The sequence below is a fragment of the Natronococcus amylolyticus DSM 10524 genome (assembly GCF_000337675.1).
GTDB lineage: Archaea > Halobacteriota > Halobacteria > Halobacteriales > Natrialbaceae > Natronococcus > Natronococcus amylolyticus.
Genome location: NZ_AOIB01000014.1, coordinates 207,168 through 248,586 on the forward strand (window position 1 = coordinate 207,168; position 41,419 = coordinate 248,586).

At 66.3% G+C, this 41,419-nt stretch carries 42 protein-coding genes and 1 other RNA gene (1 of these 43 running past the window's edge); 21 read left to right on the plus strand and 22 right to left on the minus strand.

Annotated features, from left to right (window positions below):
• An RNA gene (gene rnpB, locus C491_RS05960) (RNase P RNA component) lies at nucleotides 1-115 on the minus strand; it reaches 492 nt to the left of the window's first position.
• A 105-nt stretch (nucleotides 116-220) separates the two neighbouring features.
• Here rnpB and C491_RS05765 point away from each other — a divergent pair.
• From C491_RS05765 to C491_RS05775, 3 genes are all read left to right on the plus strand, one after another.
• Complete coding sequence (locus C491_RS05765) at nucleotides 221-820, plus strand: TIGR00296 family protein (RefSeq protein ID WP_005554475.1); 600 nt, start codon at nucleotides 221-223, stop codon at nucleotides 818-820.
• A 206-nt stretch (nucleotides 821-1,026) separates the two neighbouring features.
• Entirely contained in the window at nucleotides 1,027-2,055 is a 1,029-nt protein-coding gene (locus tag C491_RS05770; RefSeq protein ID WP_005554476.1) for an ABC transporter ATP-binding protein, read from the plus strand.
• Nucleotides 2,052-2,951 (plus strand): ABC transporter permease, encoded by a 900-nt coding sequence (locus C491_RS05775; protein WP_005554477.1) that lies wholly within the window; start codon nucleotides 2,052-2,054, stop codon nucleotides 2,949-2,951. The genes C491_RS05770 and C491_RS05775 overlap by 4 nt, the downstream gene beginning before the upstream one ends.
• 6 nt (nucleotides 2,952-2,957) lie before the next feature.
• Here the strand turns inward: C491_RS05775 and C491_RS05780 are convergent, their stop codons facing one another.
• The 3 genes from C491_RS05780 to C491_RS05790 form a co-directional block, all read right to left on the minus strand.
• A complete protein-coding gene (locus C491_RS05780) occupies nucleotides 2,958-4,160 on the minus strand; it encodes a nicotinate phosphoribosyltransferase (protein ID WP_005554478.1) in 1,203 nt (400 codons plus the stop codon).
• Between the two features lie 30 nt (nucleotides 4,161-4,190).
• Entirely contained in the window at nucleotides 4,191-5,675 is a 1,485-nt protein-coding gene (locus C491_RS05785) for an Hvo_1808 family surface protein (protein WP_049891498.1), read from the minus strand.
• Nucleotides 5,676-5,752: 77 nt separating this feature from the next.
• Complete coding sequence (locus tag C491_RS05790) at nucleotides 5,753-7,399, minus strand: Hvo_1808 family surface protein (protein ID WP_005554482.1); 1,647 nt, start codon at nucleotides 7,397-7,399, stop codon at nucleotides 5,753-5,755.
• Between the two features lie 86 nt (nucleotides 7,400-7,485).
• On the opposite strand from C491_RS05790, the gene C491_RS05795 reads away from it, so the two are divergent.
• The 3 genes from C491_RS05795 to C491_RS23160 all read left to right on the plus strand — a co-directional run bounded on the left by C491_RS05795 (nucleotide 7,486) and on the right by C491_RS23160 (nucleotide 8,624).
• Entirely contained in the window at nucleotides 7,486-8,064 is a 579-nt protein-coding gene (locus C491_RS05795; RefSeq protein WP_005554484.1) for a cysteine hydrolase family protein, read from the plus strand.
• Between the two features lie 178 nt (nucleotides 8,065-8,242).
• Nucleotides 8,243-8,404 (plus strand): hypothetical protein, encoded by a 162-nt coding sequence (locus C491_RS23155; RefSeq protein WP_169331730.1) that lies wholly within the window; start codon nucleotides 8,243-8,245, stop codon nucleotides 8,402-8,404.
• Between the two features lie 58 nt (nucleotides 8,405-8,462).
• Entirely contained in the window at nucleotides 8,463-8,624 is a 162-nt protein-coding gene (locus C491_RS23160; RefSeq protein WP_005554486.1) for a hypothetical protein, read from the plus strand.
• Here C491_RS23160 and C491_RS05800 read toward each other — a convergent pair.
• Nucleotides 8,621-9,106 (minus strand): PaaI family thioesterase, encoded by a 486-nt coding sequence (locus C491_RS05800; RefSeq protein ID WP_049891500.1) that lies wholly within the window; start codon nucleotides 9,104-9,106, stop codon nucleotides 8,621-8,623. The two genes, C491_RS23160 and C491_RS05800, sit on opposite strands and share 4 nt — an antisense overlap.
• A gap of 140 nt (nucleotides 9,107-9,246) precedes the next feature.
• On the opposite strand from C491_RS05800, the gene C491_RS05805 reads away from it, so the two are divergent.
• Nucleotides 9,247-9,702: a DUF4385 domain-containing protein gene (locus tag C491_RS05805; RefSeq protein ID WP_049891519.1), complete on the plus strand. Its 456-nt coding sequence runs from the start codon at nucleotides 9,247-9,249 to the stop codon at nucleotides 9,700-9,702.
• Nucleotides 9,703-9,953: 251 nt separating this feature from the next.
• On the opposite strand, the gene C491_RS05810 is transcribed toward C491_RS05805, so the two are convergent.
• Nucleotides 9,954-10,871, minus strand: a complete 918-nt coding sequence (locus tag C491_RS05810; RefSeq protein WP_005554490.1) for a hypothetical protein — start codon at nucleotides 10,869-10,871, stop codon at nucleotides 9,954-9,956.
• A 58-nt stretch (nucleotides 10,872-10,929) separates the two neighbouring features.
• Here C491_RS05810 and C491_RS05815 point away from each other — a divergent pair, with 58 nt between their 5' ends.
• On the plus strand, nucleotides 10,930-11,625 hold the full coding sequence (locus C491_RS05815) for a lipoyl protein ligase domain-containing protein (RefSeq protein WP_005554491.1): 696 nt from the start codon (nucleotides 10,930-10,932) through the stop codon (nucleotides 11,623-11,625).
• Nucleotides 11,626-11,702: 77 nt separating this feature from the next.
• On the opposite strand, the gene C491_RS05820 is transcribed toward C491_RS05815, so the two are convergent.
• Complete coding sequence (locus tag C491_RS05820) at nucleotides 11,703-12,785, minus strand: hypothetical protein (protein WP_005554492.1); 1,083 nt, start codon at nucleotides 12,783-12,785, stop codon at nucleotides 11,703-11,705.
• Between the two features lie 407 nt (nucleotides 12,786-13,192).
• Between C491_RS05820 and C491_RS05825 the strand changes: the two genes are divergently transcribed.
• Entirely contained in the window at nucleotides 13,193-13,693 is a 501-nt protein-coding gene (locus C491_RS05825; protein WP_005554493.1) for a DUF7529 family protein, read from the plus strand.
• Nucleotides 13,694-13,697: 4 nt separating this feature from the next.
• Here C491_RS05825 and C491_RS05830 read toward each other — a convergent pair whose 3' ends face one another.
• Nucleotides 13,698-14,366: a DUF5806 family protein gene (locus C491_RS05830; protein WP_005554495.1), complete on the minus strand. Its 669-nt coding sequence runs from the start codon at nucleotides 14,364-14,366 to the stop codon at nucleotides 13,698-13,700.
• A 147-nt stretch (nucleotides 14,367-14,513) separates the two neighbouring features.
• Between C491_RS05830 and C491_RS05835 the strand changes: the two genes are divergently transcribed.
• From C491_RS05835 to C491_RS05845, 3 genes are all read left to right on the plus strand, one after another.
• On the plus strand, nucleotides 14,514-15,650 hold the full coding sequence (locus C491_RS05835) for a thiolase family protein (RefSeq protein ID WP_005554497.1): 1,137 nt from the start codon (nucleotides 14,514-14,516) through the stop codon (nucleotides 15,648-15,650).
• Nucleotides 15,651-15,994: 344 nt separating this feature from the next.
• Nucleotides 15,995-16,996 (plus strand): M48 family metalloprotease, encoded by a 1,002-nt coding sequence (locus C491_RS05840; RefSeq protein ID WP_193787528.1) that lies wholly within the window; start codon nucleotides 15,995-15,997, stop codon nucleotides 16,994-16,996.
• A gap of 57 nt (nucleotides 16,997-17,053) precedes the next feature.
• Complete coding sequence (locus C491_RS05845) at nucleotides 17,054-17,392, plus strand: hypothetical protein (RefSeq protein WP_005554501.1); 339 nt, start codon at nucleotides 17,054-17,056, stop codon at nucleotides 17,390-17,392.
• Between the two features lie 5 nt (nucleotides 17,393-17,397).
• Here C491_RS05845 and C491_RS05850 read toward each other — a convergent pair whose 3' ends face one another.
• The 3 genes from C491_RS05850 to eutB are packed head-to-tail and all read right to left on the minus strand — an operon-like array spanning nucleotide 17,398 to nucleotide 21,012.
• Nucleotides 17,398-18,846 carry an ethanolamine ammonia-lyase reactivating factor EutA gene (locus C491_RS05850; protein ID WP_005554503.1) on the minus strand — a complete coding sequence of 483 codons (1,449 nt, stop codon included), beginning with the start codon at nucleotides 18,844-18,846 and terminating at the stop codon, nucleotides 17,398-17,400.
• 4 nt (nucleotides 18,847-18,850) lie between these two features.
• The gene (gene eutC, locus C491_RS05855) at nucleotides 18,851-19,648 is read right to left on the minus strand and encodes an ethanolamine ammonia-lyase subunit EutC (RefSeq protein ID WP_005554505.1); all 798 of its coding nucleotides are present in this window, start codon (nucleotides 19,646-19,648) and stop codon (nucleotides 18,851-18,853) included.
• A gap of 2 nt (nucleotides 19,649-19,650) precedes the next feature.
• Nucleotides 19,651-21,012 (minus strand): ethanolamine ammonia-lyase subunit EutB, encoded by a 1,362-nt coding sequence (gene eutB / locus C491_RS05860; RefSeq protein WP_005554506.1) that lies wholly within the window; start codon nucleotides 21,010-21,012, stop codon nucleotides 19,651-19,653.
• 149 nt (nucleotides 21,013-21,161) lie between these two features.
• Here eutB and C491_RS05865 point away from each other — a divergent pair, with 149 nt between their 5' ends.
• A complete protein-coding gene (locus tag C491_RS05865; protein WP_049891521.1) occupies nucleotides 21,162-22,334 on the plus strand; it encodes an MFS transporter in 1,173 nt (390 codons plus the stop codon).
• Between the two features lie 15 nt (nucleotides 22,335-22,349).
• Here the strand turns inward: C491_RS05865 and C491_RS05870 are convergent, their stop codons facing one another.
• From C491_RS05870 to C491_RS05895, 6 genes are all read right to left on the minus strand, one after another.
• On the minus strand, nucleotides 22,350-24,026 hold the full coding sequence (locus C491_RS05870) for an aldehyde ferredoxin oxidoreductase family protein (RefSeq protein WP_005554508.1): 1,677 nt from the start codon (nucleotides 24,024-24,026) through the stop codon (nucleotides 22,350-22,352).
• 107 nt (nucleotides 24,027-24,133) lie between these two features.
• Entirely contained in the window at nucleotides 24,134-24,391 is a 258-nt protein-coding gene (locus C491_RS05875; protein ID WP_005554509.1) for a hypothetical protein, read from the minus strand.
• A gap of 180 nt (nucleotides 24,392-24,571) precedes the next feature.
• Nucleotides 24,572-26,248 carry a hypothetical protein gene (locus tag C491_RS22900; protein ID WP_005554510.1) on the minus strand — a complete coding sequence of 559 codons (1,677 nt, stop codon included), beginning with the start codon at nucleotides 26,246-26,248 and terminating at the stop codon, nucleotides 24,572-24,574.
• 161 nt (nucleotides 26,249-26,409) lie between these two features.
• Nucleotides 26,410-28,395, minus strand: a complete 1,986-nt coding sequence (locus C491_RS05885; RefSeq protein ID WP_005554511.1) for an AMP-dependent synthetase/ligase — start codon at nucleotides 28,393-28,395, stop codon at nucleotides 26,410-26,412.
• 123 nt (nucleotides 28,396-28,518) lie between these two features.
• Nucleotides 28,519-29,439: an MBL fold metallo-hydrolase gene (locus C491_RS05890; RefSeq protein WP_005554512.1), complete on the minus strand. Its 921-nt coding sequence runs from the start codon at nucleotides 29,437-29,439 to the stop codon at nucleotides 28,519-28,521.
• Between the two features lie 48 nt (nucleotides 29,440-29,487).
• Nucleotides 29,488-30,387 (minus strand): cation diffusion facilitator family transporter, encoded by a 900-nt coding sequence (locus C491_RS05895; RefSeq protein WP_005554513.1) that lies wholly within the window; start codon nucleotides 30,385-30,387, stop codon nucleotides 29,488-29,490.
• A gap of 257 nt (nucleotides 30,388-30,644) precedes the next feature.
• On the opposite strand from C491_RS05895, the gene C491_RS05900 reads away from it, so the two are divergent.
• Nucleotides 30,645-31,055 (plus strand): CrcB family protein, encoded by a 411-nt coding sequence (locus C491_RS05900; RefSeq protein ID WP_005554514.1) that lies wholly within the window; start codon nucleotides 30,645-30,647, stop codon nucleotides 31,053-31,055.
• Nucleotides 31,052-31,483, plus strand: a complete 432-nt coding sequence (crcB, locus tag C491_RS05905) for a fluoride efflux transporter CrcB (RefSeq protein ID WP_005554515.1) — start codon at nucleotides 31,052-31,054, stop codon at nucleotides 31,481-31,483. The genes C491_RS05900 and crcB overlap by 4 nt, the downstream gene beginning before the upstream one ends.
• Here crcB and C491_RS05910 read toward each other — a convergent pair.
• From C491_RS05910 to C491_RS23165, 3 genes are read right to left on the minus strand one after another with little or no spacing between them, the layout of a single operon-like run.
• Nucleotides 31,480-31,917, minus strand: a complete 438-nt coding sequence (locus C491_RS05910) for a universal stress protein (RefSeq protein ID WP_005554516.1) — start codon at nucleotides 31,915-31,917, stop codon at nucleotides 31,480-31,482. The genes crcB and C491_RS05910 overlap by 4 nt on opposite strands.
• Nucleotides 31,918-31,970: 53 nt before the next feature.
• Complete coding sequence (mgtE, locus tag C491_RS05915; RefSeq protein ID WP_005554518.1) at nucleotides 31,971-33,026, minus strand: magnesium transporter; 1,056 nt, start codon at nucleotides 33,024-33,026, stop codon at nucleotides 31,971-31,973.
• Nucleotides 33,013-33,180 (minus strand): hypothetical protein, encoded by a 168-nt coding sequence (locus C491_RS23165; RefSeq protein ID WP_049891504.1) that lies wholly within the window; start codon nucleotides 33,178-33,180, stop codon nucleotides 33,013-33,015. The genes mgtE and C491_RS23165 overlap by 14 nt, the downstream gene beginning before the upstream one ends.
• A 204-nt stretch (nucleotides 33,181-33,384) precedes the next feature.
• On the opposite strand from C491_RS23165, the gene C491_RS05925 reads away from it, so the two are divergent.
• From C491_RS05925 to C491_RS23170, 3 genes are all read left to right on the plus strand, one after another.
• Entirely contained in the window at nucleotides 33,385-33,954 is a 570-nt protein-coding gene (locus tag C491_RS05925) for a magnesium transporter (protein WP_005554519.1), read from the plus strand.
• The gene (locus C491_RS05930) at nucleotides 33,954-34,532 is read left to right on the plus strand and encodes a magnesium transporter (RefSeq protein WP_005554521.1); all 579 of its coding nucleotides are present in this window, start codon (nucleotides 33,954-33,956) and stop codon (nucleotides 34,530-34,532) included. Before C491_RS05925 ends, C491_RS05930 begins: the two co-directional genes overlap by 1 nt.
• A 205-nt stretch (nucleotides 34,533-34,737) precedes the next feature.
• Nucleotides 34,738-34,878 (plus strand): hypothetical protein, encoded by a 141-nt coding sequence (locus C491_RS23170; RefSeq protein WP_005554523.1) that lies wholly within the window; start codon nucleotides 34,738-34,740, stop codon nucleotides 34,876-34,878.
• Nucleotides 34,879-34,899: 21 nt separating this feature from the next.
• On the opposite strand, the gene C491_RS05935 is transcribed toward C491_RS23170, so the two are convergent.
• Nucleotides 34,900-36,114: a potassium channel family protein gene (locus C491_RS05935; RefSeq protein ID WP_005554525.1), complete on the minus strand. Its 1,215-nt coding sequence runs from the start codon at nucleotides 36,112-36,114 to the stop codon at nucleotides 34,900-34,902.
• Nucleotides 36,115-36,225: 111 nt separating this feature from the next.
• Between C491_RS05935 and serS the strand changes: the two genes are divergently transcribed.
• Nucleotides 36,226-37,605 (plus strand): serine--tRNA ligase, encoded by a 1,380-nt coding sequence (serS, locus tag C491_RS05940; RefSeq protein ID WP_005554527.1) that lies wholly within the window; start codon nucleotides 36,226-36,228, stop codon nucleotides 37,603-37,605.
• A gap of 274 nt (nucleotides 37,606-37,879) precedes the next feature.
• Here the strand turns inward: serS and C491_RS05945 are convergent, their stop codons facing one another.
• Nucleotides 37,880-40,066, minus strand: a complete 2,187-nt coding sequence (locus C491_RS05945) for an elongation factor EF-2 (RefSeq protein ID WP_005554529.1) — start codon at nucleotides 40,064-40,066, stop codon at nucleotides 37,880-37,882.
• Between the two features lie 191 nt (nucleotides 40,067-40,257).
• Between C491_RS05945 and C491_RS05950 the strand changes: the two genes are divergently transcribed.
• Nucleotides 40,258-41,016, plus strand: a complete 759-nt coding sequence (locus C491_RS05950; RefSeq protein ID WP_005554530.1) for a DUF5781 family protein — start codon at nucleotides 40,258-40,260, stop codon at nucleotides 41,014-41,016.
• Nucleotides 41,017-41,080: 64 nt separating this feature from the next.
• Nucleotides 41,081-41,419 (plus strand): DUF7504 family protein (locus C491_RS05955; RefSeq protein ID WP_005554531.1); only part of this gene is annotated, 339 nt, incomplete at its 3' end.

The window sequence follows — 41,419 nt, forward strand, 5'->3', positions numbered from 1 at the left end:
GGACACCTCGGGGAGGTGGCCAACGTGGGGGCACGACGCGACGTCGAGTCGCCTCGTGCCATGGTGACCCCGCCGTCGCCGGCGAGGTCATCGCGGCAGCCGGGCTCTCTCTCCCAGCGTGACGTAGGGGCGGCAGGCGAATAAGTCCCGCGGTCGCCCCCCAGCCGGGCCTCGAGCCGAATGGAAGCGTTTTAGGACGTCAATTCCCATGTGCATTCGTATGTCCCAGCGACAGGGCGTTGACCTTTCCTACGAGGACGGCGTGCGCGCCGTCGAGCTCGCGCGCGAATCCGTCGAATCCTACGTGCAACACGGACAGCGAGAGCAACCGGGCAGCATGCGGGAGGCTTTCTACGAGCGAACGGGGGCGTTCGTCCGACTCGAGTCGACCCGCGGACGGGGGAGCCTGCGGGGCTGTGCCGGGGGGTACCGCTCGGGCGACCAGCTCGGCCACGTCATCGTCGACGCGGCGATCGAGGCCGCGAGCGAGGACTCCTGTGGCTCGGAGGTGAGCCCCTCGGAGCTGCCGAATCTTACCGTCTCGGTCTGTACGGTCAAGAACGTCGTCCTCACCGACGACCCGCTTGCGGACCTCGAGCTGGGGACCCACGGCGTCGCCGTCGACGCCGGCGAGGGCGGCTGGCTCTACCCGACCGTTCCCGTCGAGAACGGCTGGAGCGAACACGAGTACCTCGATCGAACCTGTCGGAAGGCCAGGCTCGCACCGGGCGCCTGGCAGGACGACGACGTCGTCGTCACCCTGTTCGAGGGGCAGGTCTTCCGCGAGCGGGAGGCCGACGGCAGCATCGAGGAGCTGTAGCTGGCCGTCAACGAGCCGTCGCGAAGAGCGAAAGAAGACCGATCGCCACGGACGTAGTATATAAGCTTTTCTCGCAGGTGTCGAGCCGACAGCCGTGACTCGGATTATACGATCGTTCCGGCTGACTCGTGAGTCGTGATGGTCGCAACCGATACCGAACCGAACGAACCAACGACGGACCGCCCGCTGCTTCCGGAGGTGGGTCGATGACGGCGATCGAGACGACGGGACTGACGAAGCGCTACGGGGAGCAGACGGCCCTTGAGGACCTCTCACTGACCGTCGAGTCCGGCGAGGTGTTCGGCTTCCTCGGGCCGAACGGCGCTGGCAAGACGACGACGATCGACCTGCTGCTCGATTTCGTCCGGCCGACCGACGGCTCTGCGACGGTACTCGGCTACGACGCCCATGCGGAGACCGATGCCGTCCGCGACCGCGTCGGCATCCTCCCGGACGGGTTCGACCTCTGGGAGCGCTCGTCGGGGTATCGACACCTCGAGTTCGCCCTCGAGTCGAAGGAAGGGACGGAGTCGCCGGACGCCCTGCTCGAGCGGGTCGGCCTCGACCGGGACGACGCCGAGCGGCCCGTCGGCGACTACTCGAAGGGGATGCGCCAGCGTCTCGCGATGGCGATGGCAGTAGTGGGTGATCCCGACCTGCTGATCCTGGACGAGCCCTCGGGCGGCCTCGACCCCCACGGTATCCGGACGTTCCGGGAGATAATCCGCGAGGAGGCCGCCGACGGAACGACCGTCTTCTTCTCGAGTCACGTCCTCGGGCAGGTAGCGGCCGTCTGCGATCGAGTCGCCATTCTGGACGACGGCGAGCTCGTTACCGTCGACACGATCGAGGGACTGCGCGAGCGTTCGGGCGTCGGCTCGAGGCTGATCGTCGACACCCCGAACACGGGGCTCGATGCTACCATCCTCACCGGTATCGACGGCGTCACCGACGTAACTGCTGACGGTGATCAGGTGCGGATCAGCTACGCCAATCCGGCCGTGAAGGCGCCCGTGATCCACCGGCTCGTCGAGTCGGGCGTGTCGGTCCTCGACTTCGAAATCGAGGAGGCCACGCTCGAGGACCTCTTCGCCGCGTTTACGGGATCGGACGGCGATCCGAGTCGAAACCGGCCCGAGGCGACTGCCGAGACCGAACGCGTCGGAACGCCCGCGATCGACGGCGGAGCCGCGGCTCCCGAAGCGGTCGAGAGGGACGCGGAGGTGGGACGATGAGCGCGACCGCGATCGCCCGCAAGGACTTCGAGGACGCGGTCCGCTCGCGGATGGTCTGGTCGGTGATGGGCGTGTTCGTCTTTCTGATGGCGCTGGTCGCGGTCAGCGCCGCCACGGACGATCTCTCGGGGACGGAGCCGACCGAGATCATCGTCACCGTTACCAACATCGGCGGGCTGTTGTTCGTGCCGATCGTCGCCCTGCTGGTCGGATACATGGCGATCGTCGGCGAGCGCGAGTCGGGCAGCCTCCGACTACTGTTCGGCCTCTCGCACGGCCGTCGGGACGTCTTCGTCGGGAAGTTCGCGAGCCGGCTCGGCGTCATCGCCCTCGCGACCCTTCTGGTCGGTGCGATCGCCGTGGGGACGGGGCTGGCGCTGTTCGACACCGTGCCGCTGGGTACCTTCCTCGCTTACGCCGGCCTGACCGTGCTGCTGGGGATGGCGTTTACGGCGATCGCCGTCGGCGTCTCCGGGATCGCGACCTCGCGGATGCAGGCGATGGCAGGCGCGATCGGCAGCTACGTCGTCTTCACCCTGGTATGGCATCCGATCGTCGCCGGCGTCCACTACCTCCTCGAGGGGAGCCTGCCCGGACTCGAGGCGCCCGAGTGGTACTTCCTGCTGTTGCGGCTGAACCCACTCGAGGCGTACCTGCAGGTCTCGAGCGAGCTGGCCGGCCAGTTCATCTGGGGGATCGTCGGCATGCAGGGAATCGTCGAGGACGTCCCCGAGGAGTCGCTTCAGGAGCCCGACGCGCTCATGCTCTCGAACCGCGTGGGTGGAGAGCTCCCGTTTTATCTTCAGGACTGGTTTGCCGTAGTCGTCCTGGCCGTCTGGATCGCGGTGCCGCTTCTGGTCGGCTACTGGCGCTTCGTGCGAGCGGACCTGAACTGAATCGAGCTATCGAGTCCCGAATCCGACGGCGTCGGCGTCCGCCAGACAGCGCTCGCTGGCGGCCTCGAGGTCGAACTCTCGGACGATCTCGCCGTCCCGGACCAGCGGCTCGAGCAGCGCCTCGCCGTTCTCGGGCCCGTCGCGGTCGGCCAGCGCGACGTGGTGGCCGCCGTCTGCGGTCCGATACACCTCCTTTACGCCCGAGAGCTTGCCCCGTTTGGAGATCGGCTCGTACCGGTTTCCGGACTGCGTCCCGTCGCTCGAGGATCCGTCCGATTCCTCGCCGATCGCGACGATGTCGAGGCTGAAGTCGACCGAATCGGCCTCGGTGATGTGGCTGCCGACGCCGAAGCCGTCGGCGACGTCCCGCAGCTCGCGGATGTTCTCCGGACCGAGCCCGCCGCTGCAGAAGATGTCGACGTCCTCGCGGCCGCGCGCGTCGAGCTCCCAGCGCACCTCGCGGATGATGTGTCTGAAATCGCCCCGGCGGGAACCCGTGGTGTCGATCCGGACGCCGTCTAACTCTTCGCCGAGGGTCTCCGCTGCCAGCAGGCTCTCGCTTTTCTCGTCCCAGAAGGTGTCCGCGAGCGCGATCCGCGGCGTCTCGTCGGGGACGGCCTCGTCGAACGCCTGCCAGGCCTCGTCTTGATTCCCCTCGCCGAAACAGAACATGAGTGCGTGGGGCATCGTCCCGCCGGCCTCCCGACCGAGGATCTCGCCCGCGGCGACGTGGGAGAAGCCATCTAACCCCGCCAGCAGGGCGGCCCGTTCGACCGTCGCCGTGATCGCGGGGTGAACGTGGCGAGCACCGAAGGAGAGCACCGTCGCGTCGGGCGCGGCGAGCCGGGCCTCGAGCGCGGCCGTCGCGAAGCCGCTGGGCTGGGAGAGAAAGCCCAGCAGGGCGGTCTCGAGCTTGGCGAACTCGAGGTACGGACCCTCGATCCGCAGGACGGGGCCGCCGTCGAACAGCTGCCCGTCGGGGAGCGCATCGACGTCGACGTCGCGGCCCTCGAACAGCGTCGCGACGTCCTCGATGCCCGTGAAAACCTCGAAGGAGCCGGTCGGGAACTGGTCGGCCGTCACCTCGGCGACCACGCGGGGGTTCTTCCCCGCGTGCTCGAGGGTGGTCCGCGTTCGTTCGAAGTAGGCGTCCGTCGCGGTGCCCTCGAGGATCGCCTCCGAGGACACGATTCCGAACGGATTCGTCATACGGTCGGTTTCAGGCGGCGATCAGATAAGCTACCCGTCTGCCGGCGCGCTCGCGGTCGGCGGTTCGGAACCCGCAGACGGCGGGGAACTTACCGTCGGTGAGATGGGTGTCGCGGGCGACTCGGCCAGCCGATCGGCGCGCTCGAGCGAGGCCTCGGCCTCGATCGGATGGATCGCCTCGAGGTCGTCGATCGCGGGCGCGCCGACGATTTCGACCCGATCCCCGTCGACCGCGACGCGGTAGGCGCCGGCGAAGGGGTCCTCGTCGTCGATCAGGTAGGTGTCGGTGTCGACCCCGTCGACGGCCGCGTCGGGACCGTCGACCGGTTCGGCGTCGTTGGCCGCGAGCAGGTCGCGATAGGCGTCGGCGAACGCCTCCGCGTCGGCCTCGCTCTCCCAGGCGAGCGACCAGACGTGTGCCGTTTCGTTGTCCGGCCCCTCGTACACCCGGAACTCGTCGCCGGCCCAGCCGTCGGTCGCGGAGTCGGAGTAATTGTACGGCACCGGCTCGGTCCCGCCCTCGTCGATCGGGCGGTCGATCACGCCGTCGGCCCAGAGAGTTCCAAAGAGGGTCGCCTCGCCGACCGTCTCGGTTCGGGGTTCGCCGTCGCCGTCCGTCTCGAGTTCCCACTCCTCCGAGGAGCGATCCTCGAGATCGATCTCGACGGGTTCGTCGGGATAGCGCACCGGGTGGATCAGTTCGGAGGTAGTGGTCGGTCGCTCGTCGTGAGCGCGGTCGACGGCCTCCCAGCCGCCGGTCTCGTGGAGGTGGGAGACGAACGACGGCCCCTCGGCGTAGGGGACGTAGATCGAGAGGAAGAGGCCGACGTTGAACGGCTGCTCGGCGATCTCGGCCGTCGGTTCGGGTGGGTCGGCGAGGCAGTCCCACTCGCCATCGCAGCGCTGGTCGTACAGGTACGGCACGTAGTTCGCCTCGCCCTCGAGGACGCCCTCCTCGGCCCGTCGCTCGTCGAGCGTCTCGCCGTGGCGCTCGAGGCCGAAGCGCTGGTCCTGCAGGGCGTGGACGAGTTCGTGGACCAGCGTCCCGCGGTCGACCCGGAGCTCGTCGCTGCCGTCGGTTACGAGGACGATCCGATCGCTCGAGTAGTAGCCCTGCACCGAGTCGCCGTACAGGTCGTCGAGTTCGTGGTTGACGTCCGTCTCACCGTCGACGACGAACGCCCCCCGCCAGAGCTCGTTTTGGAACGCGGAGGCGTTCGCCGGCTCCTCGCGCTGCTCGCGGTACTCCTCGCGGCTGATCACCTCGAGTTCGACGTCGTGGTCGAAGGGGAGTCCCCGGATGACCTCGATCCGGGCCATCGACCGGTAGGTCGCGGCCTCGAGCTGTGACGCCGTCAGTCGGTCCTCGCCGTCGAACGCGAAGCTGTCGTCGTACGCGTAGTCGCCGATCTGCCCGAGTTCGCGGTCGTCGTCGAACTGATCCGGCGAGTAGGGAAGCGTACACCCCGACAGCACGACGAGCGCGACCACGGCCAGCAGTGCCCCCCGACGCATCGATGGCCCATTCGGCGGGAGGGAGAAAGCTCCGTCGCTCGGAACGGCGGGAAACCGGCCTGTGACTCGACCGCGGGCTACCGATTCGAGCGGACTCGAGCGACGGTCGCGACCGCGACGACGATTGCCGCCGCGACGACCGCAGCGGAGACGCCGAAGCCGGGAATCGAGTCGTCTTCGTCGCCGTCGTCGCTCGCCTCGGCATCGTCGTTCGCCTCGGGCTCCGGAGCGTTGTCGATCTCGATCGTATCCTCGCCCTCGGGCGCGGCACCGTCGTCGACGGCCGCAAGCTCCTCGACGGCGGGCGCGTTGACGATCGTCACCGTCTCGCCGTCGTGATCGACGTAGTAGGCGCCCGGGTACGAGTCGTCGATCACGTACGTGTCCTGACGGTCGTCGACGGCCTCGGCGTCCTGCAACTCGAGTTGCTGCTCGTAGCCCGCGAGGAACTGCTCGGCCTCCTCGCTCGAGGTCCACTCGGTCTCCCAGACGTAGCCGGCCCGATCGGCGGCCACAGTCGGCTCGTCGGTGTCGGCGTCGTCGGCGACGTAGGTGACGAGTTCGTCGCCGGCCCAGCCGTCGGTGTAGGGCTGATCGTAGTCGTACCCGCCGAGATCCGCCTCGAAGAACGCGTCGGGGCCGATCACCGACGGCTCGTCCGAGTCGTGGGCGTCGCCGGCGAACATCGAGACCAGCCCCGCCTCGCCGTACGTTTCTGCCGCGGGCTCGCCGTCGATCTCGAGCTGGCTCCAGCTCTCGTTCGATCGGTCCTCGACGTCGACCTCGGCGGGCTCGCGGTCCTCACCCGGTCGAATCACCTCGGAGGTGCTGGCCGGTGGGTCGTCGTAGGCCGCGTTGACGGCGTCCCAGTCCTCGCCCTGCTCGCGCAGGTGGTCGACGTAGTCGGGGCCGTCGCTGTAGGGCTGGAAGATCGACGCGTACAGCACCCAGTTCACGTCGGGCGGATCACTCGCGGCGTCGGCGGGCTCGAGGCAGTTCCACTCCTCGCCGCAGCGCTGTTCGTAGGCGGTCTCGACCCAGACCGCATCGCCCTCGATCAGTCCGTTCTTGGCGTTGTCCTGGTCGATCGTCTCGCGGTCGTAACTCGAGAGGTCGAACTGCTGGTCCTGCAGGGCGTGGAGGAGTTCGTGGCCGAGGATGGCCTCGTCGACCTCCGGCGTCTCGGCGCTGTCGGAGACGAGCACGACCTGGTTCGTCGCGGGCTCGTAGTAGCCGCCGACGGTGCCGCCGTACAGCGCCTCCTGGGCCTCGGTCGCGTCGGTCTCGCGGTCGACGGCGAACAGCGCCTCGGCGTTGACGTTCAACTGGATCCGCTCGTCGCCCGCTGTGTCGGCGAAGAGGTCGTCGTTGTCCGCCTCGAACTCCTCGCGGGAGATAACTTCGACGGGGACGTCGTCCTCGAAGGTCAGCCCCCGAATCTCCTCGACACGGGCCATCGACCGGTAGACGACCGCCTCGAGTTCGTCGTCCTCGACGACCGCGTCGTCATCGTCGTCGACCGCGAGCTCGTCGTCGTACCAGTAGCCTTCGACGTAGCCGACAGTTCCGTCGGTCGTCGGATCGTCCGCTCGGTCGGCCTCCGTCGTCTCGCCGATCGGTCCGAGTGAGAGCGCTCCGGGGACCGCGCCGCCGACGGCCGCGACCAACAGCAGTGCCGACACCGCGAGGAGGACGGCGGCCGTCCGCGTTCGCCTCGAGTTCATTTCAGGATACGAACCCGTAAGCGAGGGCGGATGAAAAGACCGACGGTCGGGCGAACGTTTAGTTGGTCGATCGCCTACGCTCGTGTATGCACCTCGATCCAGCGACCACCGCCGTCGTGGCGGTCGACATGCAAAACGCCTTCTGTCACCCCGACGGCTCGCTGTACGCGCCGGGCAGCGAGGACGCGATCGAACCGATCGCCGATCTCGTCCAACGAGCCCGCGAGGCCGACGCACAGGTGATCTACACCCGGGACGTCCACCCGCCCGAGCAGTTTGAGGAGAGCTACTACTACGACGAGTTCGACCAGTGGGGCGAACACGTCCTCGAGGACTCCTGGGACGCCGAACTCGTCGACGACCTCGAGGTTCGGAAGGAAGACCACGTCGTCGAAAAGCACACCTACGACGCCTTCTACAACACCGAACTCGAGGGCTGGCTGAACGCCCGCGGCATCCGTGATCTCGTCATCTGTGGCACGCTCGCCAACGTCTGCGTACTCCACACCGGCGGCAGCGCCGGCCTGCGAGATTTCCGTCCGATTATGGTCGAGGACTGTATCGGCTGTATCGAGCCCGACCACCGCGAGTACGCCCTGGAACACGCCGACTGGCTGTTCGGGGAGGTTCTCGAGAGTGCCGACCTCGAGTTCGACGCCGCGTAGGTGGCTCCCGCACCGAACCGCGAGCCGCCGACGGACGACGCCTCGAGGAGAGCGCTTTTGGTCTCTCCTTCGAACGATCCAGTATGAGCGTTTTCCGGCGGCGCGTCAGGACGCGAGCGATCGACCGACCCGGAGCGGCGACGTCGACCGCGGGCACCGCCCGCGGGAGGTGTCCGGAATGAAACGCCGCAACCTCCAGTTGCTGTACGCCGGCGGGATCGCGCTCAACGCGGTCGCGCTCATCGCCGCAGCCACCACCGGATCGACGCTGTACGCCGCGACGTTCGGCCTCGTGATCGTTTATCTCAGCGTTCGGTACTGGATGGTCAGCACGGATTGAGATAAAGCGACAACCCGTACAGCCCGACTCGTACCCGTTCGAGCGACGATGGAGACGTATGGAGTCGGTTCCCATTCACCTCGAGACCGCGATCTACGGGTACTTCCTGTTCGTCGCGGCCGTCGGCTGCTACCTTCACCTCCGGATCCGGGCGACCGCCCGATCGCGGACGGACGAGAGCGCGCGAGACGCCGAACGGCCCGACGGCTCGCCGCCCTAATCCTCCCGGAAGATCCGGTAGGAGCCCTGCCCGGTCGCGACGGCCTTCGTCTCGCCGTCGGGGGTCGTGCTCTCGACGGTGACCTCGCTGACCCCCACGGTCGAGCCCGCGCGGACGACCTCCGCGGTCGCCTCGAGGTCGCCCGTCGCCGGCCGGAGGTAGTTGACGTTCAGGTTGATCGTCGCGACGCCCGTCGAGAGCGGCTCCTCGAGCTGCGTCTGGATCGCGAAGCCGCCGACGGTGTCGATCAGGGTCGCGGCGATCCCGCCGTGGATGTCGGGTCGCTGGTCGGGACCCGCGTTCGGCCGGATGTTCGTGAGTTTCTCGTCGTAGGGGATCGACAGCGTCATCGTCCCGTTGTCGACGTCCTCGACGCTCGTTCCGATCCAGGAGAGGAACTCGTGGTTCTCGTCGATGTAGTTCTGGAGGAAGCGGCCGAGGTCGTCGATCTCCTCGGCCGAGTTCGGTGGGTCGTCGGTCATGTCACCTACTGGACCAGCGACGCTCTTTACGGCTGCGTTTCCCGGGTTCTCGGGTGCAGGGTGAGCGTTCATCCGGCTCGAGGGCGTCTCGAGGGTAATGAGCATCCTATCGACGGACGAGCGAAGCCGCGGTGATCGTCGTGGGTGACGGTTCCGACGACTCCGGCGGCCCCGAGTACGACACTGACTTTCGCGAGAATCCCGACGAGTACGAGATCGGGCGCGGCGAGGAAGGCGTGTTCAAAGTCGAGCCCTACAAGAGCGAACTGCTGCCGCTGTGGTCGTACAAAGAGGAGGAGAGCGCTCGAGAGTCCGCCGAAGCGATCTACGAGCGCTACGAGAAGTACCGCGAGAACGACGAGTTTCCGGGGATGGACATGGCCCGGAAGTACCTCCAGATGGGGTACACGCGGGCGATGCGCTACGCGAAGTACTCCGGCGGGACGAAGTACGGCGACGACGGGGAGGAACTCGAGCCCGAGCAGTGGGCCGACGAGGAGAAACGCGAGGCCGCCCTCGTCTTCGAGGAGTATTGGGAGCGCGTTCGCGAGGACGAACGCTATCGGAACGCCAAGGAGCGACACCGCGATCAGTAGACTCCGATCGCTACTGTTCTCCGACCCGCGTTCGCCACTTTTCTCCGACCCGTATTATCGTCGCACTCGAGTGCGAGCAGTGAGCGAGGCGTTTCAACGACTGCTGTCGCTTCTCTCCTCTCGAGGCGTCGCTCCCTTTGCGATGAGTTCACCAGTACTGCTGTCCGTGCTGTCCGGTGGGCCCGATCACCTCATCATCTCTTCATCGCCGTCCTGCTGTTCGGCTCGACGAAGCTGCCGTGACACGCCCGCTACGGATCCGGACGGACGGAGACGGCGACGTGGTCGCCGATCTCGAGATCCACGTCCGGGCAGATCAGCTTCGCCCCGAAGTTGGCGTCGCGGGCGCAAAACAGCGAGAGGCCAGTGACCGGCTCGTCGTTCGCGAGAACCGTCACGTCGTCCCAGGCGATCGTCCGCCCATCGACGGCCCCGAGGCGGTCGCCGTTCAGGGAGACGGCTCCCGTAGCGGACCCCTCGAGCCCGAGCAGGCCGCCGCCGTCGTAGTGGGGGAGCCCGCCGTCGAGGACGCCACCGTCGAAACGGTGCTCCGACAGGGCTCGCTCCGTCCCGCTCGGGTCACCGCCGTCGGCCGCGACGCCGATGAACCTCGAGCCGGGATCGGGGTGGGTCGGCGCGTCCAGTACGGCGTAGGTCTCGCCCGTCGCGACGACCCGACCGGTGCCGTCCCAGGCGAGGGGTTCGATCTCGACGCCGGGCTCGAGCGGGAGCGAGCCCGACGCCCGGTAGGGGTTCTGCTCCGATTCCCGAAACCCGACGTGGAGATGGTTGTCGACCCAGGGCGCGAAGAAGCCGGCGCGAACCAGGGTGCCGAGCGACTCCCCCGCCGCGATGCGGTCCCCGCTCGAGACACTCGGCTCGACGTGGAGGATACGGGCCGTCAGCCCCTCGAGTTCGTCGGGGCCGTCGCAGTCGATCACGATCAGGTGGTCGTGTTCGGGGGCGTACGGTTTCGGCGGTGCGCGGACGGTGCGGGTCTCCCGGACGACGCCGGAGACGGGACTGGGCGCGACGGTTGTCCGACCGTCCCGCAGGGTACCGGGGTACAGATCGACCGCACAGCCGCCGTCGTGGGCGCGGTACGGCGAGTTGTACAGCGAGAACCGCTTGTAGCGGGTGAGCAGCGCGTCGGGGAGAGTGACGGCCATCTGTCGCCTGCGAGTCGGGAGCGGGAGCGTTTAGACCCATCGACCCGAACGCCGGGACATGCGTGTGTTCCGGGGCCGAGCGGGGACAATCGAAGCCGACCGTGAGGCGAGCGAGCGCCTCCTCGAGGTCGCCGCGGACGGCGAGCCCGCCGTTCGGGTCTGGACGCCCCATCGGCAGGTCGCCTTCGGGCGCCGAGATAGCCGACTCGAGGGGTACGAGCGGGCCCGCGAGGCCGCCCGCGAGCGGGCGTTCCCGCCGATCGAGCGCAGCGTGGGCGGACGGGCGGTCGCCTACGACGGCGAAACGACGCTGGCGTTCGCCCGCGCCGAGCCCATCGAGGACTTCCGACGCGGCACCGACGAGCGCTACGAGCGACTGACGGCGGACGTAGCCCGCTCGCTCGAAAAGATGGACGTCGGCCTCGAGCGCGGCGAGCCCGACGACTCGTTCTGTCCGGGCGCCCACTCGCTGTCGACGGCGGACGCTGCGGGGCTCCGGAAGGTAGTCGGCATCGCCCAGCGGGTCCGCCAGGACGCGGCGCTGGTCTCGGGGATCCTCGTCGTCGACGGCCGCGAGGAGCTGGCAAGGGTTCTCGAGGCGGTCTACGGCGCGCTCGGGGTGCCGTTCGACCCCGACAGCGTCGGTAGCATCGCCCGTGCTTCCGGCGAGGACGACCCGACGACGATCGCGCGAGCGATCGAGGACGGGCTGGTCGGCGATCGCGATCCGGCGATCGTCGAGGTCGGCAAGTAGTCGGTCCGAGCGTCCGGATGAGGTGTCGATCGTGTGATATTCGAGCGCGATCGATCGACTCGCGTCCCGTGAACGCGCTACGGACAGGTGTCGGAGTCCGAGGCGTCCGAGTCGGATTCGCTCTCGGGCGTCTCGGAGCCGTCGGTTCCGGAGTCGTCGTCGGTTCCGGAGTCGTCGTCGGTCTCGGAGCCGTCGTCGGAGCCGAACGTCCCACCAAGGGCCATCGAGTGGTCGTCGTAGTAGGCGTAGAGAGTCGTCGGGGCCGTGTAGCTGCCGCCGTAGTGACCGACGGGACCGGTGGTGTCGACGGCGTTGTCCGTCCGATCGGTGGTAAACCGGAAGTTCTCGCGCTCGTAGACGGGATCGCCATCGAGCCAGTAGCGAACGACGCCGTCGGCGTTCGGCTCGCCGCCGCTGACCGTGTTCACGCGGACGTAGTACTCGAACTCGTACCACTGGCCCGGAACGATCTCGGGCTGTGCGAGCGCGTACTCCTCGCCGTCGACGATGTAGTCGTGGTCTCCATACTCCTCGTCACCTCCGTCCATGTGGTACGTGTTCGAGAGGAGGTGGTACGGTCCCTCGGGGTCGGTATCTCGAGTGGAGACGTACATCCGGTTGCTCCAGCCGTTGGTTCCGTCGGGGTCGCCGCCACCGGCGCTGCCCTCGCCGCGCGCGATGGCGCAGTTCCACAGCCGACAGACCGCCAGCTCGCGGTCGTCCATCGTCCAGTCGGAACCGAGGGAGAAGCTGACGCGGCCGTTGAGCTCGAGCAGCCCGTCCTCGAAGTCGTAGTGGGTGCTCACCCCCCAGTTGTCGCCTTCCTGGAATCGCATCTCCAGGGCCGTGCTTCCGGAGACGGTCGGGCTGGACACGAAGCCGAGGTTCTCGGGGTCGCCGTTGGACACCCGGTAGAGTTCCTCCCAGTCGTCGTGTGCGTCGTAGTCGAGGTGGATGATCTCGTCCGGGTTGCCGGAGTTCGCTGCCGCAGTGTCGGTCCCAACACCCGCGAGGCCGAGCAACCCGCCGGCACCCAGGAGGCCGCCCGTGCGAATGGTCTGTCGCCTGGAGAGACTGAAACCGGTCGTCCCCTCGGTGGTGTCGTTCCCCTGCGTGGATCCTGTTGACGGCTCGTCCGGATCGAAACTGTTCGTTGGCATTCCAAATCTGTCTGATATGTCGGCCGTCATAGTATCGAACTCGCTACCGAGCGAGCGGTCTACTCAAATATCTCCTGAGTAGCAGTATCGGCAGAAAAACGGAACTAAGGACGGCACAATCGCCCCCGCCACTGATCGCCGACGCGACGAGCGCAGTCGCGATCCCGCCGAAACACCCCGTGTCGTATTTTTCCACCGAGTCTCGAGGGGCGAAAACGGCCCATACTCGAGCGCTCCGATCGTTGCACCGATGGGATCGGGAGAAACCGCCACCTTCCGGTCGGCGGCCGATCCCGGAAACCGAAGCGCCTCGAGGAGCGACGGGCGCCGGCTCAAGCCGTGACAACGCTTTTCCGGCCAGCAGTGGGGAACTCGAGTATGACTACCCGACGCTCGGAGGATCCACGATGAACGACGGGGTGAACCCGACCACGACGCCCGAGTGGGAGGAGCTGATCGCAGACGCCGATGGAATCGCCGCAGAGTACCGCGAGAACGGCTGGGACGCGGTCGCCCTCGAGCCGATCGACGTGACGCCGGTCGAGCGGGGGGACCAGTCGGGGCTCGACGTCACGATCGCGGAGTCGGCGTACGACCGCGTCGCGGATCTCGTCGGCAGCGACGACGTCTCGTTCGGGGACGCCGAGGTGTACTACCGACCCGCCGAGGGCGAGGACCAGCGGTTCGCCCTGGTCGTCGAGCGCGACGAGCACAGCGAGAGCGCCGTCCTCGTGCCGGTGACCTATGCGCTCTCGGAATCCCGTGCGGTCTTCGAACGCGCGCTACACGAGGAGGAACTCCATATTCACGTCCGCCCCGAGGCCGCCGACGAGTGGGTCGTCTTCTCCCACGACGATCCGTCGCTGTTCCTCGAGGAGTCGGACGTTCGCGAGTGGAACGACGAGTAGGCCGTTACTCCTCGTCGGTCTCTCGGTCGCGAAGCTCCTCGCTCGCCTCTCGGACCTCGCGCATCACCGTCGAGATCCGTTCCTCGGCCTCGAGTTCGTCGTCGACCGAGAGGTCGACGCCCTCGACCTCGAGGAGGAACTTCGCGACCTCCGTGGACTCGTACATCACGTCGTCGAGCTCCTCGGCGGTGAAGAAGTCACACATCGCGCCGTAGAGAAAGGTTGCGCCGGCCATGCGGACCTTCTCCTCGAAGGAGGCTCGAGCCTGGTTGACCGCCTGGGGCGTGTAGGTGTCGGTCATGAACGGAACCAGCTCGGGCAGGTTCTCGCCGATCTTGGTCATCTCGACGCCCGTCTCGGTCCGGAAGTCCGAACAGAGCCGCGCGATAGCCCACTCGCGGGCGGTGATGTACGTTCGATCGCGCAGGAACTCGTTGACCCGCTCGTACTGGGCGCCGTCCATCTTCTTGAAGCGGGCGTACTTCTGTACATCCGCTGGGACGTTCGACTCCTCGGGTTCGGGGTCGGGAACGTTCGGCATCGGGTTCTCACCGGCGGAGTCGTCGGCGGCTGCCGCGTCGCCGGCGTCGGCTGGATCGCGCTCGTCTCCATCGGAGCCGTCGGTCCGGGCGTCCTCGGCCTCGAGCCCGGCATCCGCACCGTCGTCGTTCATGGCCGCGTATTGCCAGCTACTCGGGATAAGCGTTGTTCTCGAGGCGCCTCGATATCCTCCCCGGACTAAAAGCGGACCATCGTAAACTCCGCTCGCGTCCTCGAGAGTTCTGTCGAATTTAAGTTCGTGAGGAATGTTCGATACGGTATGTCACAGACTCCGGTCGTCGCCAAGGCGGTACGAACCCCCCAGGGGAAAGAGGACGGCGTCTTCGCCGACGTGCGAAGCGAGGACCTCTCCGTCGCACTGATCGACGAGATCCTCGCCGAAACCGGTCTCTCCGGCGAGGACGTCGACGACCTGATGTGGGGCTGCGCCCAGCAACGCGGCGAGCAGGGGAACAACCTGGCCCGCGTCATCGCCCTCCTCTCGGAGCTTGGCGAGGACGTCCCCGGGACGACGATCAACCGCTGGTGTGCCTCTTCGATGCAGGCCGTCATCTCGGCGTCGGACGCGATCGCCGCGGGCAACCGCGACGCGATCATCGCCGGCGGCGTCGAGAACATGTCCCGCGTCCCGATGGGCGAGAACACCCACAACGTCCACCCGAGGATGGCCGAGTACTACAACATCGGCGAGCTCCAGATGGGGATGACCGCCGAGAAGGTCGCCGAGGAGTACGGCGTCAGCCGCGAGGAACAAGACGAGTACGCCGCCAGAAGCCAGCAGCGGGCTACCGAAGCGACCGAAGAAGGACGGTTCGACGACGAGATCGTCCCGATCGAGACCGACGACGGGACGGTCGACGAGGACCAGGGTATTCGGCCGGGTACGACCGCCGAAAAGCTCGCCGAGCTGCCCACGGTGTTCAAATCCGACGGCACCGTCACGCCGGGCAACGCCTCCCAGATCTCCGACGGCGCCTCCGCCCTGCTGATCACCAGCGGGGCCTTCGCCGAGGAACACGACCTCGAGATCCTCGCCGAGGTCGGCCAGAACAACGTCGCCGGCGTCGATCCCACGGTGATGGGGATCGGCCCAGTGCCCGCGACGGAGGGGCTGCTCGAGCGCAACGGCCGCGACATCGAGGAGTACGACCTCGTCGAGCTCAACGAGGCCTTCGCCAGCCAGTCGATCTACTCCCGCGACGAGCTCGGGATCGACCCCGAGAAGTTCAACGTCAACGGCGGGGCGATCGCGATCGGGCACCCGCTGGGGGCCTCCGGCGCGCGCCTGCCCGTGACGCTGATCCACGAACTCGGAAAGCGCGGCGGCGGCAGCGGCCTGGCGACGCTGTGTGTCGGCTTCGGCCAGGGTGCGGCGATCGAGTTCGAAGTCAACTGAGGCGCGGTTCGGAGCGAGCGCGGTTCGGAGCGAACGAAGTGAGCGAGAACCGCGGATGCGAACGGGGAGGAACGACCCGTGAGCGAACGAAGTGAGTGAGAACCGCGGGGCGAGCGGGGAGCGCAAACGACCCGCGAGCGGCCGATCAGTCCGGGCCTTTTGATCCAGATTTTGCGAGGCCGCTCGCACAGCGAGCAACCGACGACGAAGACGGATCGTGTCGCAGCCATCGAGGCGATCGGCGGCACCACCAGAACGTATTTGTTTTCTTACCCATCTACTGCAGGTATGGTCTCATCGCGCTCGTTATCGCCTTCTACTCCATCCTCGCTTTCTCCCCGTCGATGACGGCGGTGGATCGGCGAACGCTCCGGTGGCGGATGCTCGCGTCGCTCGCACTGCTCGTGCTCGTCACGGTCGGCTTCGTCGTCGGTGTCTGGGGCGCGTTCTACCTCGTTCTCGTCTCGTTCGAGGCCGACGGGGCGGCACTGATCGCGTCGGTAGCGAGCGGCGTTCTCCTGGCCTCTCTCGTCGGTCTCGAGTTCATCCAGGTATCGACAGTCGAGCGGTTCGCGGGCGCCACGCCGGTCGATCGCGACGAGAGGCCGGAGTTGTACCGGACGACGACGCGCGTCGCCTCCCAGCTCGACGTCCCGGTCCCGACGATCGCGATCTCCGACAGTCCCGCACCCGAAGCGCTGGTCGTCGGCTTCCGGCGCGACGGGATCCACCTGGTGCTCTCCGAGGGGACGATCGACGCGCTCGACGACGCCGAGCTCGAGGCGGTGATCGCACACGAGCTGGCACACGTACGGAACAGGGATGCGACGGTGATGACGGCGGTTTCGGCCCCGGTGGTGCTCGCGGCGGGACTGCGGACGCGCCTTCCCGATCCGAACGATGCCGGGATGGCCGCAGTCGTGGTACTCCCGCTGGCGCTCGTCTCGAACGTCGCGTGGATCGCCGGTCGAACGATCACCGCCGTGCTCGCTCGCGTTCGCGAACACGCCGCCGACCGGGCGGCCGCCGAGGTAACCGGGTCGCCCGCGACGCTCGCGAGCGCGCTCGAGACCCTCGACGAGCGGATCGAGGCGACGCCGACCCGGGACCTCAGGTCGGTCGAGGGCGTCTCCGCGCTGTCGATCCTTCCGCTCGAGCGCGATCCCGACAGTCGAGCGGTTCGGCTCGGTCCGGACGGCGAGACCGAGCCCTCGCACCTGTGGTTCGATCGCCTCAAGTGGCGGCTGTTCGTGACGCATCCGCCGACGGCCGACAGACTCGAGTCGCTGCGATCGCTCGAGCGCGGGCACCACCGGGGTGACGAACGGGAGCCGACGGCAGCATAGGGGAGCTACGGCGATCCGGACAGGCGATTTACATCGGTCGAGCCCCTACGGTGTTCAATGAGCAACATCTTGCTGGCGGCGATCATCGGCATTCCGCTCGCCTGGCACCTCGGAATCACCGCGTTCGTCTACTACGATTCCGGTCGCGTCGGCCTCGAGCCGACGCGGAAGTGGGTCGCGATCACCTTCGCCATCCCGATCTTCGGCTTCTTCATCTACCTCTTCGAGCGCAGCGAGCTCGACTACGACCCTGAAAGCGACCCCTACAAGGATCACAACTACAACATCCATCCCTCGAGGGCCGACGACGCGCCGCTGCCCTCGCGAGGCGACGACCGGGAGGGGCCGGACGACCTCGAGGGACCGGACGGGTCGGACTCCGAGCGGGAGCGGTAGCGACGTCAGAACGCGAGCGTCTTGACGACGACGGGAACACTGTCGTGGCCCGAGATCGGCTCGCCGACGTCGAGGTAGTCGCCGTCCTGGACAGCGAGTTCGTCGAGCGCGACGAGGGGACGATCGCTGCGGCGCTCGAGGAGCTGTCCCAGCGCCTTCGCGCAGTTCTGGCGAACCACGACGACGATCGGGAGCGAGGGGGGCAACGGCTCGAGCGCCGACGCGAGCGCGTCCGCCACCGAACCCAGCCGCTCGTACTCGAGCGGGCCGACGTCCGCGACCGCGAGGGCGACGGCGTCGAGATCGTGGAGGTCGTGGAGTTCCCGAAGCCGTGCGACTGTAGCCTCGAGTCGATCGCGAAGACGGCTCTCCTCGAGGTCCGCGAGGTCGCCGACGTCGGCGACCGGAACGTTCCGGAGCGGCAGCAGGTCGGGCTCGATCGAGATCGTCCGCCCGCTGAGCGTCGTCGACTCCGTCCCGGCGCCGACGACGGTCGCCCGCAGGTCCTCCGCGGACTCGAGAACGGGCCAGGATCGCACCCGCTCGTGTTCGCGCAGCGCGGCCGCGAGCAGTCCTCCGAGATCGCCGTGGGCGAACGGGTCGGCCGGCGGCGAGTCGACGAGCAGGCCGACGCCGCCGCTGAAGACGACGCCGTCGAGGGAGACGGGTTCGGTCGGGAGTTCGCCGATCGCCAACTCGCGCGTGAGACGGTCAAACGGCGGTCCCTCGAGCAGGTCGACGATCCGGTCAGCCATCGCCTCCGCGAGCGCAGCGAGCAGTTCGCCATCGGGTTCGTCGCCGACCGCGATTGGGAACTCGAGTGCCTCGGCGAGCACTTCGGCGGGCGGTGAGATCGAGCCGATTCGTCCGTCGTCGTCGAATCGGACCAGTCGCCCGCCGACGTCGAGACAGCGCGTCTCCCGAACCCGGCTTCCGCCTCGCTTGCGGCCGTCGGATCCCCCCTCGAAGATCGCGACGTTTGTCGTTCCGCCGCCGACGTCGACGTTGGCGACGGTTCCGCCCGTTTCGGCGGCGTGGGCTGCTGCACCGGAGCCCCGACCCGCGAGCACCGCCTCGAGATCCGCGCCGGCCGTCGCGGCCACGAACCGACCCGCGTCGGCGGCGACCTGATGGACGAGCGGTTCGGCGTTCTCTCGACGGGCGGTCTCGCCGGTGACGATCACCGCGCCCGTGTCGACGGTCGCGGGCTCGAGCCCGGCCGCCTCGAGGTCGCGTTTGACGAACGCGGCGACCCCCCCGACGTCGATCGTCTCGCGATCGAGCAGCGGCGTCTCGCGGACCGGACCTCGGAAGACGACCTCGCGGTCGGCGATCTCGGGGCTCGCCGCCCCGCCGGGTGGCGTCTCGACCTGCAGGCGGCTGACGATGGTGTGGGTCGTGGTCGTCCCGACGTCGACGCCGACGCTCGTCAGCGACTCCGGATCGGCGGTCACGAGCTCACTCCGTCCGGAACTCGCGGTCGTCCTCGCGGAGGTCGACCCCGCTTGCCTCGGCGTCGAGCATCTCCGCGATCAGGTCGACGAGCTCGGCGCCGGCCTCGACCGGCGGGAGCCCGCCGTCGTGGATGTTCGAGACGACCGACTTCTTCGCCGTCGCCGAGCCGCGCTCGGGGCCGTACACCAGATAGGCGCTCAGGCTCTCGGCGGTCCGGAGCCCGGGCCGTTCGCCGATGAGGTTGACACAGCAGTCGGCCTCGAGCTCCTCGCCGACGGCGTCCATCACGTCGACGCGACCGGACTCGACGAAGACGGGCGTGCCGACCGAGATCCCGCGAGCCTCGAGCCCGTCGAGCAGCGCCGGCAAGAGCTGCGGGACGTTCGCCTCGACGGCCGACGAGGAGAGCCCGTCGCTGACCACGAGCTGGACCTCCGGTGCGGGCTCGCAGTCGCGCTCGAGTCGCTCGAGGCTGTCGGCGTCGAGTTCCCGCCCGAGGTCGGGACGGGCGAGGTACTGGTCCGTGTCCGCAACCCTCGTCCGGAGCCGTACTAGCCCGAACTCCTTGAGCAGGTCGTCGCTCACCCGCGAGTGGACTGCGTCGCGGGCGACGCCGTGGTCGGCCCGGAACTCGAGTAACGCCTCGGTGGTCGGCCGCGGGCCGGATCGGCCGACGCCGAGTCTGGTGGGGTTGCGGTCGGCGATGCGCCGGAGCGCATCCTCGTCTCCACGGTCGGCGTCGTCACTGGTGGTCGGTTCGGGCGGTTCCGCATCGGCGTCGGGGTTCGAGTCGGATGCCATAGTTACGTGAAGATCGTCGGATCGCCCGCGCGTTCGGTGAGCCGGCCCTCGCGCCAGAGGTCCATCTCGGCGAGCCACTCGCGGAACGCGGGGGCCGGTTCGAGGTCGAACAGCTCCCAGAGCGCGGCCGCGTCGTGGTAGCTGTTGGACTGATAGTTCAACATGACGTCGTCGCCCATCGGCACGGTGATGAAGTAGTTCGCTCCCGCCGCGGCGAGCAGGACCGCAAGGTTCTCGATATCGTTCTGATCGGCCCCCATGTGGTTCGTGTAGCAGGCGTCGATCCCCATCGGAATTCCGTGGAGCTGGCCCATGAACACGTCCTCGAGGCCGGCGCGGATCACCTGGCGGCCGTCGTAGAGGTACTCCGGGCCGATGAAGCCGACGACCGTGTTGACTAGGAAGGGATCGTAGCGCTTCGCGAGGCCGTAGCAGCGCGCCTCGAGGGTGAGCTGATCGACCCCTTCGTGGGCGTCGCCCGACAGCTCGGCGCCCTGTCCTGTCTCGAAGTACATCACGTTCGGTCCCGAGGAGACGCAGCGACGCTGTGCGAGGTCGTGGGCCTCGTCGAGCAGGTCGACGTCGACGCCGAACTCGTCATTGCCCGCTTCGGTACCGGCGAGGCTCTGGAAGACGAGATCCGCGGGGGCTCCCTCCCGAATGGCGTCCATCTGGGTGGTGACGTGGGAGAGACAGCAGTTCTGGGTCGGCACGTCCCACTCCTCGATGAACTCGTGGGTCGCCTCGAGAATTCGCGTCGTCGTCTCGACGCTGTCCTGGACCGGATTCACGCCGATCACGGCGTCGCCGGCGCCGTAGGAGAGCCCCTCGCGCGTCGCGTCGATGATGTTCGAAACGTCGTCCGCGGGGTCGTTGGGCTGCAGTCGAAACGAGAGGGTCCCGGCCTCGCCGACGGTCGTGTTACAGCGCGCGGGTACTTCCATTCGCGAGGTGACCAGCGCCAGGTCGAGGTTCGACATGAGCTTCGTCACGGCGGCGATCATCTCGCTGGTGAGGCCAGGGCGGATCGCCGCGATCTCGCGCTCGCCCGTTCCCGTGGCGACGAGGTACTCTCGCAAGTCGGCGACGGTCCAGTCTTTGATCTCGTCGTAGATCGGCTCCCGGACCGCCTCCTGGATCACTCGCGTCACCTCGTCCTCGTCGGCGGGAACAACGGGGTTCTCCCGCAGCGTCTCGAGTCGCATCCCCGCCAGCGCCCGCTTAGCGGCGACCCGCTCGGCGTCCGCGTCGGCCGCGATCCCGGCGAGTTCGTCCCCGGTCTTCACTTCGTTGGCCTTGGCGAGGACCTCGACGACGGAGTCGAAGCGGTCCCCGGCGGCTGGCGTCGTAGTTTGGATTGCCATGTATTCGCTATCGGACGGTACGTCGGGGAGCTGCTTCACCGTTTGTCGAACGTTACCAAACTACAGTTTCTGCAATGAAAGCGACGGCGCGTTCGGCGATCGGGACGGGCGATGGCCACGGTTTTCTACGACGAACCGACAGCGGAGGTATGAAGCGAACGACGGTCTGGACGGTCGCCATCTTTCTGTTCGTCCTCGGAGACGCGATGGCGCTACAGGCGAGGGGACCGATCCTCTCGAGTCTCGAGGCGACGTTCGGCGTCTCGGAGGCCGCGCTCGGGCTGGTAGCGCCGGCCGGCACCGCGGGCTTCGCCATCGCCGCCGTCGCGACGGGACTGCTCGCGGGGCGACTTCGAATGCGGTGGGCGCTGTTCGCGGGTGTCGCAGGCGTGATCTGTGCGCTGGTCGCGATGGCGGCCGCGCCAGTCTACGCCGTGTTCCTGCTCGCGTTGCTCGCTCAGGGCGGCGCCGCGGGCGTGTTCCGCGGCGTCGATCGAGCGGCCCTAAGCCACATTCACTCGGCCAATCGCGGGCGCGTCTACGTCGCCTACGCGCTCGCCTGGGCCGTCGGGGCCGTGCTCGGACCGCAGCTGGTCACCGGCGTCCTCGCGGTGGCGGACTGGCGTGCCGTCTTTCTCGTTCTCGCGGCACTCTTCGTTCCGGTCGCGGTCGTCGCCGCCCGGACCGAACTCCCCTCGATGGAGGCCGAGCGGTCGATCTCGGTCGATGCGCTCCGGGCGCTGCTCGGCCGACCCGCCGTCGTCGGCGCCACTGTCGGAATCCTGTTCACCGGCGCCGTCGAGGGGATCATCTTCACCTGGCTCGTCTACTACGCCGAGGGGTTCTACGGGACGGGGACGGCCAGCCTGCTCCTGTCGACGTACCTGCTCGCGTACATCCCCGCCCGGACGGGCTACACGCTGCTCGTGGATCGAGTCCCATACCTTCTGTTGATGCTGGCCGCGACCGTCCCGGCGATTCCGGCGTTTGCGATCGCGTTCTCCGGGATCACCGGTCCCGTCCTCTTCACGGCCGTCTTCGTCGCCGGCGCCGGGCTCTCGAGCTGTTTCCCCGCGCTGTCGGCCTACGCCGTCGAGGCGGCCCCCGAGTACAGCGGCCCGATCAACGCTCTCACGACCGGGGCAACGTACGTCGGGATCGCGACCTCGCCGGCCATCGTTGGTGTCCTCGCCGAGGCGTACGGGCTGAACCGGGCGATCTGGCTCGTGATCGGCTTCGCGGTACTACTCTCGTCGACGATCGCGGCGACGTGGCTCTGGACGGGAACGCCGGAGGCGCCGACCGTCGACGCCGCCACCTGATAGCAAAAATGAGACTCAGTCGTCTGCGGGTGGGGCACTCAGCTGGTCGTCGGCGACCGTCCCGTCGTCGTTCCAGCCACGTTCGGCGTAGTACTCGTCGAGGGCGGCGTCGAAGTCCGGCAGCTCGTACGGCAGGCTGTCGTCGTCCCGGTCGAAGCCGCGCTGGTTGTTGAAGTGGCGCTCGAGCGCGACGACCCGGCCGCCGACCGCCAGTAAGTCCTCGTAGTCGGCGTCGAGCAGGGTCGAGAGTCGATCCTCGTCGACGAAGTCCCGCGAGAACTTACAGAGGACGGCACTGTCCTTGATCGCGTTGACGTTCTCGAGTTCGATCACCTTCGGCGGCTTGTCGTCGAGCCCCTCCTTCTCGAAGGCCTTCTCGGAGTCCACCAGTGGGTACTCGTAGGGGTAGAACTCGGCGTACATGTGGTCGGCGCCGCGGTTCGAGGTGGCGAAGGCAAGGCCCTGCCCGTTCAGCGTGCGGCCGTCGTGGGCGGGGAACTCGAGGCCCTTGACAGACCAGTTCTCGACGCCGAGGTCGTCGTGGACGCGGTCGATCCCCTCCGCCAGGTCGTCGCCGACGCCCTCGCGGTGAGCGATCTTCTCGACGAGGTCGTGGATCAGGTCGACGTTGCCGAACTCGTCCCCGCTCGCGAGGTACGCAGCGATCGTGTCGCCACAGGAGATCGTGTCCAGTCCGTACTCGTCACAGAGCTTGTTCGACTGCATAACGTCGACGATGTCGTCGACCCCGGAGTTCGGGCCGAACGCCATTACGGTCTCGTACTCCGGTCCCTCGGCTTCGAGGCCCGACTCCTCGTCCCTGGTGGGGAGCTTGCAGGCGAACGCGCAGGCCGAGCAGGTCCCCTTCTTGTACTTCTTCTCCTCGACGCGGTCGCCGCTGACGCCCTCGGCACCCTCGAAGGAGAGCTCCGAGAAGTACCGCGTCGGCAGGGCCTCGACGGTGTTCGCGAACTCGGTCATCGAGGACGTCCCCTGTCGCTTCATGATGTGGTCCGACTGGGCGGCCTCGCCGTGGACCTCCATCTGCAGCGGCGGGATCTCGACCTCGTGGGTCGAGTCGCCGTCGAAGGTGATCGCCTTCACGTTCTTCGATCCCAGGACGGCACCCAGTCCGCCGCGACCGAAGGCTCGCTCCTCGGAGGTCATGATCGAGGCGAACCGAACCTCGTTCTCGCCGCCGGGGCCGACGACGACGGTGTGGTCGGACTCGAGACCGTGCTCGTTCTCGATGTACTCGCAGGTCTCGGAGACTTTCGCCTCCTCGAGCTCCGGTACCGCCTCGAAGTCGACGCCCTCGTCGGTGACGTGGACGATCACGAGTTCGTCGCTGGCGCCGGTGACTTCGACGGCGCTGTAGCCGGTGCCCGTGAAGTTCCGCGAGAGGAAGCCGCCGGCGTTCGAGGAGAGCAATCCGCCGGTGAGCGGCGAGACGGCGGTCGCCGACATCCGCCCCGTGAAGCTCATCTGGGAGTGTTGGAGCGGTCCCGTCGCGAGGTAGAGTCGGTTGTCGGCACCGAGAGGGTCGGCGTCGAAGGGGACCCGATCGTGGGCGAGTTTCGTCGCGAGCGCGCGTCCGCCGATGAACGACTCGAGGTCGTCGTCGATGTCCTCGGTCGTCGAGGAGCGCTCCTCGAGATCGATCGAACACAGCGGTCCGTGAACGTGTTTCATACTGAGTAGGGTATCATCGATCACCACAAAACAGTTCGGTTCTCGTTCGCGGAGGGACGGGCGACTGTACCGATGTCGAGGCGCGGCTTCGATCGCGGAGGAAGCATCTACCGTTCCAGCGAGGTGCCGTCGGGAAGGTGCAACTCGTCGTCGAGGACGACCTGCAGGCGATCCGTCGCGAACAGGCGATCGATCTGATCGTGCGTGAACGTGCCGTCGCAGTCGTCGCCGACGAAGGTCACCCGTTCGGGCGTCCGTTCGACGACGGTCGCGAGCGCGCTGCCGTTCCGGTAGTGGTATCTGATCGTCGTTCCGAGATGGAGGGTCTCGGCGGTCACGCCGAGGGAGGTTCCGTGTGGGACCATATCCTATTCAGATTCGAGAGCGACATAATTCTTGTGTACTAGTGGTTGCAATTATAATACTAACTCAAGATAAGATTCTCTCTTCGAAGTAATCGTCAGCGAAAACAGTCCTCTCAGCCGTCTCCCACCATGCTATTAAGTAGCAATACAGTCATCTGTGTATATACGTTTTGGACGAAATTAGCTAAAGAGGCCGATACCGAGCCCACTGCTCGAGTTGTTCGAGGCGTTGGTCGGGCCCGAGGCGTTCTCGTCGACGCCGTCGTCGGACGCATTCGGCGTCACCCCGTCGGCAGTCCCGTTCGTCCCGTTGGGCTCGTTCGCAGTGTCGTTATTCTCGTTCTCGAGGACCCCGTCGTCACTGGTTTCGTTGGGAGCCATGTCGTCGGTCTCGTTAGCGGAGACGTTCTGATCGGGTTCATCGCCAGCGGTTTCGTTTTCCGGGCTGCCGTCGTCGCCGTTAGTGATCGTCTCGTTATCGTCGTCCCCGTTGACCACTGTGTCGTCCTCACCGTTCTCGTCATCCGCGTCGTCCTCGTCGTCTATCTCGTCCTCATCGTCATCCGTGCCGTCGTCATCATCCTCGTCGTCCGCGTCGTCGTCATTTCCCTCTTCGTCCTCCTCACCGTCTTCGTCGCCATCTCCGTTCTCGTCACCTGCATCCTCTCCCTCATCTTCTTCATCGTCCTCTTCGTCCTCCTCGCCATCGTCGTTATCCCCGTTTTCGTTACCTACGTCCTCTTCTTCGTCTCCGTCGTCCTCTTCCTCACCGCCTTCGTCATTTCCCGAATCGTCCTCCTCACCGTCTTCGTCCGCCTCGTCCTCGTCGTCTACGCCTTCACCGTCGTCCGCCTCGTCCTCATTTCCCGAATCGTCCTCCTCGTCGGTGTCATCGTCGCCATCTCCGTTTTCGTCGTCAGCCGGATCATCATCATCATCATCGTCGTCGGCTGATTCGTCGTCATCGATCGGGTCGTCGTCGGCTGGGTCGTCGTCAACCGGATCGTCATCGTCGTCGTCGTCAACTGGATCCTCGTCATCGTCGTCGTCGTCAACTGGATCCTCGTCATCGTCGTCAACCGGATCGTCGTCATCGTCGTCAACCGGATCGTCGTCATCGTCGTCGTCAACTGGATCCTCGTCGTCATCATCGTCAACCGGCTCATCGTCAGCTGGATCCTCGGCATCGTCGTCAACCGGCTCGTCGTCATCGTCATCAACCGGCTCGTCGTCATCGTCATCAACCGGCTCATCATCGGCCGGATCATCCTCGTCATCGTCCGGCTCACCAGCATCGTCGTCCTCCTCCTCGGGCTCGTAGGACTCCTCGCCCGGATCGCCGATCTCGAGTTCGTACGACGCCGTTCCCTCGCAGTTGCTTAGCGGGAACGAGTAGACGGCACTCTCGCCCGGTTCGGGGCTTTGCTCGTCGGCGAAGTGGATGCTCGCGATCTCGGCACCGTCCTCGTCGTAGATCCGCGCCTCCATGTCGACGGTGATCGCCTCGTCACCGACGTTCTCGAGTTCGACGTGGACGTTGCACTCGTCGCTCGGCGGCTCGTTCGCCCAGGTGAAGGTGTGACGGAGGGCCTCGAGGGAGTCGCTGGCGTCGCCGGAGATAATGACCTCGCCGTCGACCGACTGGTCCTCGTACTGGCCCTGTTCGTCCTCGGCCTCCTCGTCGTCGACATCGTCATCGTCGTCGGCGTCGTCCCACTCCTCCGGTCCGTCGCCGTCCCTGGCCGACTCGTTGTCCGACTCCTCGTCCTCATCGTCCTCGATGGCGCTACAGCCCGCTAGGATAGCCGAAAGTGATACCCCCGCAGCCGTACTGAACTCGCGCCGGTTTAGATCCATGTGACTCTCGTAGTGACCGCCCGCTGATTGGCTCTCGATACGCGTCCTCTGGGCAGAGGTTCGGAGCTCCCCCGTGTTTAGCTCGTCGGATCCGCCCGGAAGGGTTCAACGTACTGATATCACCGAGAGGTACTATTCCTTCTGCAAGCACTGTCAGCCGCTCAGGACGAAACCGGATCGACCCGGTCCTCGCGGTCTGCCTCGTAGATCCGCTCGATCCGATCCTCGAACCGGTCGAGGATGACCCGACGCTTCTTTTTCATCGTCGGCGTCAGCATGTCGTTCTCCTCGGTGAACTCCCGCGGGACGAGTTCGAACTGCTTGATCGTCTCGTGTTTCTCGAAGTTCTCGTTGACCTCGGCCACCGTCTCGCCGACGTACTCTCGGACGCGCTCGTTGTCGCACATCGCCTGCGGGTCCTCGGGGAGGTCGATCCCCTGTTCGTCGGCCCACTCGCGGATGTGGTCCGTGTTGGGGACGAGCAGGGCGCCGACGAACTTCTTGCCGTCGCCGACGACCATACACTGCTCGACGACCTCGCTGGCCGCGAACGCGTCCTCGATCGGGCCGGGTGCGACGTTCTTGCCGGTCGAGAGGACGAGGATCTGCTTGACCCGATCGCGGAACTCGATGTAGTCGTCGGGACGGAGGTGAACGATGTCGCCGGTGCGGAACCAGCGGCTGCCGTCGTCGTCCTCGAGGAACGACTCCGTCGTCGCGCCCGGTTTGTTCCAGTACCCCTGGGTGACGTTCGGGCCGCTGACGAGCAGTTCGCCGACCTCGCCGGGATCGTCGAACGTCTCCCCCTCGACGAGCGAGTCGTCGATCCGGACGTCGACGCCGGGAAGCGGCGGCCCGATGGTTCCGATCTCGGGCGCCTCGGGCGGGTTGACCGACACGACGGGAGCGGTCTCGGTGAGTCCGTACCCCTCGTAGATCGGTAGTCCCATCGCGTGGTACAGCGTACAGAGCTCCTTCGAGAGGCTGCCACCGCCGCTGATCAGGAGCTCGATCTCGCCGCCCAGCGCCTCCCGGACGTTCGAGAAGACCAGCTTGTCGGCCAGCGACTGCTTCGCGCTGAGAATGGGTCCGGGATCGTCGCTCTCCTGGTACTCGACGCCGACGTCGGTCGCCCACTCGAAGATCCGCTTTTTGGCCCCCGACTCGCTTGCCTGTTCGCGGATCGTGTCGTAGATCTTCTCGTAGACGCGGGGGACGCTGGTCGCCGTGTCCGGCTGTACCGTCCCGAAATCCTCCTTGAGCGTGTCGGTGCTCTCCGCGTAGGCGACGCACGCGCCGCTGGCGAACAGCAGGAAGTGTCCCGACGTGCGCTCGAAGACGTGTGCCAGCGGGAGGTAGGAGACGGACTGCACGGTCTCGTCGATGACCGGCAGCTCGTCGTCCTTGTCCGGGCGCGGCCCGTAGCGCTTGCGGACCTGGTTGACGTTCGACCGGAAGTTCCGGTGGGTGAGCTGGACGCCCTTGGGCTGGCCCGTCGTCCCGCTCGTGTAGATCAGACTCGCGAGATCGTCCATCTCCGGCGCGTCGAGCCACTCCTCGTAGCGCTCGAGGTCGAAGACGTCCTCGCCGCGGTCGTGAACCTCAGCGAGGGTCAGGACGTCGTTGCGATCGTCGTACCCCTCGAGGCGATCCATCGAGACGATGAACTCGAGGTCGAGGTCGTCCTCGACCTCGAGGACGCGCTCGACCAGCCGTTCGTTCTCGACGACGACCGCGGTGGCGTCGGGATCGTCGAGCAGGTACCGAACCTGGTCGGGCGAGGAGCTCTCGTAGACGGTCGTGATAACCGCGCCCGCCGAAAGCAGCGCGAAGTCGGTCTGGGCCCACTCCATGCGGGTGTCGGCGAAGATGCCGACGCGATCACCCTGCTCGACGCCGAGGTCGCGAAAGCCCGCCGCCAGGTTGCGGACGACGTTTCGCATCTGGGTGTAGGAAATGGCCCGGAACGCGTCGGGATCGGCAAGCTCGAGGACCGACTCGGTCAGCGATCGGTCGTAGATCCCGCCCTTGTACCGCTGTGCCGGTCGGTTCGGGTGGCGCTCGACGGCGTCGTCGAACATCCGACCGAGCGTCGTTTCGCCGGTGACCTCGTCCTCGTACTCTCGTTCGGCGTCCCGCCAGTGCATATACGTGTGACAGTACCTCCCGAGCGATAAAACGTGATGAAACTGAACGCATCTGTCACCGCGTTTATTCGTGAGCTGGAACGGTGATCGCACCGAAAACAGGCGGTCCGACGATCCCGGCGATCAGTCCCGGTAATCCAGGTAGCCGACGACGCCGCGAACGTTCATGCCGGCCTCGGCACCGGCCTTGTGCTCGCCCCACGCGTCGCCGAGATCCGACCTCGAGGCGAAGTGGTCGACGAGCGCCTCGTCGTCCTCGAGCTCCCCGCGTTTCTCCTCGACGTCCCGGACCCACTCCTCGAGGACGGTCGCGTACTCGTCGAGGGCCGCCTCGGCGTCGTCGCCGACGTAGCGCGGGCCGAAATGGGCGTAACAGAGGACGTCGGGGTCGATCTCCTGGAGGGCCTCGACGTCCTCGAGACAGCGCTCGAGGTGGAAGTTCGACGGCGGCGAGGTCTCCCGGATCTCCTCGAGTTCGGGCACCCAGATCCCCGCGGCGTCGGCGGTAAACACCGCGTCGTTTTCGGGGTCCTCGAAGACGACCTGGTGGGGGGCGTGGCCGGGCATCTCGTGAACCCGAAGCTCGTGGGTTCCGAGGTCGATCGAGTCGCCGTCCTCGATTTCGACGATCCGGTCCTCGGGAACCGGCTTCGGCTCGACGTAGTACTGCCACTGGTCGCCGACGGCGGCTTTCGTTCCCTCGACGAGCCGCGAGGGGTCCGCGAGGTGGGAGGTGCCGATCGGGTGGACGTAGACGTCGGCGTTCGGGCACGCTTCGGCCAGAAAGCCCGCGCCGCCGGCGTGGTCGAGATGGATGTGTGTGACGGCGATGGCCTCGAGTTCCTCGGGCGCGATACCGATCTCCTCGAGGGCCTCGAGGATCCGCTCGTAGTTCGTGCCGATCCCCGTGTCGACGATCGCGGGCCGCTCGTCGTCGACGACGTAGACGGCGCCGTACCCGCTGGTGTCGTACATTCCCGTGTCCACGTAGTAGAGATCCGAACAGTCGCCGGCCGTAACCTGGCGGACGTCACCGATTTCCATACCGGTAGGCTGTCGGGAGACGAAATAAAAGCTGGCGTCCCGGCCAGCCTACCGGTCGCGTCGGTCCTTCCACTCGCCGATCCCCGAGGGATCGAGGTGAACGTGAGCGTCGCCGACGTCCTCGATCCCTCTGAGGCTGGCGACCAGTTCCGACTCGACGTCGTGAGCCTGCCGGAACGGCATGTCGCCGTCGACTTCGACGTGAACCTCGACCTCGAGGACGGGACCGTCGTAGAAGACGGTGAGGTCGTGGATCCCCTCGACGGCGGGGTGGTCCCGGAGGATCTCGGTCACCTCCGCTCGCTTCATCGGTCCGGGTGAGGCGCCGACGAGGTAGCCAACGTTCTCGCGGCCGATCTCGACGCCCTGGTAGATGACGAGCAGGCTGACGAGTCCGCCAGCAATCGGATCGAGCAGCGGGAAGCCGAGCAGGACGCCGAGCACACCGACGACCGCGGCGAAGGAGGTGTAGATGTCGTTGAGACAGTCCGTCGCCAGCGCCTCGAGGGCGGTCGAGCCGATCGCCTCGTTGATGTACTCGGTGTAGCGGTAAACCAGATACATGTCGACGATCGCGAACGCGAGCGCGCCGAGCAACAGCGGGTGGAAGACGACGTCGACGCCGTGGGCGACTCCCTGTGCGGACTCGTACAGCAGGTTCAGTCCGAGCAGCGCGATCACCGCGCCGACGAACAGCGCCGTCAGCGGCTCGATGCGCTCGTGGCCGTGTGGATGGGTGTCGTCGGGTTCGTCGAAAGAACTCCGGCCCCAGACGAGCACGACGACGCTCGCGACGAGATCCGCGATCGAGTGGGCCGCGTCGGCCACGAGCGCGACGCTCCCGAAGGCCAGTCCCACGGCGCCCTCGACGACGATCTTGACGGCGTTGCCGAGGACGTTCGCCCACGACGCGCGCGTGAATCCGTCGCGGCCCGCCTCGTCGACCATACGCTGTTTAGAGACAGTCTAAACTTGGGTCTTTTCCTTCCCGACGGCGTCCGTCGAGCTTTCGCAATCCTCATTTGGGTGGTGTGAGAACGGTCCGCTATCCGGGCGATGGGGCCCGCCTGCCACAACCGCCGGCGACTCGTTCACCGCGTTCGCGGTCGCGCGCTGCCCGCAGCCGCGTACCGCTTGCGCAACCGCTCGGTCCTGCCGCGGGGCCGACCGTACGACCGGCTGACGGTCCCTGCTATCAGTCAGCCATGAGAGATCACCCGCTCGTCCGACTCGAGACGCTCGCACTGATCGCGATCGGCGGCTTCGCCGGCTCGAACCTCCGGTTCTTTACGCTCGGACTCCTCTCCGACGTCCTCGCCGTACTTGTCGTCAACGTCGTCGGCAGCTTTCTGCTCGGCTTCGTCGTCTACGAGGCTCAGTACACCGGCGTCGTCGACCGAAAGGCCAGACTGGTGTTTACGACCGGCTTTCTCTCCTCGCTGACGACCTACAGTACGTTCGCGGTCCAGACCGCCATCGCCGCCGAGCCGTGGCTGCTCGTCGGCATCGTCGTCGCCAACTACGGACTCGGCTTCACCGGCGTGCTCGCGGGACGGGAGCTCGCCCGCAAGGTCCGCGACTGGCGGCCGGCGGCAGCCGGCGGTGAGACGGCGTGATCGCGCTCGAGTCGCCGGCGTCGGCCCTCGCCGCCGTCCTCGTTCTCGAGCCCGTCATCGAGGACGGCGCCCTCGAGTTCGAGGCCGCCCACCTCGTCGGTATCGGCGGGGCGATCGGTGCCGTGCTGCGCTACGCCGTCTACGAGCAGCTTTCCGACGAGCGCTACCCGTGGCCGACGCTGGTCGTCAACGTCGTCGGGAGCTTCGTCTTCGGTGCGGCGACGTTCGCGGGTGCAGGCGAGTCAGTGATTCAGCTGGTCGGGATCGGCATCTGCGGCGCGTTCACCACGTTCTCGTCGTTCTCGGTCGAGACGGTCCAGCTCTACGAGCGCGGGGATCGAACGGTCGCGGTCGCGAACGCGGCGGGGAATCTCGCGCTCTCGCTCGCGGCGATCGGGCTCGCTTGGGTCCTCGTCTCCGCGCTCTAGGCCTCGCGGTCGTTGATCACCGTAACCGGGACGGCCGCGCGCCGAACGACCGTTTCGGCCACGCTTCCCAAAAGGTATCTCGCGACGCCCTCGCGTCCGTGACTACCGAGAACGATCCCGTCGGCGCCGTGGTCGTCGGCGTACCGCACGATGGTCCGGGCCGGATCGCCCGCCTCGACGGCCGTTCCGACCGAGACGCCGTCCGGCAGCGTCTCCTCGAGCGCCTCGAGGACGGCCTCGCCCTTCTCGCGTTCGGATTTGTACTCGTCGTCGGCCGTATAGCCCGGATAGGCGCGCTGGCGGCTGTAGTCGGTCATCGGATCGACGACGTACAACAGGGTTAGCTCGGCGTCGGGGAACTGCTCGCAGGCGTACTCGAGTGCGGCTCGGGACGGACGGGAGCCGTCGACGGGGACGAGAACGTGCGCTGTCATAACAGAGTCATCGACGGCGACGAATAAAAATTACCGCGAAAACGAAGCCGCGTTTAGATCAGCTCGGACAGCAGGACCGCCGCGAGCCCGAAGTAGATCAGGAGCGCGGTGATGTCCTTGACCGTCGTGATCAGCGGGTCCGACGCCGCGGCGGGGTCGAAACCGAGCTTGTTCATGATCCAGGGGATCACGTAGCCGACGACCGACGCGACGACACAGACCGACACGAGGCCGACGAAGACGACCGTCGCCAGCTCGAGGGCGTAGGGCTCGTTGATCTGCCAGACGTAGGCCGCGGCGGCGCCGATACCGCCGATGATGAGGCCGATCAGCAGGCCGACTAGCCCCTCGCGGGCGAAGTGTCGCATCGCGTTTCGGTCGTCGATGTGGCCGAGCGCGAGGCCGCGGACGAAGATCGTCGACGCCTGCGTGCCGACGTTACCGCCCATGTCCATGATGACGGGAACGAAGAAGGCCAGCGCGACGACGGCCTCGAGGGTGTCTTCGAACTGCTCGATGACGCCGCCGGCCATCAGGCCGCCCGCGAGGGCGACGATGAGCCACGGCAGTCGTAGTTTGAGAATCTTCGTAATCGAGGACTCGAGGATCGCGCTCGAACGGGCGGTCTCGACGTCGGTAAAGGAAAAGCCCGCGCTCTTCATGATGTCCTCGGTCGCCTCCTCCTCGACGACCTCGATCATGTCCTCGGTGCGGAGGACGCCGACGAGCATGCCGTCGTCGTCGATGACCGGCAGGGCGGGAAAGTCCCGCTCTGCGACCTCGTCGGCCGCGTGCTCGGGATCGGCGTCCGCATCGATCGTGACGAGGTCGGTGTGCATGTGGGTCTCGACGACGTCGTCTTCGGGCGCGTTGAGGAGCTCCCGAAGGGACATGACGCCGACGAGTCGGCCCGAATTATCGGTAACGTACAGGTAATAAACGGTGGTTTCGTCGGAAACGGGTTCGAAATCGCGGAACTGTTCGATCGCGTGTCCGACGAACGTCTCCTGGGTGACCGCGACGAAATCGGCTTCCGTGACGTCGGCGACGCGGTCGGCGTGGAACTCGATACCGCCGTCGGCGGCGCGAGTGCGCTCAGCGTCCTCCATACACCTCACCCCGGACGTGCGAGCCCATGGCCCCCGAAAACTCGCCTTCGAGCAGGTCGAGAATTAGCTCCTCGAGCGTACGACCGCGCTCGTAGTGTGTGTCATTGATAGTCGTCTCGGCGCCGAACGGATTGCTGTGGTTGGTGTTCAGCATACGCTACTCGATCGTTAGAGACGGCTAAAAGAGGTTTCGGACTAGGTCTAAGGGTGAAATATATTCCCACGATATCCGAACACACAGAAACCCTGTACGGTCGTTCGCCACACCTACACGTCGGATAGGGGATCACCGCCGAACGGCCGACGGCTTGCTATTCCTTCCCGATACGTTTAACAGTCGACTACGAAAGATACTGCTATGAGCGTACGGGAGGAGTTCTGGTCGATCTACCGCGAGGCGCTGCCCATCCTACTGATCGCCCTCGGTGGCGGACTCTTCGCCGGGCTGGTGCTCGAGGGAATGGTCGAGAGCGTCGAACGATTCCCCGGTCTACTCGTGATGATCCCCGTTTTCCTGGCCACGCGGGGCAACGTCTACGGCGCGCTGGGCGGACGGATCTCGAGCGGGCTCCACCAGGGGTTGATCGAACCGAAGTTCGAACGCGACCAGCGACTCGTCAACGCGGTGACGGCGTCGTTCATAAACGGGATCGGGATCTCGCTCGTGATCGGCGTCATCACCTGGATCGCGCTGCTGATTCTAGGCTGGGAGGTCGCCGCGCTGTACGAGCTGGTCGGGATCATGCTGATCGCCGGCATCCTCACGTCCGTCGTGCTCATCTTCGGCCTGCTGGCGCTGATCTTCGCGGGCTTCAAGTACGGCTACGACCCCGACAACCTCGTCGGTCCAATCGTGACGACGCTGGGTGACATCTTCGGGATGCTGTTCATGCTGTTTGCGATCGGGCTTGTGGAGGTGCTCGTCTGATGGTCGTTCCGCAGGGCTCGCTCGGGAGCTGGGAGGTTCGCAGCATCGTCGGCAACATGTTCCCGCTGTTGATCGTCCTCTGCGTGATCGTCCTCTGGGCGGGGATCACCCTCGAGGAAGCCGAAGAGTTGCTCGAGCAGTACGGCATCCTCGCGATCATGGTGCCGACGATGGTCGACATGGGCGGCAACCTCGGCGCGATCCTGAGCTCGCGGCTCTCGACGCGACTCCACCTGGGGACGACCGAGTTCGATCCCCGGGATCGGGAGCTGTGGGCGAACGTCGGTGCGGTGCTCGCGCTCGCGGCGACGATCTTTACTGCGCTGGCGTTCGGCGCCTACCTGCTCGGCGCGCTCATCGGCTCGACGCTTCCGCTCACGACGCTGCTGACGATCTCGCTGGTCAGCGGGATGTCCGTCGCCGTCATCGCGGTCCTGTTCAGCTTCGCGACGACCTACGCCTCCTATCGGCTGGGCGTCGACCCCGACGACACGACGATCCCGGTCGTCACGAACGTCGTCGACGTCTTCGGTATGGTCATCTTCATCGGCGTCTCGGCGCTCGTACTGGGGTTCTGAGCCCCCGTATCGAACTCGAGACGATCCGCCGAATCGGGCGATATTCGACGAGAGCGGGGGCGTGTGCCGTCCGTCCGTCGAGCGTCTGACTGAACTTCAAGTGTCACCGTGTGGGGGTTGTGTGCATGGAAGTCGAATCGATTCGCACCGAACGAACGCCACGAGACCTCCTCCGAAACGCGTCCGGACCGAGGCGAACGGGCCGATGAGCTGGCTCGTCCGCGCGTTCCGAACGCGGGAGCGACGACACGCGACCGTTCCGCTGGCGCTGGCGGTTATCGTCGCCGTGCTCGGCGCCCTGCTGTACCTCGAGCTCGTCACGGTGTTGCTCGAGCACGCCGGCTGACCGGAACGACCGGAGCCCGAACTACTCCGGCCCTCGAGAGAGCTCCCCGAACGCCTCAGCGGCCGTCCGGGTCCCCTTCGCGATGAGCACGTCCCCGCCGTTGATCTCCGCGTCGGCGTCACCGATCAGCAGCCACCCCTCCTCGGGGCGACGGATGGCGATCACCGACATCGTCGGCTCTGTCTCCGGGACGCCGGCATCGACACCCGCTCCGTCGAGGTCGCTTCCCGGCTCGACCTCGATTCGGGTGATGATCTCGTCGCTCTCCTCGACGGCCATGCCGACGACCGGATGAACCTCGATATCCCGGAACACGCCCTCGCTGAGATCGATCGCGGCGTCGCTGATGACCTCCGTGCTCGTGCCGAGCCGGATCAGTCCTCGAAGCGAAACCGGGTCGGGGGCGTCTGCGGCCGCCCGGAGCGTCCAGGCCTCGAACCGGGACTGCATCGCGTCGACCTCTACCTCGAGGTTCCGGACCTCCTCGGCCAGCGCCTCGCTGTCGAACAGGACACTGCTGTAGGCCAGGTCGATCCCCAGCTCCGAGAGGTTCTTCATGTGGATGATCGTGTCCACGGCCCGCTCGAGATCCTCGATGTCCGACGTCTCGACGGCGGGGACCTCGTAGACCGTCCCGGTCAACGTCTCGTACACCTCCTCGATCGCCGCGTCCGGGCCACGAAGGAAGGCGACGTCGTCGGGCGCGACCGTCGTCGTCGGACCGGGGTTGAGCAGCCACTCCTCCCCGCGCCGGAGCGCGATCACGCGGACGCCGGTTTCGGACTCGAGGTCGATACTCTCGAGTGTCCGATCGGCGTACGAGGAGTTCGCGTCGACGACGCCCCGGACCAACACGCCGGCGGCCTCGGGAAGCGCCGCGCGCATCGCCTCGGGCAGTCCCATCTCCTCTAAGACGATCTTCGCGATGTCGCCGGCCGCGTCGCTGATCGTCCCCGTCGCGGCGACGATCCCCAGCACCGGCGCCAGCTGTTCGGCATCCGAGGGGTTCCGCGAGGCCATCAACAGCCCCATCCGGGCGCGCATCTCGAGGACGTCCATCTGACGCTCGAGGCGGAGCACCTCCCGGGCGAGGTCCTCGTTTCGGTGGAGGACGGCGGAGTAGGAGAGATCGATCAACAGTTCCGCGGTATCTTTCATCTCGACGAGTACGTCCTTGACGCTGACGGGCTCGTACTCGATCGACACCGGCGACGGCTCGTCCTCGAACGGATCCATGTCCTAACCCACCGACCCGCGTCAAAAAAACGTTTCCCGCCGCCGAGTGGCGGGCTCACGAAACGACGCCTTCCGACACGGTTTTGGACCGGCACGGAGAATCCACGAGCAATGATCGACCGGAGCCTCCTGCGCGAGGACCCCGAAGCCGTCCGCGAGGCGCTCGACAACCGAGGTGCCGACGTCGACCTCGACGAGCTGATCGAGATCGACGAGCGTTGGCGAGAGCTGAAGGCCCGCGGCGACGAGCTGCGCCACGAGCGAAACCAGGTGACCGAGCGGATCGGCGCGCTCGTCGCGAAGGGCAAACAGGATGAGAAGGACGAGGCCATCGAGGAGTCGAAGGAGCTCAAAGCCGAGATCGAGGACGTCGAGGCCGAGGCGACCGAACTCGGCGACGAGCTCCGCGAGCGGATGCTCGAGGTTCCACAGATTCCCGACGAGAGCGTGCCGCTGGGCCTCGACGAGCGACACAACGTCGAGGATCGACGCTGGGGGTTCGACGATCTGCGCGTCGACGCCGACGCAATCACTCCCCACTACGAACTCGGCGAGGAGCTCGACATCATCGACGAGGAACGCGGCGCCAAAACGACTGGATCGGGCTTTTACTTCCTCAAGGGTGACGGCGCTCGCCTCGAGCACGCCCTGATCCAGTTCATGATGGACGTCCACCGCGAGCAGGGGTACGTCGACCTCTTCCCGCCGGTACCCGTCAAAAGCGAGTCGATGCGGGGCACCGGCCAGCTGCCGAAGTTCGCCGACGACGCCTACCGACTGGGCGGGAGCAACGAAGACGAGTACGAGGACGACGACCTCTGGCTCTGTCCGACCGCCGAGGTCCCGGTCACGAACATGTACGCCGACGAGATCCTGCTCACGGACGACCTCCCGCTCAAACACCAGGCGTACACGCCCAACTTCCGGCGGGAAGCCGGCGAGCACGGCACCGAAACGCGGGGCATCGTTCGCGTCCACCAGTTCAACAAGGTCGAACTCGTCAACTTCGTCGAGCCCGAGGACAGCTACGACCGCCTCGAGTCACTGCTCGACGAGGCCGAGGAGGTCCTGCGCCAGCTCGAGCTCCCCTACCGCATCCTCGAGCTCTGTACCGGCGACCTGACCTTCGCCTCGGCGAAAACGTACGACATCGAGGTCTGGGCGCCCGGCGACGACATGGACGACGGTCCCGAGGAGGGCGGCCGCTGGCTCGAGGTCTCGAGCGCCTCGAACTTCGAGGACTTCCAGGCCCGCCGCGCCGGGCTTCGCTACCGACCCGAGCGCCACGAGTCGGCCGAGTACCTCCACACGCTCAACGCCTCGGGGCTCGCACTGCCCCGGGTTATGGTGGCGATCCTCGAGTACCACCAGAACGAGGACGGCACCGTGACGATCCCCGAGGCGCTGCAGCCGTACATGGGCGGACAGGAGGTCATCGAGGGCCACGAGAAGGTCGGCGAGAGCGCGCTGGGTGCGGGCGAGCGGGAGTGAGTCGCGGCGACCAGTAGTCGTCGACAGAGACCCCAGTACCGCATCGGACCGGTTCGACGCTCCGCTCTCGGTTTCTGAAGCTCTGATCGCTGATTTCACACTCGAGTTTTCGAGCCGTCGGTACCGTCACCGTCGACTCGGTCACCCCGGCGAGTGAAACGGCGGAAGGGCCCCGAAACGTTCTCGAGGGTTCCAGCAAAGCACGAGTGGGCGTTGGCTCCGCTACGAAAGCGGACGCGAAAGAAGAAACGAATCGAGAGAGGAGAGCGGCGGTTTAGATGTACTGGATGATCTCGGGCAGCTCGAGCTTCATGCCCTTGCGCTCGCGGATCTCCATGATCTTCTCGCGCTGGAGCGAGTCGGACATGACCTCGAAACCGGCGTTCTCCGTGTTCCAGGAGGCGCGGCCCTCGGTCGCGCTACGAATGTCGCTCGCGAAGCCGATCATCTCGCCGACTGGCGCGATCCCCTCGACGACCATCAGGTCGCCTTCCTGGTACATGTCGTCGACGCGGCCACGTCGACCCTGGATCTCGCCGGAGGCGGCGCCCATGTGGTCGTTAGGGACGTCGATGCGGACGTCCTGCATCGGCTCGAGCATCTTGATGCGGCCGTCGATCAGGGCGTTGTGGAGCGCGTTTCGAGTTGCCGGGATGACCTGTGCCGGACCGCGGTGGATCGTGTCCTCGTGGAGCCTGGCGTCGTGCAGCCGGATGAGCGTCCCCTGAACCGGCTCGTTTGCGAGGGGACCGTTGTTGAGGGCGTCCTCGAACCCCTCGATCACGAGTTCCATCGTCTCGTTCAGGTGCTGGATACCTTTCGTGTCGTCGATGAGGATGTTCGTCCCGTGGATGTGCTCGACCTCCTGAGAGTCGTCCTTCTCCATGCCGGCGTTCTGCAGGGCTTCGCGGCGCTCCTGTTCGGGCATATCCATCGACGCCTCGCCGAGCTGGATCGCCTCGACGAGTTCGTTCGACATCGGCTCGATGGAGACGTAGAATCGGTTGTGGCGGTTCGGTGAGATGCCCTCGATCTCGTCGCTGGGTTCCTGGGGCTGCTCGCGGTAGACGACGATCGGTTCACCAGTGTTGACCGGAATACCCTGATTCTTTTCGATACGCTGGGTGATCACTTCGAGATGAAGTTCTCCCTGTCCGGAGATCAGGTGCTCGCCGGTCTCCTCGTTGATCTCGATCTGGATCGTCGGATCCTCTTTGGAGACCTGTCGAAGGGTTTCGATCAGCTTTGGCAGGTCGTCCATACTTTTCGCCTCGACGGACTTCGTAATGACCGGCTCGGAGATGTGCTCGATCGACTCGAAGGGCGTCATCTCGACGCTCGAGACGGTCGAGCCGGCGATGGCGTCGCGGAGACCGGTGACGGCCGCGATGTTGCCGGCGGGGACGCGCTCGACTTCCTCGCGCTCGCCACCCATGTAGATGCCGACGGACTGGACGCGGTTCTTCCCCGCAGTTCCGGAGACGTACAGCTCCTGGCCCTTCTCGAGGGAGCCCGAGAAGACACGACCGGAGGCGATCTCGCCCGCGTGGGGGTCCATCCCGATATCGGTGACCATGAAGACGACCTCGCCGGTCTCGTCGACGAGACGCATCCCTTCCGCGAGTTCGGTTTCGTCGTCACCGCGCCAGATGCGCGGAATACGTCGTGGCTGGGCCTTGACGGGGTTCGGGAAGTGCTCACAGACCATGTCGAGGACGACGTCAGACAGCGGCGTTCGGTCGTGGAGCTCCTGTCGCTGGTCGTTGCGCTCGAGTTCCATGATGTCCCCGAAGTCCATCCCGGTCGCCTGCATTGACGGCATCGAGACGCCCCATTTGTACAAAGCGGAGCCGAAGCCGACGGTGCCGTCCTCGACGGAGACCGTCCAGTCCTCGATGTCGTCCATGTCTTCGGTCATCCCGCGGATGAGCTCGTTGACGTCGTTGATGACCGAGACGAGTCGACGCTGCATCTCCTCGGGTCCCTCCTGGAGCTCGGAGATCAGGCGGTCGACCTTGTTGATGAACAGGGTCGGCTTGACGCCCTCGCGAAGCGCCTGCCGCAGAACCGTCTCGGTCTGGGGCATGGCACCCTCGACGGCGTCGACGACGACCAGCGCACCGTCGACGGCTCGCATCGCACGGGTGACGTCACCGCCGAAGTCGACGTGGCCCGGCGTGTCGATGAGGTTGATGAGGTGGTTGGTTCCCTCGTACTCGTGGGTCATCGAAACGTTCGCCGCGTCGATAGTGATCCCACGCTCCTGCTCGTCTTCCTCCGTGTCCATCGCGAGCTGTTCGCCGGCGGTCTCGTCGGAGATCATGCCGGCTCCCGCGAGGAGGTTGTCCGAAAGGGTCGTTTTCCCGTGATCGACGTGAGCGGCGATGGCGATGTTCCGGATATGCTCCGGTTCGTCCATCAGCCGTTCACACTCTTGGACGATCTTCTTGCGTCGGCCCATATACCCCCCAATACCGGTAGCGGGGTCAAAAGGGTAGTGTTTCGTCGTCGGCGGGATTCGGCGCGTATCCCGCTCTGGAGGGACGAAAGACTAATTTGCGTGAGTGAATGGCACACATCAATCTCCCGTCCAGTCGAGAACAGACGACGGGCGTAAGAGCCATACAGTCACGGCCCGTGATACGGCTACACATGGATATTCGCGTTACCGGCTCGGGCCCGACGACCCCTTTTCTCGGTGCCCGTGACCTGTTCGAAACCGAGTACGACCTCTCGCTGCCGGTCGACGTCGAGCTTCGCGACGACCCCGACGTCCGCACCTGGGCCGGCCACTACGACGACCGACACGTCTTGAACATCTCCCGACAGGCCGCCTCGAGCGCCATGGCTCGCGAGCTCGCCCTCCACGAGTTCGCCCACATGGCCAGATACGAACAGAGCCACCCTTCCCACACCCAGTCGACCGAGGAGGTGCTGTACCTCGCACTGGCCGGGAAAAGCGTCGAGCGGCGAAAACTCTCCCATTGCTACCAGATCGCAAACCACATGAAGGATATCTACGCCGACGACATCACGCTCTCGGTCGGTCCCGGCGAGAAGCTCCTCTCGTTTCTCGAGTCGAGCCTCGCGGCGGCAGTCGTCGACCGGCCTCAAACCACGCCACAGACCGGCCGAACGAGGCTCTCGGCGATCGCCGATCCCGAAATTACGGCCGTCAACGCGGCGTTCGCCCTGGCGCTTGCGGAGCGACACGACCTCGTCGAGTCGGATCACCGTCTGTACGACCTCGCCCACGTCGCCGCGGTGGATGCTCCCGACGTGCCGTTCCACGCGTTCAAGCGTCGATTTAGGGAACTAACCAGGGATCCAGACTCGAGCAGCTATCGGCAGGTCCTCGTCGACGCGACGCGGGCGTACGTCGGCGAGGAGGATTCGGGGAGTGAGACCTAACTCCCGTCGTCAGCTACCCGAACGTTTAATGTTTTACACCTCATTAGTATGGAACATACCGGCAATGCTCTCCGAGACAGAAGCCCGCGGACCGGACGACGCGTTTATCGAGGAACTGGCACGGCTGAAACGCCGCGGAGCGAGCGTCCTCGTCGTCGGGTCGGCCCGGGCGAGCCAGCAGGCCGAGACCTGCCGCCGACTGCTCGGACATGCCACGGACCGTCCGCGCCGACGAATTCTGGTTTCGACGACCGGTGAGGACGCACCGATCGAGTCGCTTGTCGACGAGACGCCTTCGGACAGCCACCGAATCGTTCGACACGAGATCGACGTTCGAAGCGCCAGCGCCGCCTCCAGCGATCACGCGCCAACGCCGTCGATCGGCGTTCCCGTAACGACTACC

Bases quoted from the DNA above. Each gene is read 5' to 3' on its own strand.
- C491_RS05825 (WP_005554493.1), top strand. From the start codon at position 13,193: ATGAACGACGGGGTGAACCCGACCACGACGCCCGAGTGGGAGGAGCTG.
- C491_RS05785 (WP_049891498.1), bottom strand. From the start codon at position 5,675: ATGCGTCGGGGGGCACTGCTGGCCGTGGTCGCGCTCGTCGTGCTGTCG.
- C491_RS05810 (WP_005554490.1), bottom strand. From the start codon at position 10,871: ATGGCCGTCACTCTCCCCGACGCGCTGCTCACCCGCTACAAGCGGTTC.
- C491_RS05935 (WP_005554525.1), bottom strand. From the start codon at position 36,114: ATGGATCCGTTCGAGGACGAGCCGTCGCCGGTGTCGATCGAGTACGAG.
- C491_RS05865 (WP_049891521.1), top strand. From the start codon at position 21,162: ATGAAGCGAACGACGGTCTGGACGGTCGCCATCTTTCTGTTCGTCCTC.
- C491_RS05800 (WP_049891500.1), bottom strand. From the start codon at position 9,106: ATGACCGACGACCCACCGAACTCGGCCGAGGAGATCGACGACCTCGGC.
- eutB (WP_005554506.1), bottom strand. From the start codon at position 21,012: ATGGCAATCCAAACTACGACGCCAGCCGCCGGGGACCGCTTCGACTCC.
- mgtE (WP_005554518.1), bottom strand. From the start codon at position 33,026: ATGGAGGACGCTGAGCGCACTCGCGCCGCCGACGGCGGTATCGAGTTC.
- C491_RS05795 (WP_005554484.1), top strand. From the start codon at position 7,486: ATGCACCTCGATCCAGCGACCACCGCCGTCGTGGCGGTCGACATGCAA.
- eutC (WP_005554505.1), bottom strand. From the start codon at position 19,648: ATGGCATCCGACTCGAACCCCGACGCCGATGCGGAACCGCCCGAACCG.
- C491_RS05945 (WP_005554529.1), bottom strand. From the start codon at position 40,066: ATGGGCCGACGCAAGAAGATCGTCCAAGAGTGTGAACGGCTGATGGAC.
- C491_RS05910 (WP_005554516.1), bottom strand. From the start codon at position 31,917: ATGACAGCGCACGTTCTCGTCCCCGTCGACGGCTCCCGTCCGTCCCGA.
- C491_RS05765 (WP_005554475.1), top strand. From the start codon at position 221: ATGTCCCAGCGACAGGGCGTTGACCTTTCCTACGAGGACGGCGTGCGC.
- C491_RS05925 (WP_005554519.1), top strand. From the start codon at position 33,385: ATGAGCGTACGGGAGGAGTTCTGGTCGATCTACCGCGAGGCGCTGCCC.
- C491_RS05875 (WP_005554509.1), bottom strand. From the start codon at position 24,391: ATGGTCCCACACGGAACCTCCCTCGGCGTGACCGCCGAGACCCTCCAT.
- C491_RS05900 (WP_005554514.1), top strand. From the start codon at position 30,645: ATGAGAGATCACCCGCTCGTCCGACTCGAGACGCTCGCACTGATCGCG.
- C491_RS05950 (WP_005554530.1), top strand. From the start codon at position 40,258: ATGGATATTCGCGTTACCGGCTCGGGCCCGACGACCCCTTTTCTCGGT.
- C491_RS05770 (WP_005554476.1), top strand. From the start codon at position 1,027: ATGACGGCGATCGAGACGACGGGACTGACGAAGCGCTACGGGGAGCAG.
- C491_RS05775 (WP_005554477.1), top strand. From the start codon at position 2,052: ATGAGCGCGACCGCGATCGCCCGCAAGGACTTCGAGGACGCGGTCCGC.
- C491_RS05885 (WP_005554511.1), bottom strand. From the start codon at position 28,395: ATGCACTGGCGGGACGCCGAACGAGAGTACGAGGACGAGGTCACCGGC.
- C491_RS22900 (WP_005554510.1), bottom strand. From the start codon at position 26,248: ATGGATCTAAACCGGCGCGAGTTCAGTACGGCTGCGGGGGTATCACTT.
- C491_RS23165 (WP_049891504.1), bottom strand. From the start codon at position 33,180: ATGCTGAACACCAACCACAGCAATCCGTTCGGCGCCGAGACGACTATC.
- C491_RS05870 (WP_005554508.1), bottom strand. From the start codon at position 24,026: ATGAAACACGTTCACGGACCGCTGTGTTCGATCGATCTCGAGGAGCGC.
- C491_RS05815 (WP_005554491.1), top strand. From the start codon at position 10,930: ATGCGTGTGTTCCGGGGCCGAGCGGGGACAATCGAAGCCGACCGTGAG.
- C491_RS05780 (WP_005554478.1), bottom strand. From the start codon at position 4,160: ATGACGAATCCGTTCGGAATCGTGTCCTCGGAGGCGATCCTCGAGGGC.
- C491_RS05820 (WP_005554492.1), bottom strand. From the start codon at position 12,785: ATGCCAACGAACAGTTTCGATCCGGACGAGCCGTCAACAGGATCCACG.
- C491_RS05930 (WP_005554521.1), top strand. From the start codon at position 33,954: ATGGTCGTTCCGCAGGGCTCGCTCGGGAGCTGGGAGGTTCGCAGCATC.
- C491_RS05835 (WP_005554497.1), top strand. From the start codon at position 14,514: ATGTCACAGACTCCGGTCGTCGCCAAGGCGGTACGAACCCCCCAGGGG.
- C491_RS05890 (WP_005554512.1), bottom strand. From the start codon at position 29,439: ATGGAAATCGGTGACGTCCGCCAGGTTACGGCCGGCGACTGTTCGGAT.
- C491_RS23170 (WP_005554523.1), top strand. From the start codon at position 34,738: ATGAGCTGGCTCGTCCGCGCGTTCCGAACGCGGGAGCGACGACACGCG.
- C491_RS05790 (WP_005554482.1), bottom strand. From the start codon at position 7,399: ATGAACTCGAGGCGAACGCGGACGGCCGCCGTCCTCCTCGCGGTGTCG.
- C491_RS23160 (WP_005554486.1), top strand. From the start codon at position 8,463: ATGGAGTCGGTTCCCATTCACCTCGAGACCGCGATCTACGGGTACTTC.
- C491_RS05895 (WP_005554513.1), bottom strand. From the start codon at position 30,387: ATGGTCGACGAGGCGGGCCGCGACGGATTCACGCGCGCGTCGTGGGCG.
- C491_RS05845 (WP_005554501.1), top strand. From the start codon at position 17,054: ATGAGCAACATCTTGCTGGCGGCGATCATCGGCATTCCGCTCGCCTGG.
- C491_RS23155 (WP_169331730.1), top strand. From the start codon at position 8,243: ATGAAACGCCGCAACCTCCAGTTGCTGTACGCCGGCGGGATCGCGCTC.
- C491_RS05830 (WP_005554495.1), bottom strand. From the start codon at position 14,366: ATGAACGACGACGGTGCGGATGCCGGGCTCGAGGCCGAGGACGCCCGG.
- C491_RS05840 (WP_193787528.1), top strand. From the start codon at position 15,995: ATGACGGCGGTGGATCGGCGAACGCTCCGGTGGCGGATGCTCGCGTCG.
- serS (WP_005554527.1), top strand. From the start codon at position 36,226: ATGATCGACCGGAGCCTCCTGCGCGAGGACCCCGAAGCCGTCCGCGAG.